General features: G+C 60.6%; 52 protein-coding genes and 1 pseudogene (1 of these 53 cut by a window edge). 25 read left to right on the forward strand and 28 right to left on the reverse strand.

Going from position 1 to position 57004, the window contains the following annotated elements:
* Positions 1–243: 243 nt before the first annotated feature.
* Both KGA98_RS21365 and KGA98_RS21370 read right to left on the reverse strand, forming a co-directional pair.
* Positions 244–843: an FMN-dependent NADH-azoreductase gene (locus KGA98_RS21365; protein ID WP_046043697.1), complete on the reverse strand. Its 600-nt coding sequence runs from the start codon at positions 841–843 to the stop codon at positions 244–246.
* Positions 844–1073: 230 nt separating this feature from the next.
* A complete protein-coding gene (locus KGA98_RS21370) occupies positions 1074–1388 on the reverse strand; it encodes a hypothetical protein (protein WP_057715974.1) in 315 nt (104 codons plus the stop codon).
* 49 nt (positions 1389–1437) lie between these two features.
* On the opposite strand from KGA98_RS21370, the gene KGA98_RS21375 reads away from it, so the two are divergent.
* The 6 genes from KGA98_RS21375 to aqpZ all read left to right on the forward strand — a co-directional run bounded on the left by KGA98_RS21375 (position 1438) and on the right by aqpZ (position 6683).
* Positions 1438–2361 carry a LysR family transcriptional regulator gene (locus KGA98_RS21375; RefSeq protein ID WP_007972479.1) on the forward strand — a complete coding sequence of 308 codons (924 nt, stop codon included), beginning with the start codon at positions 1438–1440 and terminating at the stop codon, positions 2359–2361.
* A 14-nt stretch (positions 2362–2375) separates the two neighbouring features.
* Entirely contained in the window at positions 2376–3179 is an 804-nt protein-coding gene (locus tag KGA98_RS21380; protein WP_223503672.1) for an alpha/beta fold hydrolase, read from the forward strand.
* Between the two features lie 3 nt (positions 3180–3182).
* Entirely contained in the window at positions 3183–3746 is a 564-nt protein-coding gene (locus KGA98_RS21385) for a peptidylprolyl isomerase (protein ID WP_218496949.1), read from the forward strand.
* Positions 3747–3840: 94 nt separating this feature from the next.
* Positions 3841–5673, forward strand: coding sequence for an ABC transporter ATP-binding protein (locus tag KGA98_RS21390; RefSeq protein WP_223503674.1), 1833 nt, complete (start codon positions 3841–3843; stop codon positions 5671–5673).
* A 36-nt stretch (positions 5674–5709) separates the two neighbouring features.
* Entirely contained in the window at positions 5710–5964 is a 255-nt protein-coding gene (locus KGA98_RS21395) for a hypothetical protein (RefSeq protein WP_223503676.1), read from the forward strand.
* 20 nt (positions 5965–5984) lie between these two features.
* Positions 5985–6683 carry an aquaporin Z gene (aqpZ, locus tag KGA98_RS21400; protein ID WP_057715979.1) on the forward strand — a complete coding sequence of 233 codons (699 nt, stop codon included), beginning with the start codon at positions 5985–5987 and terminating at the stop codon, positions 6681–6683.
* A gap of 11 nt (positions 6684–6694) precedes the next feature.
* Here the strand turns inward: aqpZ and KGA98_RS21405 are convergent, their stop codons facing one another.
* The gene (locus tag KGA98_RS21405; RefSeq protein ID WP_223503678.1) at positions 6695–7819 is read right to left on the reverse strand and encodes a GNAT family N-acetyltransferase; all 1125 of its coding nucleotides are present in this window, start codon (positions 7817–7819) and stop codon (positions 6695–6697) included.
* 281 nt (positions 7820–8100) lie between these two features.
* Between KGA98_RS21405 and KGA98_RS21410 the strand changes: the two genes are divergently transcribed.
* Entirely contained in the window at positions 8101–9432 is a 1332-nt protein-coding gene (locus KGA98_RS21410) for a putative porin (RefSeq protein WP_057715980.1), read from the forward strand.
* Between the two features lie 309 nt (positions 9433–9741).
* On the opposite strand, the gene KGA98_RS21415 is transcribed toward KGA98_RS21410, so the two are convergent.
* The 3 genes from KGA98_RS21415 to aceK all read right to left on the reverse strand — a co-directional run bounded on the left by KGA98_RS21415 (position 9742) and on the right by aceK (position 16993).
* Positions 9742–10863, reverse strand: a complete 1122-nt coding sequence (locus KGA98_RS21415) for a beta-ketoacyl-ACP synthase III (RefSeq protein ID WP_057715981.1) — start codon at positions 10861–10863, stop codon at positions 9742–9744.
* 321 nt (positions 10864–11184) lie between these two features.
* Positions 11185–15096, reverse strand: a complete 3912-nt coding sequence (gene hrpA / locus KGA98_RS21420) for an ATP-dependent RNA helicase HrpA (protein ID WP_223503680.1) — start codon at positions 15094–15096, stop codon at positions 11185–11187.
* 178 nt (positions 15097–15274) lie between these two features.
* Positions 15275–16993 (reverse strand): bifunctional isocitrate dehydrogenase kinase/phosphatase, encoded by a 1719-nt coding sequence (gene aceK / locus KGA98_RS21425; protein WP_150814860.1) that lies wholly within the window; start codon positions 16991–16993, stop codon positions 15275–15277.
* Positions 16994–17152: 159 nt separating this feature from the next.
* Between aceK and KGA98_RS21430 the strand changes: the two genes are divergently transcribed.
* Complete coding sequence (locus KGA98_RS21430) at positions 17153–18061, forward strand: DMT family transporter (protein ID WP_057715984.1); 909 nt, start codon at positions 17153–17155, stop codon at positions 18059–18061.
* A gap of 139 nt (positions 18062–18200) precedes the next feature.
* Here the strand turns inward: KGA98_RS21430 and KGA98_RS21435 are convergent, their stop codons facing one another.
* The 6 genes from KGA98_RS21435 to KGA98_RS21460 form a co-directional block, all read right to left on the reverse strand.
* Positions 18201–19781 (reverse strand): aldehyde dehydrogenase (NADP(+)), encoded by a 1581-nt coding sequence (locus tag KGA98_RS21435; RefSeq protein WP_223503682.1) that lies wholly within the window; start codon positions 19779–19781, stop codon positions 18201–18203.
* Between the two features lie 74 nt (positions 19782–19855).
* On the reverse strand, positions 19856–20851 hold the full coding sequence (gene araD1, locus KGA98_RS21440; RefSeq protein ID WP_223503684.1) for an AraD1 family protein: 996 nt from the start codon (positions 20849–20851) through the stop codon (positions 19856–19858).
* Positions 20852–20903: 52 nt separating this feature from the next.
* Positions 20904–22079, reverse strand: coding sequence for an L-rhamnonate dehydratase (locus tag KGA98_RS21445; RefSeq protein ID WP_007972458.1), 1176 nt, complete (start codon positions 22077–22079; stop codon positions 20904–20906).
* A gap of 329 nt (positions 22080–22408) precedes the next feature.
* Positions 22409–23413, reverse strand: a complete 1005-nt coding sequence (locus KGA98_RS21450) for a 4-hydroxythreonine-4-phosphate dehydrogenase PdxA (RefSeq protein ID WP_154860792.1) — start codon at positions 23411–23413, stop codon at positions 22409–22411.
* Positions 23410–24369, reverse strand: a complete 960-nt coding sequence (locus KGA98_RS21455) for an amidohydrolase family protein (RefSeq protein WP_223503686.1) — start codon at positions 24367–24369, stop codon at positions 23410–23412. Before KGA98_RS21455 ends, KGA98_RS21450 begins: the two co-directional genes overlap by 4 nt.
* Positions 24362–25702: an MFS transporter gene (locus tag KGA98_RS21460; protein WP_223503688.1), complete on the reverse strand. Its 1341-nt coding sequence runs from the start codon at positions 25700–25702 to the stop codon at positions 24362–24364. Before KGA98_RS21460 ends, KGA98_RS21455 begins: the two co-directional genes overlap by 8 nt.
* A 445-nt stretch (positions 25703–26147) precedes the next feature.
* On the opposite strand from KGA98_RS21460, the gene KGA98_RS21465 reads away from it, so the two are divergent.
* From KGA98_RS21465 to KGA98_RS21480, 4 genes are all read left to right on the forward strand, one after another.
* Complete coding sequence (locus KGA98_RS21465) at positions 26148–27161, forward strand: Bug family tripartite tricarboxylate transporter substrate binding protein (protein WP_223503690.1); 1014 nt, start codon at positions 26148–26150, stop codon at positions 27159–27161.
* Between the two features lie 52 nt (positions 27162–27213).
* Positions 27214–27747, forward strand: coding sequence for a tripartite tricarboxylate transporter TctB family protein (locus KGA98_RS21470; protein WP_154910890.1), 534 nt, complete (start codon positions 27214–27216; stop codon positions 27745–27747).
* Positions 27744–29273, forward strand: a complete 1530-nt coding sequence (locus KGA98_RS21475) for a tripartite tricarboxylate transporter permease (protein ID WP_223503692.1) — start codon at positions 27744–27746, stop codon at positions 29271–29273. The genes KGA98_RS21470 and KGA98_RS21475 overlap by 4 nt, the downstream gene beginning before the upstream one ends.
* Before the next feature lie 69 nt (positions 29274–29342).
* Positions 29343–30284 carry a LysR family transcriptional regulator gene (locus KGA98_RS21480; protein ID WP_150814869.1) on the forward strand — a complete coding sequence of 314 codons (942 nt, stop codon included), beginning with the start codon at positions 29343–29345 and terminating at the stop codon, positions 30282–30284.
* Positions 30285–30330: 46 nt separating this feature from the next.
* Here the strand turns inward: KGA98_RS21480 and KGA98_RS21485 are convergent, their stop codons facing one another.
* The 3 genes from KGA98_RS21485 to cysK all read right to left on the reverse strand — a co-directional run bounded on the left by KGA98_RS21485 (position 30331) and on the right by cysK (position 33866).
* Positions 30331–31194 (reverse strand): DMT family transporter, encoded by an 864-nt coding sequence (locus KGA98_RS21485; RefSeq protein WP_223503694.1) that lies wholly within the window; start codon positions 31192–31194, stop codon positions 30331–30333.
* Positions 31195–31691: 497 nt separating this feature from the next.
* On the reverse strand, positions 31692–32630 hold the full coding sequence (locus tag KGA98_RS21490; protein WP_223503696.1) for an aspartyl/asparaginyl beta-hydroxylase domain-containing protein: 939 nt from the start codon (positions 32628–32630) through the stop codon (positions 31692–31694).
* Positions 32631–32891: 261 nt separating this feature from the next.
* Complete coding sequence (gene cysK, locus KGA98_RS21495; RefSeq protein WP_223503698.1) at positions 32892–33866, reverse strand: cysteine synthase A; 975 nt, start codon at positions 33864–33866, stop codon at positions 32892–32894.
* Between the two features lie 129 nt (positions 33867–33995).
* Between cysK and KGA98_RS21500 the strand changes: the two genes are divergently transcribed.
* The 3 genes from KGA98_RS21500 (at position 33996) to KGA98_RS21510 (ending at position 37250) form a co-directional block, all read left to right on the forward strand.
* Positions 33996–35069, forward strand: coding sequence for a DUF748 domain-containing protein (locus KGA98_RS21500; RefSeq protein WP_223503700.1), 1074 nt, complete (start codon positions 33996–33998; stop codon positions 35067–35069).
* 145 nt (positions 35070–35214) lie between these two features.
* Positions 35215–36060 carry an AAA family ATPase gene (locus tag KGA98_RS21505; protein WP_057715989.1) on the forward strand — a complete coding sequence of 282 codons (846 nt, stop codon included), beginning with the start codon at positions 35215–35217 and terminating at the stop codon, positions 36058–36060.
* Positions 36061–36071: 11 nt separating this feature from the next.
* Positions 36072–37250: a vWA domain-containing protein gene (locus tag KGA98_RS21510; RefSeq protein WP_008055445.1), complete on the forward strand. Its 1179-nt coding sequence runs from the start codon at positions 36072–36074 to the stop codon at positions 37248–37250.
* 103 nt (positions 37251–37353) lie between these two features.
* Here KGA98_RS21510 and KGA98_RS21515 read toward each other — a convergent pair whose 3' ends face one another.
* From KGA98_RS21515 to KGA98_RS21530, 4 genes are all read right to left on the reverse strand, one after another.
* Positions 37354–38280: a biotin-dependent carboxyltransferase family protein gene (locus tag KGA98_RS21515; RefSeq protein WP_223503702.1), complete on the reverse strand. Its 927-nt coding sequence runs from the start codon at positions 38278–38280 to the stop codon at positions 37354–37356.
* Complete coding sequence (locus tag KGA98_RS21520; protein ID WP_102671280.1) at positions 38277–38981, reverse strand: 5-oxoprolinase subunit B family protein; 705 nt, start codon at positions 38979–38981, stop codon at positions 38277–38279. The genes KGA98_RS21515 and KGA98_RS21520 overlap by 4 nt, the downstream gene beginning before the upstream one ends.
* Positions 38978–39730: a 5-oxoprolinase subunit PxpA gene (locus KGA98_RS21525; protein ID WP_057715992.1), complete on the reverse strand. Its 753-nt coding sequence runs from the start codon at positions 39728–39730 to the stop codon at positions 38978–38980. The genes KGA98_RS21520 and KGA98_RS21525 overlap by 4 nt, the downstream gene beginning before the upstream one ends.
* Positions 39731–39803: 73 nt before the next feature.
* Positions 39804–41090 carry an MFS transporter gene (locus KGA98_RS21530; protein ID WP_057715993.1) on the reverse strand — a complete coding sequence of 429 codons (1287 nt, stop codon included), beginning with the start codon at positions 41088–41090 and terminating at the stop codon, positions 39804–39806.
* 146 nt (positions 41091–41236) lie between these two features.
* Between KGA98_RS21530 and KGA98_RS21535 the strand changes: the two genes are divergently transcribed.
* From KGA98_RS21535 to KGA98_RS21545, 3 genes and pseudogenes are all read left to right on the forward strand, one after another.
* Complete coding sequence (locus tag KGA98_RS21535) at positions 41237–42166, forward strand: LysR family transcriptional regulator (RefSeq protein ID WP_218496908.1); 930 nt, start codon at positions 41237–41239, stop codon at positions 42164–42166.
* 261 nt (positions 42167–42427) lie between these two features.
* Positions 42428–42690, forward strand: a pseudogene (locus KGA98_RS21540) (MFS transporter); the annotation flags it as partial.
* A gap of 14 nt (positions 42691–42704) precedes the next feature.
* Complete coding sequence (locus tag KGA98_RS21545; protein ID WP_223503705.1) at positions 42705–44816, forward strand: TonB-dependent receptor; 2112 nt, start codon at positions 42705–42707, stop codon at positions 44814–44816.
* Positions 44817–44860: 44 nt separating this feature from the next.
* Here the strand turns inward: KGA98_RS21545 and KGA98_RS21550 are convergent, their stop codons facing one another.
* Genes KGA98_RS21550 through KGA98_RS21560 form a run of 3 tightly spaced genes read right to left on the reverse strand, consistent with a single transcriptional unit; the run spans position 44861 to position 46721 of the window.
* Positions 44861–45403 carry a DUF2937 family protein gene (locus KGA98_RS21550; protein ID WP_095945362.1) on the reverse strand — a complete coding sequence of 181 codons (543 nt, stop codon included), beginning with the start codon at positions 45401–45403 and terminating at the stop codon, positions 44861–44863.
* A gap of 11 nt (positions 45404–45414) precedes the next feature.
* Entirely contained in the window at positions 45415–46191 is a 777-nt protein-coding gene (locus KGA98_RS21555; protein ID WP_090453698.1) for a class II glutamine amidotransferase, read from the reverse strand.
* Positions 46192–46223: 32 nt separating this feature from the next.
* Complete coding sequence (locus KGA98_RS21560) at positions 46224–46721, reverse strand: MFS transporter (RefSeq protein ID WP_223503707.1); 498 nt, start codon at positions 46719–46721, stop codon at positions 46224–46226.
* Positions 46722–46936: 215 nt separating this feature from the next.
* Between KGA98_RS21560 and KGA98_RS21565 the strand changes: the two genes are divergently transcribed.
* Together KGA98_RS21565 and KGA98_RS21570 are read left to right on the forward strand one after the other, a co-directional pair.
* The gene (locus KGA98_RS21565; protein WP_223503709.1) at positions 46937–48991 is read left to right on the forward strand and encodes a S9 family peptidase; all 2055 of its coding nucleotides are present in this window, start codon (positions 46937–46939) and stop codon (positions 48989–48991) included.
* Positions 48992–49199: 208 nt separating this feature from the next.
* Positions 49200–49673 (forward strand): Crp/Fnr family transcriptional regulator, encoded by a 474-nt coding sequence (locus tag KGA98_RS21570; RefSeq protein WP_057715999.1) that lies wholly within the window; start codon positions 49200–49202, stop codon positions 49671–49673.
* On the opposite strand, the gene KGA98_RS21575 is transcribed toward KGA98_RS21570, so the two are convergent.
* Positions 49670–49960 (reverse strand): hypothetical protein, encoded by a 291-nt coding sequence (locus tag KGA98_RS21575; RefSeq protein WP_057716000.1) that lies wholly within the window; start codon positions 49958–49960, stop codon positions 49670–49672. The genes KGA98_RS21570 and KGA98_RS21575 overlap by 4 nt on opposite strands.
* 95 nt (positions 49961–50055) lie before the next feature.
* On the opposite strand from KGA98_RS21575, the gene KGA98_RS21580 reads away from it, so the two are divergent.
* The 4 genes from KGA98_RS21580 to KGA98_RS21595 all read left to right on the forward strand — a co-directional run bounded on the left by KGA98_RS21580 (position 50056) and on the right by KGA98_RS21595 (position 52286).
* Positions 50056–50742 (forward strand): spermidine synthase, encoded by a 687-nt coding sequence (locus tag KGA98_RS21580; RefSeq protein ID WP_223503711.1) that lies wholly within the window; start codon positions 50056–50058, stop codon positions 50740–50742.
* Positions 50743–50792: 50 nt separating this feature from the next.
* Positions 50793–51164 (forward strand): YajD family HNH nuclease, encoded by a 372-nt coding sequence (locus tag KGA98_RS21585; RefSeq protein WP_007898702.1) that lies wholly within the window; start codon positions 50793–50795, stop codon positions 51162–51164.
* A gap of 193 nt (positions 51165–51357) precedes the next feature.
* Positions 51358–51828: an RNA methyltransferase gene (locus tag KGA98_RS21590; RefSeq protein ID WP_007993783.1), complete on the forward strand. Its 471-nt coding sequence runs from the start codon at positions 51358–51360 to the stop codon at positions 51826–51828.
* A gap of 80 nt (positions 51829–51908) precedes the next feature.
* Positions 51909–52286, forward strand: coding sequence for a DUF2892 domain-containing protein (locus KGA98_RS21595; RefSeq protein WP_057716002.1), 378 nt, complete (start codon positions 51909–51911; stop codon positions 52284–52286).
* Between the two features lie 113 nt (positions 52287–52399).
* Here KGA98_RS21595 and KGA98_RS21600 read toward each other — a convergent pair whose 3' ends face one another.
* Positions 52400–53629 (reverse strand): hypothetical protein, encoded by a 1230-nt coding sequence (locus KGA98_RS21600; RefSeq protein ID WP_223503713.1) that lies wholly within the window; start codon positions 53627–53629, stop codon positions 52400–52402.
* A 35-nt stretch (positions 53630–53664) separates the two neighbouring features.
* Positions 53665–54114, reverse strand: a complete 450-nt coding sequence (locus tag KGA98_RS21605; RefSeq protein ID WP_008015986.1) for a YcgN family cysteine cluster protein — start codon at positions 54112–54114, stop codon at positions 53665–53667.
* Between the two features lie 164 nt (positions 54115–54278).
* On the opposite strand from KGA98_RS21605, the gene KGA98_RS21610 reads away from it, so the two are divergent.
* Entirely contained in the window at positions 54279–54872 is a 594-nt protein-coding gene (locus tag KGA98_RS21610; RefSeq protein ID WP_057716004.1) for a nitroreductase family protein, read from the forward strand.
* Between the two features lie 124 nt (positions 54873–54996).
* Here KGA98_RS21610 and KGA98_RS21615 read toward each other — a convergent pair whose 3' ends face one another.
* From KGA98_RS21615 to rnd, 3 genes are all read right to left on the reverse strand, one after another.
* The gene (locus tag KGA98_RS21615) at positions 54997–55929 is read right to left on the reverse strand and encodes a D-2-hydroxyacid dehydrogenase (protein ID WP_223503715.1); all 933 of its coding nucleotides are present in this window, start codon (positions 55927–55929) and stop codon (positions 54997–54999) included.
* Between the two features lie 119 nt (positions 55930–56048).
* A complete protein-coding gene (locus KGA98_RS21620; protein WP_057716006.1) occupies positions 56049–56342 on the reverse strand; it encodes a YcgL domain-containing protein in 294 nt (97 codons plus the stop codon).
* Positions 56339–57004: the 3' portion of a ribonuclease D gene (gene rnd, locus KGA98_RS21625; protein WP_150815305.1), read on the reverse strand. Its footprint extends 468 nt past the window's final position; 666 of the gene's 1134 nt are visible here — the last part of the coding sequence; the start codon falls outside the window, past its right edge — the gene reads right to left on this strand; the stop codon is at positions 56339–56341. Before rnd ends, KGA98_RS21620 begins: the two co-directional genes overlap by 4 nt.

The following is a 57004-nucleotide window of genomic DNA, read 5'->3' on the forward strand; positions in this document are numbered from 1 at the left end:
GGGACAGGTCAGGCAACAATGGTATCGACTGACACGACGCTTTCGCGAGCAAGCCCGCTCCCACAGGAGGTTGTCGGTGTTGGTTAAATCGCAGGCAAAAAAAAAGCCCGATCTCGCTAAAGCGTTCAATCGGGCCAGGGCACTCAGGAGCAACAAGTGCGAAGGGAGGTTCGATGCGCGTACAGGCTTGAAGGGTTGCGCCAGGTCACTAGACCATCCAGCGATTATCTGGCGATTAACCGGTCAGGCCACTTGCGAAAGCTTGGCGTTCGCCTGGTTCAGGCCTTTCTCCTGGAAGTCACCGCCCAGGTTCATGCCTTCGGCGTGGATGAACGTCACGTCGTGGATGCCGATGAAACCCATGACCTGGCGCAGGTACGGTTCCTGGTGATCGGCGGTGCTGCCGGCATAGATGCCGCCGCGAGCCGTCAACACATACGCACGCTTGCCGCTGAGCAGGCCTTGGGGACCGGTTTCGGTGTACTTGAAGGTCACGCCGGCACGCAGTACATGGTCGAGCCAGGCTTTCAGGGTGCTGGGGATCGCAAAGTTGTACATGGGCGCGGCCATGACCAGCACATCGGCGGCGAGCAATTCATCGGTCAACTGGTTGGAGCGTTCCAGGGACGCCTGTTCGATGTCGCTGCGCTGCTCGGCGGGTTTCATCCAGCCACCCAGCAGGTTGATGTCCAGATGCGGCACCGGCTTGACGGCCAGGTCCCGGACGGTGATCTGGTCATTCGGGTGAGCGGCTTTCCACTGGCTGATGAACGTCTGGGTCAGTTGGCGGGAAACCGAGTCTTGCTGACGGGCACTGCTTTCGATGATCAGAACGCGGGACATGGGATGTAGCCTCCATCTGAGAATGCTGTAGGTCGATGGAGTGAAGGTTAAACAGAGTCATATCGATGAAAAAGCGCAAATAACTGCTATAACCCATCAATAAATTCGTTTATAAGCAAACCATGCTCCTGTGGGAGCGGGCTTGCTCGCGAATAGGCCCTGTCAGTCGACATCAACGTTGAATGACACACCGCCTTCGCGAGCAAGCCCGCTCCCACAGGGGGTTGAGTTCATTTCGGGGTGCAGGTCAGCTCGATGCGCAGCTTGATGATGCTGCGGGTGAATTTGGCGGTTGCATTTTTGTGCTTGCCGGCCGGTACGTCGATCTTGCGGGTACGCGGGGCTTCCGGGCCATTGATGAAAACAACCTTGCAGCTGGCATCGACGTCGCCGTAGTTGGCCACCTGGATGGAGCCGATGTCGTTATCCGTGTCGTAGGTCTGGTAATCGATCTTCATGCCGTTGAGGTCTTTTTTCACATCGATCGGGTAAGCCATCGCTGTCAGCGGCAGCAGCGCCAGCAGCACACAACAGAATTTTTTCATTCAGCAGCCTCCAATTAGGGCTGCCAGCTTAGGACAAGAGGAGTTCAACATGAAAGCGCCCCGCGTGACCCTCGATCAATGGCGAACGCTGCAGGCCGTGGTCGATCACGGTGGTTTCGCCCAGGCCGCCGAGGCGCTGCATCGCTCGCAATCGTCAGTCAGCTACACCGTGGCCCGCATGCAGGATCAACTCGGCGTGCCGTTGCTGCGTATCGACGGACGCAAAGCCGTGCTGACCGAAGCCGGCGGGGTGCTGTTGCGCCGTTCCCGGCAACTGGTGAAACAGGCCAGTCAACTCGAAGACCTGGCCCATCACATGGAGCAGGGCTGGGAAGCCGAAGTGCGCCTGGTGGTCGATGCCGCTTACCCAAGCGCCCGCCTCGTCCGCGCCTTGACCGCGTTCATGCCGCAAAGCCGTGGCTGCCGGGTGCGCCTGCGCGAGGAAGTGCTGTCTGGCGTGGAGGAAGTCCTGCTCGAAGGCGTGGCCGACCTGGCCATCACGGGTTTCAGTATTCCCGGTTACCTGGGCGCGGAGTTGAGCGACGTCGAGTTCGTCGCGGTTGCCCATCCGGAGCATCCCCTGCACCGCCTCAACCGCGAACTGAGCTTCCAGGACCTGGAAAGCCAGATGCAGGTAGTGATCCGCGACTCGGGCCGCCAGCAACCACGGGACGTCGGCTGGCTCGGTGCCGAACAGCGCTGGACCGTCGGCAGCCTGGCCACCGCCGCGACGTTCGTCAGCAGCGGTCTGGGGTTTGCCTGGCTGCCCCGGCACTTGATCGAACGGGAACTCAAGGAAGGTACGCTCAAGCTGCTACCGTTGGATCAGGGCGGCAGCCGTAACCCGAGCTTTTACCTGTATTCGAACAAGGACAAACCGCTGGGACCGGCCACGCAGATTCTCATCGAACTGCTGCGTACGTTTGACACCGCACCACTGGACGCACCGTTCGCCGCCCCCGAACAAGCCTGACACGGAGTGTATGCATGGCCTATTTCGAACACGAAGGTTGTAACCTGCACTATGAGGAATATGGCCACGGCACGCCGCTGCTGCTGGTCCACGGTCTTGGTTCCAGCACGCTGGACTGGGAAAAACAGATCCCGACACTTGCCACCCGCTACCGGGTGATCGTCCCGGATGTGCGTGGTCACGGCCGTTCGGACAAGCCCCAGGAGCGCTACAGCATCGCCGGATTCAGCGCTGACCTGATTGCACTGATCGAACACCTCAATCTCGGTCCGGCACACTATGTCGGCCTGTCCATGGGCGGCATGATCGGCTTCCAGCTGGGCGTGGATCAGCCGCAACTGCTCAAGAGTCTGTGCATCGTCAACAGCGCGCCCGAGGTCAAGCTGCGCAGCCGCGATGACTACTGGCAGTGGTTCAAGCGCTGGAGCCTGATGCACGCACTCAGCCTGCGCACCATTGGCAAGGCACTGGGTAGCAAGCTGTTCCCCAAACCCGAGCAGGCCGATTTGCGACAAAAAATGGCCGAACGCTGGGCAAAAAACGACAAACATGCTTATCTCGCCAGCTTCAATGCCATTGTCGGCTGGGGAGTCCAGGAACGACTTTCGAAGGTCACCTGTCCAACCCTCATTGTCAGCGCCGACCGTGACTACACACCGGTGGCGCTGAAGGAAAACTACGTAAAACTGTTGCCCGACGCGCGGCTGGTGGTGATCGCCGATTCACGCCACGCCACGCCGCTGGACCAGCCGGAACACTTCAACCAGACGCTGCTGGAGTTTCTGACCGCAGTCGACACCACCACTCAGGATCACTGACCCATGCTGAAAACAATCGCCCTCGCCGCAGGCACCGTCCTGTTTGCCGCCAACCTGATGGCCGCGACGCCGGAAAAGGCCCCGCATGTGCTGCTGGACACCACCAACGGCCAGATCGAAATCGAACTGGACCCGGTCAAGGCCCCGATCAGTACCAAGAACTTCCTTGCGTACGTCGACAGTGGTTTCTACAACAACACGATTTTCCACCGGGTGATCCCGGGGTTCATGGCCCAGGGCGGTGGTTTCACCTCCTCGATGCAGCAGAAACCGACCAAGGACCCGATCAAGAACGAAGCCAGCAACGGCCTGCATAACGTGCGTGGCACGCTGTCGATGGCACGCACCTCCGATCCTGACTCGGCCACCAGCCAGTTCTTCATCAACGTCAAGGACAACGATTTCCTTGATCCGGGCCGCGACGCCGGCTACGCCGTGTTCGCCAAAGTGGTCAAGGGCATGGACGTGGTCGATATCATCGTCAACACGCCTACCACCAGCAAAAACGGTATGCGCGACGTGCCGGCCGATCCGGTGTTCATCAAGTCAGCCAAGCGCATCGACTGAGACTAAGCTGGACAAGGATGTCCGAGCCGTTGCCGGTGTTTGCCGGCAACGCTCAAAACGTTAAAAGGAGAGCCCGCTCGCGGGCGAGCAACCAATGCTTTATCGCCGCTTTGAAAAACTGATCGATGTTTTCCGCGAAGCACCGACGGCGTCTCCGCCGGACCGGGTTTTCCCTTTCTACACTTATTACCTCAAGCAGGTCTGGCCGAGCTTCGCCGCCCTGCTGATCGTCGGCCTGATTGGTGCGTTGATCGAGGTGGCGTTGTTCAGCTACCTGAGCCGTATCATCGACCTGGCCCAAGGCACGCCGAACATCAATCTGTTCCAGGATCACGCCCTCGAACTGACCTGGATGGTGGTGGTCGCGCTGGTGCTGCGCCCCATATTCGTGGGCCTGCATGACCTGCTGGTGCACCAGACCCTGAGTCCCAGCATGACCAGCATGATCCGCTGGCAGAACCACAGCTACGTGCTCAAGCAGAGCCTGAATTTCTTCCAGAACGACTTCGCCGGGCGCATCGCCCAACGCATCATGCAAACCGGCAACTCACTGCGCGATTCCGCTGTGCAGGCCGTGGATGCGTTGTGGCATGTGCTGATCTACGCCATCAGTTCCCTGGTGCTGTTCGCCGAAGCCGACTGGCGCCTGATGATCCCGCTGCTGACCTGGATCTTCGCCTTTATCGGCGCCCTCTGTTACTTCGTGCCACGGGTCAAGGATCGCTCGGTGGTGGCGTCCGATGCGCGCTCCAAACTCATGGGGCGGATTGTCGACGGCTACACCAACATCACCACCCTGAAATTGTTCGCCCACACCAACTTCGAGCAGCAATACGCCCGCGAAGCGATCAAGGAACAGACCGAAAAGGCGCAACTGGCTGGCCGTGTGGTCACCAGCATGGACGTGGTCATCACCAGCACGAACGGCTTGCTGATCGTCTGCACCACCGGCCTGGCCCTGTGGTTGTGGACGCAGTCGTTGATCAGCGTCGGGGCGATTGCCCTGGCCACCGGCCTGGTGATCCGCATCGTCAACATGTCCGGCTGGATCATGTGGGTGGTGACCGGCATTTTCGAAAACATCGGCATGGTGCAGGACGGTCTGCAGACCATCTCGCAACCCGTCAGCGTCACCGACCGCGACCAGGCCAAACCCCTGGCGGTGGCCCGTGGCGAAGTACGCTTCGAACAGGTGGATTTCCACTACGGCAAGCAGAGCGGGATCATCGGCGACCTCAACCTGAGCATCAAGGCTGGCGAGAAAATCGGCCTGATCGGCCCTTCCGGCGCCGGCAAGTCAACCCTGGTGAACCTGCTGCTGCGCCTGTACGACGTCGAAGGCGGACGCATCCTGATCGACGGCCAGAACATCGCCGACGTCAGCCAGGAAAGCCTGCGCGAACGCATCGGCATGATCACCCAGGACACCTCGCTGCTGCACCGCTCGATCCGTGACAACCTGCTGTATGGCAAACCCGACGCCACCGACGCCCAACTCTGGGAAGCGGTGCACAAGGCCCGGGCTGACGGTTTCATTCCTTCGTTGTCGGACGCTGAAGGCCGTACCGGTTTCGATGCCCACGTCGGTGAGCGCGGGGTGAAACTCTCCGGCGGCCAGCGCCAGCGCATCGCCATCGCCCGGGTACTGCTCAAGGACGCGCCGATCCTGATCATGGATGAGGCCACGTCGGCACTGGACTCGGAAGTCGAAGCGGCGATCCAGGAAAGTCTCGAGACCCTGATGCAGGGCAAAACCGTGATCGCCATCGCTCACCGGCTCTCGACCATCGCCCGGATGGACCGGCTGGTGGTGCTGGAAAACGGCAAGATCGCCGAAACCGGAACCCACGCCGAGCTGCTCGCCCATGGCGGTTTGTATGCGCGGTTGTGGCAACACCAGACCGGTGGGTTTGTCGGGATCGATTGATCCGCAGGATGGCCACATTACCCTGTAGGAGCGAGCTTGCTCGCGATGGTCGTCAACGATAATGCTGGGAGCCTGACAGCCCGCGGCGTTCTCTGGTTCATCGCGAGCAAGCTCGCTCCTACAGGGGGGCAAGTGAAGCCGAAAGATTGTAAAAAACCGCCAGGGCCCGCCAACAACGGGCCCTGGCGGTTTTTTATGCCTGCTGGAATTCTGAAAAAACCGTGCTGTACTGACTTCAACGTTCTGGAGATGGTTCTGCAGTCCATCGGCTGGATGCTAAAGGAAGCATAATCTCGAAAGGGCACTCTCTTATGTCTCTGTTAAAACGTTCGGCGACTGAGTTGGTTGGTACGTTCTGGCTGGTGTTGGGTGGTTGCGGCAGCGCAGTGTTGGCGGCGGCTTTTCCGGAGGTGGGGATCGGCCTGCTCGGGGTGTCCTTCGCGTTTGGCCTGACAGTGCTGACCATGGCTTTTGCCATTGGCCATATTTCCGGCTGTCATCTCAATCCCGCGGTATCCCTCGGCCTGGTGGTGGGTGGGCGGTTTCCGGCCAAGGAATTGCCGGCCTACATCATTGCCCAGGTCATTGGCGGTGTGATTGCCGCCGCGCTGCTGTACTTCATTGCCAGCGGCAAACCCGGTTTCGAACTGGCGGGAGGCCTGGCGTCCAACGGCTACGGCGAACACTCGCCTGGCGGCTATTCGATGGCGGCAGGGTTTGTCTGTGAACTGGTGATGACCGCGATGTTCATCCTGATCATCCTCGGCGCCACCGACAAACGTGCACCGGCAGGACTGGCACCCATTGCCATCGGCCTGGGGCTGACGCTGATCCACCTGATCTCGATCCCGGTCACCAACACTTCAGTCAACCCGGCGCGCAGCACCGGCCCGGCGCTGATCGTCGGCGGCTGGGCGATTCAACAACTGTGGATGTTCTGGGTCGCGCCGCTACTGGGTGCAGTGGTCGGTGGCGTGCTGTATCGCGGGCTGGGCAAGGAAGAAAGCTGACACGCTGAAGTTCAGCCTTGTCGATAAGGCAAGGCTGACTTCGCATCCTCTGCATAAGCCAGCACCCCCAGCCGCTCCTGCTCCAGGAAGTCTTTCACCGCAGCTTTCAATCCCGAATGCCGCAAGTAGTGCCAGGAATGCGTAATGACTGGCTCGAATCCGCGAATCAGTTTGTGCTCGCCCTGGGCTCCGGCATCGAAACGCTGGAAACCGTTGGCAATGGCATAGTCCATGCCCTGGTAGAAACAGGTCTCGAAATGCAGGCGATCGAACTCTGCCAGGCATCCCCAGTAACGGCCATAAAAGCTGTCGCCCCCCACCAGACTGAACGCCATCGCCACCGGCCTTGAACCCTGTTTGGCCAGTACCACGCGAATCGACTCAGGCATGCGCTCGGCCAGCAGGCTGAAAAACTCCCGCGTCAGGTACGGCGCTTGCCGGCGCACCGCGTACGTATTGGCGTAGCAGGCATAGACGAAATCCCATTGCGCCTGGCTCAGGTCCCGCCCCTCCAGCCATTCGAACTCGAAACCCTGGCCGGCCACCTGCTCGCGCTCCTTGCGCATCTGTTTGCGCTTGCGCGAACTGAGCACGTCGAGGAAGTCCTGGAAATCCCGGTAGCCGCGATTCTGCCAGTGGTATTGACAGCCAACGCGCTGCAGCCAGCCCGGTTGCTCGCTCAGTGCCGCGTCGGTGAACGGATCGGTGAAATTGATGTGAGCACTGGAGAGCCCTTCAAGCTCCAGGTAGCCCGGCAGGCTTTTCAACAACTCGAAGCCGTCTTCGACCGTGGCCGCCAACAGCCGCGGCCCGGTGACCGGACTGAACGGCACCGCGCCCAACAGCTTGGGGTAGTAGTCGATGCCGGCACGTTCACAGGCATCGGCCCAGGCGTGATCGAACACGTACTCGCCATAGGAATGCCACTTGCGATAACCGGGCAGCGCGGCGATCAGTCGATCCCCTTCGACGTGCAATAAATGCTCGGGCTGCCAGCCGGTATGGGGTCCGACGCTGCCGCTGTCTTCCAGTGCGCTCAAAAAGGCGTGACGCAGAAAAGGCTGAGTCTCGGGCACCAGTGCATCCCACGTCTGCGGGGCGATTTCTGACAGTTTTTGCAGGCGTTGCAACGGCATCACCATCCTCACTCTTCATGGCGTGTAAGCCCCGCGAGTATCGCCTATCGCTCTGCAATGCACACGGGCAAAACGACGACAGCGCTCTAACTCAATAGTTCACGGCAGCTTTGTATCGTCATCGACATGACATCACATTGCCACCGCCCTGTAATAAACCATCGCGATACTGGCGCCTGTTTTTAGAGCGCCGGGTTATACCCGGCCACTGTTTTCCGCCCCCTTATGGTCGGTTGTGTCCCGGATGGCTCTGTCATCCCCTCTCATCTTCGGAGATTGATATGCGTCTTGCTTCCACGAAAACTGCGGCGGCCTTGTGCGGTGGCCTGTTGCTGGCCATGAGTGTTCCGGCCAGTGCCGCAGTCGACGCCAAACTGCTCGACATGCTCAAGGCTAACGGCTCGATCACCAGCGCGCAGTACAGCGAACTGCAAGCCGAGCTGGCCAGGGATCAGAAAGAACAGCAGATCGCCCGTCAGGCTCAGCAAGAGACCAACGAGCAAATCGCGGCCACCGCGAAGAAAACCGACACACTGAGCGCTTTCGACCAGAAACTGGCCTGGGCTGCCAAGACCCAGTTCAAGGGCGACGTGCGCTTCCGTCAGGAAACCGTGCACAACGATGGCGTATCCAACAACAAAGACCAGGACCGTCAGCGCATTCGTGCCCGCCTGGGTGCCTACACCGAAATCAACCCGCAAGTCGACACCGGTATCCGTATCGCCACCGGCAACAACGACGACGCTCGATCCACCAACCAGAGCCTGGACAACTACTTCGACAAGAAGCAGATCTGGCTGGACCAGGGTTACGTCGACTACCACCCGGACGCGATCAAGAACCTGCACCTGGTTGGCGGCAAGATGCCGCAACAATGGGTGAGCATGGGCGACATCATCTGGGATAGCGACATCAGCCCGGAAGGTCTGGCCGTTACCTACAAGTACCCGCTGAGCGGCAGCACCGAGCTGTTCGGCAGCGCCGGTCACTACACCCTCAAGGACAACGTCGACGGTGAAGGCGTGCAGTTCAAGCACGACCTGCGCCTGTATGCCGGCCAGTTGGGTGGTCGCTTCGCCATCACCGACAGCATGAAAATGACCTTGGGCGGCAGTCTCTACGCCTACGACAACGATGACAGCAGCGCCTGCCCTACCAGCGGCACCGTCACCACGCCGTGCGCACTGGCCGTCAACGGCAACAGCCCGGGCGAACAGTTCAAACTGTACGAAGGCTTTGGCCAGCTGGACTTCTCCAACCTGCCAGTACCGCTGTCGCTGTACGGTCAGTACGTCAACAACGCCGATGCCAGCAACGACCAGGACACTGGCTGGTTGGCCGGTGTCAAGACCAAGCTTTACGGCTTCGGCGTGGACTACAACTACCGCGACGTACAGCGTAACGCTGTGGTGGGCGCCTTCACCGACTCCGACTTCGCCAACGGCTTCACCGGTTCGCGCGGCAGCAAGCTGAAAGTGAGCTACGAACTGGACAAGAACTTCACCCTGGGCGCGACCTACTACATGGCGACCTCGGACCAGACCAACGCCAACATCAAGAAAACCGATTCGGACATCAACACCCTGCAACTGGATGCCGAAGCCAAGTTCTGATTCACCCCGCTACACGACTCGGGCAAGGAAGCCCGGGACGCTTTTACAGCCTGGCTTTGATGTATCGGTCCCCATCATCCTCCGACACATCAACGCCGGGCTGTTTTCATATCCCCGCCTGCACATATTCATTGTGGCGAGGGGGCTTGCCCCCGTTGGATCGCGAAGCGATCCCAAACCCGGCCACTGCAATTTGACAGACATACCGTATCAGCCTGTTCTACGTCGACTTCGTCGCCGAACGGGGGCAAGCCCCCTCGCCACAAAAGCCCTGCCAAAAAAATCGCAGCTGCGACAGTTAAAACAATTTCAGCGCTTGCGCAGCAACACGCTACCAATCGAATAACCGGCACCGAACGAACTGAGCACGGCCAGCGAACCTGCAGCCAGATCGTCCTGGTTCTTGTGGAACGCAATCACGGAACCGGCGGAACTGGTGTTGGCGTAGGTGTCGAGAATCACCGGCGCTTCCTGTTCGGTGGCGTCGCGGCCCAGCAGTTTCTTGACGATCAGGTGGTTCATGCTGAGGTTGGCCTGATGCAGCCAGAAGCGCTTCACGTCGCTGACGTTGAGCTGGTTCTCCTGCAGATGCTCACCGATCAGCTCGGCAACCAACGGGCAGACTTCCTTGAACACCTTGCGGCCTTCCTGCACGAACAGTTTGTCCTTGGCACCGATGCCCTCTTCCGCCGCGCGGTTGAGGAAGCCGAAGTTGTTGCGGATGTTGTTGGAGAACTTGGTCAGCAGCTTGGTGCTGACGATGTCGAACTGGTACTTGGACGTCGCCAGGTCAGCACGCTCGATGATCACCGCGGTGGCAGCGTCACCGAAGATGAAGTGGCTGTCGCGGTCACGGAAGTTCAGGTGGCCGGTGCAGACTTCCGGGTTGACCATCAGGACCGCCCGGGCCTGGCCCAGTTGCACGCTGTTGGCGGCGGTCTGGATACCGAAGGTCGCCGAGGAGCACGCCACGTTCATGTCGAAACCGAAACCCTGGATGCCCAGCGCTTCCTGGACTTCGATGGCAATGGCTGGATAGGCGCGCTGCAGGTTGGAACAGGCGACGATCACGCCGTCGATGTCCGCGGCGGTCTTGCCGGCGCGCTGCAAGGCTTGTTCGGCCGCGCCGATGGCCATCTGGCACAGTACCGACCACTCGTCGTTGGAGCGCTCCGGCAGGCGTGGGGCCATGCGCTGCGGGTCGAGGATGCCATCCTTGTCCATGACAAAGCGGCTCTTGATGCCCGAGGCTTTTTCGATGAACGCGGCGCTGGATTCGGTCAATGCCTCCACTTCACCGCGCGCAATGGCATCGGCGTTGTCGGCGTTGAATTGCGCGACGTAAGTATTGAAAGACTGCACCAGCTCTTCGTTGGAAATGCTATTGGCCGGGGTGTACAGGCCGGTGCCGCTGATGACGACATTATGCATGGTCGTGTCTCTAATCTGTTCAGGCAGAAAGCATTGGCACCGTCGTACCAATACACAAAGGGTCTATTCCCATCCGGGGGACGCAAACCTGGCATCGCTTTATTCCTGCTCGCAACCGGTCGAAGGCTCTAGGTCGCGAAACTGGCGTTTATGGTCGCGAAGTTTGCCATAAACCTTGGGTTTTGGCGCCTTTTGCGAGAGCAACGCAATACTTGTAGGAGCGAGCTCGCTCGCGATGAACCAGAGAACGCCGCGGGGTGTCAGGTTCCCAGCGTTATCGTTGACGACCATCGCGAGCGAGCTCGCTCCTACAAGGGTGTGTCAGGCCTCTACCTGACTCCACTGCTTGTTCAGGCGCTTGTCGGAGATCGGCACCTTGGTTCCCAACTGTTGCGCAAACAACGAAACCCGGTATTCCTCCAGCCACCAGCGATACAACTCCAGCTGCGGATCGCGCTTGCCTTCCTGGGCGTGTTTGCTGGCGCGGGTCTGGTATTGCGTCCACAGGCCGCTCAACTCGCCGCTCCAGACCCGGTCGCGCTGCACCTGGGCACCGATTTTTTCAAAGCGCTGTTCGATCGCCTTGAGGTAACGCGGCAACTCCTTGAGCCACTGCATCGGCGTTTCCCGGACAAATCCCGGATAGACCAGGTAGCTGAGCTGCTGCTTGATGTCGTTCAGGGCCACGGCTTGGGCGAGATCGATCTTGCCCTTGAAGCGCTTTTGCAGGCCATGCCAGAGCTTGAGGATTTCCAGGGTCAGCTTCGCCACACGTTCGGCGTGCTCGGTCCAGGCGCCACGCTTGCGCTCAGCCAGGGACGCCAGACCGGCGCCGTCACGGGGCAGCGGGTCTTCACCTTCGAGAATGCAGCTGTCGAGGCTGGCCAGCAGAATGTCTTCCACCAGCGCATCGACCCGTCCCATGTCGCGGTACAGCAGGCCCAGCTCGGTCAGGCCCGGCAACTTGCCGCGCAGGAACTTCGCAGGCTCAGCCAGTTGCTGCATCAGCAAGCGTTGCAGGGCACGGCGATGCTGGAACTCGGCTTCGGCCGGGGTGGAGAAACGCCCTTCCTTGACCGTCCCGGCTTCCTCCACCAGCGCCGGGTAGACCGTCATCGACAGCCCGGCGATCTTCTGTTGGGTTTTCTCGGCCACGGCGGCAAACACTTTCGGCTCCACCGGTTGTTGGCTCTTCGCGGTTTGCGGCACCGCCAATGCTGCCTGGCTGGCTTCGGCGAAACGCGCGGTGAGCTCGGCCAGATCGCGACCTTCGCCGAGGAACTTGCCCTGGGCGTCGACGATTTCCAGGTTCATCCGCAGATGACTTTCGACCTGCTGCGCGGCCTCGCTCCAAGCTTCATCGCTGACGCGGGCACCGGTCATGCGCAGCAGTTCGCGACCCAAGGCCTGAGGCAGCGAGCCCTCGGCAAAGGTCATGCGCTGCAAGGCCGCCTTGACGAAGTCCGGCACCGGTACGAAATTCTTGCGCAAGGCCTTGGGCAGGTTGCGCACCAGGGCAATGCATTTGGCTTCGATGACGCCCGGCACCAGCCATTCCAGGCGTTCCGGTGGCAGCATCGGCAACAGCGGTGCCGGCACGCGCAGGGTCACGCCGTCGCGCGGGTGATTCGGTTCGAAGTGGTAGCTGAGGGCTAATTCCAGATCGCCGATATGCAGCGTATCCGGGTAATGCTGGGCGGTGACTTCACTGGCTTCGCGGGCCAGCACGTCTTCTTCGCGCATGATCAGCAGCTGCGGGTCTTTCTGGCTGTTGATGCGGTACCAGCTGTCGAAGGTCGCGGTCTGATGGATCTCCGCCGGTAGCCGTGCGTCGTAGAAGGCGTAGAGGGTTTCTTCGTCGGCGAGGATATCGCGACGGCGGGCCTTGGCTTCCAGTTCGTCGAGTTGTTCCAGCAGCTGTTTGTTGGCGGTCAGGCACTTGGCTTTCGACTGGATCTCGCCGCGCACCAGTGCTTCGCGGATAAACAACTCGCGTGAAACCACCGGATCCACCGGGCCGTAATGCACCGGCCGGCGCCCGACCACGATCAACCCGAACAGGGTGATCTGCTCGAACGCCACGACCTGGCCACGCTTCTTCTCCCAGTGGGGCTCGAAGTGGTTCTTCTTGATCAAGTGCCCGGCCAGCGGCTCGATCCAGTCGGCATCGATCTTGGCGACCATACGCGCGTAGAGCTTGGTGGTTTCCACCAGTTCGGCGGTCATCAACCATTGCGGGCGTTTTTTGCCGATTCCCGACGACGGGTGAATCCAGAAGCGCCGCTGACGGGCGCCGAGGTAATCGCCCTCTTCGGTTTTCTGGCCGATCTGGCTGAGCAACCCCACCAGCACCGCTTTGTGCAGTTTCGGATAGTCCGCCGGCTCTTTATTGAGGCTCAGCTGCATGTCGCGGCAGATCAGGCTCAATTGGCGATGGGAGTCGCGCCACTCGCGCAGGCGCAGGTAATTGAGGAAATTCTTGCGGCACCAGTTTCGCAGCGGACTGGCCGTCAGCGCCTGGCGCTGCTCTTCGAAACCACGCCACAGATTGACCAGCCCGGCGAAGTCCGAGTCGGCGTCTTTCCACTGGGCATGGGCCTGATCCGCCGCTTGCTGACGCTCCGGCGGACGCTCGCGCGGGTCCTGGATCGACATGGCGCTGGCGACGATCAGCACTTCCTGCAGGCTGCCGAGCTTCGCCGCTTCCAGCAGCATGCGGCCCATGCGCGGGTCCACCGGCAGCCGCGCCAGTTGCCGACCGAGCGGAGTCAGCTGGCTGTTGCGGTCCACCGCCGAAAGTTCTTGCAGCAGGTTGTAACCGTCGCTGATGGCCTTGCCATCGGGCGGCTCGATAAACGGGAACGCGGTGACTTCGCCGAGGCGCAGATGCAGCATCTGCAAGATGACCGCCGCGAGGTTGGTGCGCAGGATTTCCGGATCGGTAAACTCCGGGCGACCGAGGAAATCCTCTTCGCTGTACAGGCGCACGCAGATGCCCGGCTCGACCCGTCCGCACCGGCCTTTACGCTGGTTGGCGCTGGCCTGGGAAATGGCTTCGATGGGCAGGCGCTGGACCTTGGCCCGGTAGCTGTAGCGGCTGATGCGCGCCGTTCCGCTGTCGATCACGTAGCGAATGCCCGGCACGGTCAGCGAGGTTTCCGCGACGTTGGTCGCCAGTACCACGCGACGGCCTGGGTGAGACTGGAAAATCCGCTGTTGCTCGGCCGGCGACAACCGCGCGTACAACGGCAGGATTTCGGTGTGCTTGAGCTGAGCCTTGCGCAGCATGTCGGCGGCGTCGCGAATCTCGCGTTCACCGGGCAGGAACACCAGCACGTCACCGGGGCTGCGGCGTTCGCTGCGCTCGTAGGCGGCGATTTCGTCGAGGGTGGCAAGGATCGCCTGATCCACCGTCAGGTCGTCCTCGACGCGGTTGCCCTCTTCGTCCTGCTCAAGCGTCAGCGGGCGATACCAGGTCTCCACCGGGTAGGTGCGGCCGGATACCTCGACAATCGGCGCGTCATCGAAGTGCTTGGAGAAACGCTCCAGGTCGATGGTTGCCGAAGTGATGATGACTTTCAGGTCGGGACGGCGCGGCAGCAGGGTTTTCAGGTAGCCGAGCAGGAAGTCGATGTTGAGGCTGCGTTCGTGGGCCTCGTCGACGATGATCGTGTCGTAGCGTTCCAGATAACGATCATTCTGGGTTTCCGCCAGCAGGATGCCGTCGGTCATCAGTTTGATCAGGGTGCTGGAATCGCTCTGATCCTCGAATCGCACCTGATAGCCGACCAACGCGCCCAGCGGTGTACCGAGTTCTTCGGCGACCCGGCTGGCGACGCTGCGCGCAGCGATCCGGCGGGGCTGGGTGTGGCCGATCAGGCCGTGCTGGCCGCGACCGATTTCCAGGCAGATCTTCGGCAACTGGGTGGTTTTACCCGAGCCGGTCTCACCGGCGATGATCAGCACCTGATGCTTTTCCAGCGCCTTTTTGATTTCGTCGCGCTTGGCGGCGATCGGCAGGCTGTCGTCGTAACGGATCACCGGCAGGCTAGCCTTGCGCGCCAGTACCTGCTCACAGGACGCCTGCATCCGCGTCACCCACTGGCCCAGCCTGGCCTCGTCGGGTTTCTTGCGCAGCTCAAGCAACTGCCGCCGCAGCCGGTGGCGGTCGGCGAGCATGGCGTGATCGAGGTTTTTCAGCAGTTTGTCGATGGAGGGCGATTCGTCGGTCATCGGGTACGCAATTCAGTCGTCTAGTGGCGCAGGGTGGCGATTGTCGCAGATTTTACGACCGCTGCGCGGCCGATCGCGAGCAAGCTCGCTCCCACACTGGATGTATAGCGACCACAAAATCAGGGCACACTGCAGTCAAATGTGGGAGCGAGCTTGCTCGCGATGGCGTCAGTGAGAACTACTCGTTGTCCAAGCCTTTACGCCGATACGGAAACACATCAATCACCTTCCCCGCCCGAATCGCTTCCTGAAGGCTCTTCCAGTAATCGGCGTTGTACAACTCGCCATGCAACTGATCGAACAACTTGCGTTGCCCCGAATCGGCAAACAGGAACGGTGGAAACTCTTCCGGGAACACGTCCAGTGGCCCGATCGAGTACCACGGTTCGGACGCCATTTCATCTTCGGGTGTACGTGGCAGCGGGATGTGGCGGAAATTGGCCTCGGTGAGGAAGCAGATCTCGTCGTAGTCGTAGAACACCACCCGACCGTGACGGGTCACCCCGAAGTTCTTCAGCAGCATGTCGCCGGGAAAGATGTTGGCCGCCGCCAGTTGCTTGATCGCCAGCCCATAGTCTTCCAGGGCCTCGCGCACCTGCGCCTCGTTGGCATTCTCCAGGTAGAGGTTCAGCGGGGTCATGCGGCGCTCGGTCCAGCAGTGGCGGATCAGCACCGTATCGTCGTCCACCGACACTGTGGACGGTGCGACTTCCAGCAGTTCCTCCAGGCACGCCGGATCGAACTTGCTCAGGGGGAAACGGAAGTCGGCGAACTCCTGGGTATCGGCCATGCGCCCGACCCGGTCGACGCTTTTCACCAGGCGGTACTTTTCGATCACCGTGGCGCGGTCGACGTTTTTCGACGGCGAGAAACGGTCCTTGATGATTTTGAACACGGTGTTGAAACCCGGCAGGGTGAACACGCTCATGACCATGCCGCGCACGCCGGGGGCCATGATGAACTGGTCGTCGGTATTGGCCAGGTGATTGATCAGTGCCCGGTAGAACTCCGACTTGCCGTGCTTGTAGAAGCCGATCGAGGTGTACAGCTCGGCAATGTGCTTGCCCGGCAGGATCCGCCGCAGAAAGCCGATGAACTCCGCCGGCACCGGCACATCCACCATGAAATACGAGCGGGTGAACGAGAAGATGATCGACACGTCTGCTTCATCGGTGATCAGCGCATCGATCTGGATGCCGCGCCCCTCCAGGTGCAGCAATGGAATTGCCAGCGGCCATTGCTCGTCGGCGGTATAGATGCGCCCCACCAGGTACGCGCCTTTATTGCGGTACAGCACCGAGGAAAACAGCTCGACGCTCAGCTCCGGATCCTTGCACACCCAATCCGGCAGGTTCTCGCGCAACTGCGCTTCGAGGCGCTTCAGGTCACCGGCCAGGTCGGCGTAATCCTCGCTGAAGCGGTAGTCGGCGAAGATGCTGGCGAGCATCGCCGACAATTGGCCTTGCGGCTTGTAGGTGCGGGTTTGCGCGGCCCGGGCACGGCGCAGGCTTGGCCGGGTGGTGTGGATGAACATGCAGCCGTCACTGATCAGGTCATGGCTGAACAGCCCGCAGAAGATCGAGTTGTACCAGGTCTCGGACAGTTCATCGTCGAAGCGCAGGTCGATCAGGCTGATGTAGGCGTTTTTGACCAGCGGCCAGCAGCTGACGTCCAGGGTGTCGGCGTCAAACGCGGTGCGCAGTCGCTCCACCGTTTCACCGACCTTGTCTTCATACAGATTGATCCGTGCCGCCGACGCCGTCTGCGTTTCCTGCCACTTGGCCTGTTCGAAGCGGGCCCGGGCACCGTCGGTGATCTGGCGAAAATGCTCGCGGTAATCGTCAAAGCCATCGAGGATCAAGCGGGCGATGTCGGCGGCTGGCCATTGCTGCGGCATGGTGAGACCTCTGCGGGAATTCGGGAGGCTTGAGCTTAGCCAGTGAACCGGGTGCAGGAGAAGCGTAATTTTCCGGGTGAATTAAATGCCCGGTTTTCGGTTGCCATCGATCACACACTCAGCAACACTTTCGCCCCTCCCCCAAGGAAGGACCGCTCTGTGAACCCCGTCGATATTTTCCGTTTACTGTCCCTGGCGGCCATTTGGGGGGCCAGTTTTCTGTTCATGCGCATCATCGCCCCGGTGATCGGCAGCATTCCTACCGCTTTTTTCCGTGTATCGATCGCCGCTGCCGGACTGCTGGTGATTCTCGGCCTGATGCGCATCAGTTGGGACTTCAAGGGCAAACTCAAGACCGTGATGCTGCTCGGGGTGATCAACTCCGGGATTCCGGCGACGCTCTATTCGGTGGCTGCGCAGGTGCTACCAGCCGGTTACTCGTCGATTTTCAATGCCACGACACCCTTGATGGGCGTGCTGATCGGCGGCCTGTTTTTCCATGAAAGGCTCACTGGCGCCAAACTCGGCGGCGTGTTCCTGGGGCTGTTCGGCGTGGGCGTGCTGACCCGTGCCGGTCCGGTGGCGTTCGATTTGGAACTGCTGATGGGTGCCGTCGCCTGCCTGCTCGCGACCACCTGCTATGGATTTGCGGGGTTTCTGGCCCGCCGCTGGCTCGATCAGGCCGGTGGTCTCGACAGCCGTTTGTCGGCAGTGGGCAGCATGCTTGGCGCGACGTTGTTCCTGCTCCCGCTGTTCGGCTACAGCGTGATCAGCCAACCACCCGCGACCTGGGGCGGCTGGAGTGTATGGCTCTCGTTGCTGGGGTTGGGTCTTGGATGCACGGCGTTTGCGTACATTATTTACTTCCGCCTCCTGAGCTCGATTGGTCCGGTGAAATCGATGACTACGACCTTTTTGATCCCGCTGTTCGGCGTGCTGTGGGGGGCGCTGTTTCTTGATGAGCCATTGTCGATGGCGCATGTCTATGGCGGGATGTTGATTGCGCTGGCGTTGTGGTTAGTGTTGAAGCCGGCGGCGGTGAAACCGGGTTTGGTGGCTGGCCGGTAGTGTTGTGGCGTTGCGGATGACGCCTTCGCGGGCAAGCCCGCTCCCACATTTGATCAGAGTGTTCACAAATTATGCGTTCACAACAGATCCAGTGTAGGAGCGAGCTTGCTCGCGATGGCGTCAGCCCAGGCACCGACAATTACAAGGCTGAATCACTGACCTCCCCATCCACCAACCGCCGAATCCCCAGCGGATTGCCGTTCTGCAACGCCTCGGGCAGCAATGCATCCGGATAATTCTGGAAGCACACCGGCCGCAGGAAGCGGTCGATAGCCAGGGTGCCCACCGAGGTGCCCCGCGAGTCGGATGTCGCCGGATACGGCCCGCCATGCACCATGGCCTCGCAGACTTCAACCCCGGTCGGATAGCCGTTGAGCAAGATCCGTCCGACCTTTTCTTGCAGCAATTCAGCCAGCCAGCGGTACTCCAGTAATTCGTTCGCCTCACCAATCAGCGTCGCCGTCAATTGCCCGCGCAGGCCCTGCAACGCTGCCGCCAACTGTGCCCGGTCCTCGACCTCAATGACGATGGTGGTCGGCCCGAACACTTCCTCCTGCAGCAACTCATCGCCCTTGAGCAACAGGCTGACATCGGCTTTGAACACCTGCGGCTGCGCCTGATTGCCCTGTTGCGGTCGGCCCGCCAGGTGGGTCAGGCCCGGATGCTCGTGCAGTTCACCAAGGCCCCGGCCGTAGCTGGCCAGCGCACCGGCGTTGAGCATGGTTTGCGCCGGTTGCTGGTTCATGTGGGCGCAGAATGTCTCAAGAAAAGCACTGAACTGTGGCGAGCGCACAGCAATGACCAAGCCCGGATTGGTGCAGAACTGCCCGCAGCCCAGGGTCACCGAACCGGCCAATTGCGCCGCGATCTGCTCGCCGCGCACCTTGAGGGCTTCGGGCAGCAGGAACACCGGGTTGATGCTCGACATCTCGGCGAACACCGGGATCGGTTGTGGCCGGGTCGCCGCCATGTGGCTCAGGGCATTGCCGCCCTTGAGCGAACCGGTGAAGCCCACCGCCTGAATCGCCGGATGCTTGACCAGCCATTCGCCGACACCGCCACCATAAATCATGTTGAACACACCGGCCGGCATAGCGGTTTTTTCCGCCGCGCGGATGATCGCGTCAGCCACCCACTCGGCGGTTGCCATGTGCCCGCTGTGGGCCTTGAACACCACCGGGCAACCGGCAGCCAGTGCCGAGGCGGTATCGCCACCGGCAGTGGAAAATGCAAGCGGGAAGTTGCTGGCACCGAACACCGCTACCGGTCCGATGGCGATGCGGTACTGGCGCAGATCCGGACGCGGTAACGGCTGACGATCCGGCAATGCCCGGTCAATGCGCGCACCATAGAAATCGCCGCGACGCAGCACCTTGGCGAACAGGCGTAACTGGCCGCTGGTGCGTGCGCGCTCACCTTGAATACGCCCGGCCGGCAACGCGGTTTCGCGGCACACGGTGGCGACGAACTCATCACCAAGCCCGTCGAATTCATCGGCAATGGCATCGAGGAACCGCGCACGTTTTTCCGCACTCAGGTTGCGATAGACCGGGTACGCCGCAGCCGCCGCTTTCGCGGCAGCATCCACCTCGGCTTCGCTGGCCTGGAAGAAGGTTTGGGGCAACGGCTCGCCAGTGGTGGCGTCGAGGCTTTGCAGCTGCAGCGTACCGTTGGCACTGCGGCGACCGCCGATGTAGTTGTGTCCAGATAATGTGGTCATGAGTGATTCCTTGATCGTCTGGCTAGCCGAAGATTTGTGCGGCGCTCTTGAGTCCATCGCGAGCAAGCTCGCTCCTACAGCGTACGCACCTGACCGATGCCAAGCGGCTGGGCGCTTTCTCCGATGCCGTTGACCAACGGCTCACCGAACTCATCGAGACTGATCTGGAAGCGATCCCCCGGTTGGGTTTTCACCCCGTCGGCAAACGACAGCGTGGCGGTGCCGAAGTAGTGCACGTGGACATCGCCGGGTCGCAGAAACTGCGCGTATTTGAAGTGGTGGAATTCCAGGTTGGCCAGGCTGTGGCACATGTTGTCTTCGCCGCTGAGAAACTCCTTTTCCCAGATCGTTTGCCCGTTACGCTTGATGCAGCTGGTGCCCACCAGATGCCTGGGCAATTCACCGACACGCAGCTCCGGACCGTAGGAGCAACTGCGCAGTTTCGAATGGGCGAGGTACAGATAATTGCGCCGCTCCATGACGTGGTCGGAGAACTCGTTGCCCAGCGCAAAACCGACACGGTATGGCTGGCCGTCGTCGCCGATTACATACAGGCCGGTCAGCTCAGGTTCTTCACCGGCATCCTCGGCAAACGGCGGCACCGGGAAATCCGCACCGGGACGCACGACGATGCTGCCGTCGCCCTTGTAGAACCACTCCGGCTGCGCACCGACCTGCCCTGCCGCCGGTTTACCGCCTTCCAACCCCCACTTGAACATGCGCATGGTGTCGGTCATGCCGGCTTCGACTTCGCCATCATGCTGGTGCATCTTGTCCCGCGCCGACGCACTGCCCAGATGGGTCAGACCGGTGCCGCTGATCAGGCAGTGAGCGGGGTCTTCGTGGTCCAGCGGTGGCAGTACTTTGCCCTGCTGCAACAGCGTCGCGTAATCCGGTCCCGGTTCGGTGCCGCGCAAGGCGACTTCTTCTTGCAGATTGCGTTGCGCACGAATCGCCGCCAGCGCCAGTTCACGGGTGCTGCGGGTATCGCGCACCACCAGAATCTGCGCCCCGGCGACCAGGCCGACCTGGCGCTCGCGGTCAGTGTTTTCAAATTGAATCAGGTGCATGTTGTGTCTCCGATCAGTCATCCGAACGCCGCTCGAATGCGGCGTTTGAAGGTCATTCGATGATGTTGAAATCGCTCAGGTACTCATCGGAGATTTCCAGGCCCAGGCCCGGCTTGTTGTCATCCAGCTGGATGTAGCCGTTGACCGGTTGCGGCTCACCCTTGAATACGTAGTAGAAGAGTTCGTTGCCGACCTCGACGTCGAACACCGGGAAGAACTCGGCCATCGGCGAGGCGGTGGTGGACATGGTCAGGTGATAGTTGTGCATCTGCCCGGCATGGGGGATGACCGGCACCGACCAGGCTTCGGCCATGGCGTTGATCTTGCGCGCGGCGGTGATGCCGCCGACGCGGTTGGTGTCGTACTGGATGACGTCGACGGCGCGGCGTTCCAGCAGGTCCTTGAAACCGTAGGAGGTGAACTCGTGCTCGCCGCCGGAGATCGGCATGATCCCCATCTTCTTCAGCTCGATGTAGCCTTCGATGTCGTCGGCGATTACCGGTTCTTCGAGCCAGCGCGGTTCGAATTCGGCCAGTTTCGGCAACATGCGCCGGGCATATTCCAGGGTCCAGCCCATGTAGCATTCGAGCATGATGTCGACGTCGGGACCGGCCAGCTCACGCAGGGCGCGCACTTGTTCGATGTTGCGGCGCATACCTGCCGGACCGTCTTTCGGGCCGTAGCCGAAACGCATTTTCAGCGCGGTGAAACCCTGGTTCAGATAGCCCTGGGCTTCTTCGAGGAACAGGTCGAGGTTGTCGTTGGCGTAGAGCTTGGACGCGTAGGTCCAGATCTTTTCCTTGGTGCGCCCGCCGAGCAGTTTGAACACCGGCTTGTTCACCGCTTTGCCCATGATGTCCCAGATGGCGATGTCGATCGCCGAGATCGCCGCCATGCCGATGCCCTTGCGGCCCCAGGCGTGGCTCTGGCGGTACATTTTCTGCCAGATGTATTCGTTGTCGAAGGGGTCTTCGCCGATGGCGATCGGTGCCAGGTAGGTGTCGATGATTTCCTTGGCCACACGCGGCGCCAGGGCGCAGTTACCGATGCCGACGAGGCCGGTGTCGGTCTCGACTTCCACCACCAGCCAGCCGTGGAAACGGAACGAGCCCATGGCGTCGCCACGTTCGAACAGGATGTCGCTGGCGTTGGTGCAGAAGTGCGCTTGTGGCGGGACGACTTTGCCTTTCCACTCGAAAACGCGGGTACGGATCGCTTTGATTTTCATGAATACAGTTCCTTGGGCTGCCGGCTTCTTGTCATTGTTGGTCGTGTGCGCAGAGCCTTTTGATGGAGGGGCTCGGACATTCGATGGGCCGACTTTAGCCAGCGCCCGGGGACTGCGGATAATCACTTATGCGTATCCGGCGATAACCTGGGGTGATAGCCATACCCAGTAAGTTGGCTGATCGGGTTATCAGCCATACACAAAACAAATGTGGGAGCGGGCTTGCTCGCGAATGCGCTGGGTCAGTCGACACAGTTGTCGTCTGACCCAGCGCATTCGCGAGCAAGCCCGCTCCCACAGGGGATTTTTGTCGTTTTGGAAATCCGGGTTCAGTGGCGGTTGTGCCCCATCCGGCACGCAATCTCGAACGCCTGGCGGATCGCGCCGACGTTGGCCTTGCCCTGCCCCGCGATGTCGAACGCAGTGCCATGGGCCGGGGTGGTGATCGGGATCGGCAACCCGCCCTGCACCGTCACCCCACGAGAGAAGCCCATCAGCTTGATCGCGATCTGGCCCTGATCGTGGTACATCGTCACCACTGCGTCGAAGGCACTGGCATCGCCCTGGACCTTGAGGAAAATCGTATCGGCCGGATAAGGTCCGTCCGCCGCGATTCCCAGCGCCTGGGCCGAGCGGACCGCCGGGCCGATGATGTCCAGCTCCTCGCGACCGAACGAGCCGTTGTCGCCGTTGTGCGGATTCAAGCCACACACACCGATTCGTGGTTTCTCCAGACCATTGCGCTTGAGCGCCGTGTCGATCAATTGAATCGCTTCCACCACCCGTTGCTGGCTGAGCAGGCCTGGCACATCGGCCAGGGCCACATGGGAGGTCACCCGTGAAGTCCAGAGATTGTCGAGCACGTTGAATTCGCAGAACGGCCCGTGGAAATCCAGCAGCTCGGCGAACCAGTGCAACTCGTCACTGTGGGCCATGCCGGCCATGTGCAACGAGGTTTTGTTCAACGGGCCGAACAGTACCGCATCAGTGGTGCCGGCCTCGGTCAGGCGCAGGGCTTTTTCCAGGGTGTCGAGGCTGTAGCGACCGCCGATCACACTGGCTTCGCTGCGAGGAAACTCACCGATGGTGTCGCCACGAAAGTCATAGAACAACGGCGTGTCATCGACGAATGCCAGATGCTCCAGGGACTCGACGCGACGATAGGGAAACTCCATCCCGGCGATGCGCATGCCTCGACGCATTTCCGCTTCGTCGGCAATCAGGATCACATTGGCCTGGCTGCGCACTTCGGGCTCGCCGAGCAGGCGGGCGATCAGCTCAGGGCCGATGCCCGCCGGGTCCCCAAGGACCATCGCGATGGTGGATTTGCTCATGCTTCACTCCTCAAGGGTTCAGGCTGCGCCCGGTCGATGGCGCAAGGTTCGCAGCGATAGACCCGCTGCGCGTTGCTGTAGAAAAGTCGCTCCTGATCGGCCGTCGGCAGATCGGCGACGATGGATTTGAAACCGCTGTAGATGTCATCGAACGAGCCGCAGAGGCTGTCCACGGGGAAGTTGCTGGCGAACATCGCCCGGTGGCTGCCGAACATCGCGATCACTTCGCGCACGATCCAGGCGTTGTCCTTGGCGCGCCAGCGCTGGCCGCCCTGCCCCAGACCGGAAATCTTCACCTGCACATTTGGCCACTGGGCCAGTCGCGCCATCGCCAGACGCCATCCCGCCAGGCCTTCGGCACTGCGGTCGTTGGGCAATCCGGTATGGTTGAGAATCAGCGTGATACCGGGAAAATCCCGGGCCAGGCGCTCGGCCTCGTGCAGGTTCCACCAGGGTGTCTGCAAGTCGAAATGCAAGCTCAGCCCTTCGAGCGTGGCGTAACTGCGGCGCCAGCGTTCGTCGCTCATCAGGCTGCGCATATGCCCGACTTGTTGCGGCGTGGCCGGCCCGCCGGGTTTGTGCCGCACGCTGCGCACATGCTTGAAGCGCGCCTGTTCGGCCAGGACATCGATGGCGTCCGGGTGGTCGAGCCAGGCTTGCGCCACGATCGCATTGGGCACGCCGTAGCGAGCGGCCAGTTGTTCGATGAATCGGGTTTCGCCAATCGGGTCCTTGGGGTTCCATTCGGTCTCGACGTACACCGTTTGCACCACGCGATGCTCGCCGGCATCGGCGAAGTAATCCTCGGGAAAATAGCGACGTTTGATGGCGCTGTAGTCACCGTATCGAAACGGGATATTGGCCTGGGGCGCGAGCCAGGGGTGATCGTTGACGGTCGGGTCCCAGAAGTGATGATGGGCGTCGATGATCGGGCCGTTCCATAACGCATTAGTCATGACGCACCTCATCCAGGCTGATGAACAAGGTCGCCAGCACGAAGACTGCCGAGCACGCAGCGAAGAACCCGAGCACCGGAGCAAAGCCACCGGTCGCTTGCAGGATCACCCCCACCAGAATCGGTACCGCGATGCCGCCCGTGCTGCCGGCCATGTTCATCACGCCGCCGATCAGGCCGACCCGCGCCGGTGCCGCCAATAGCGCCGGGAAGCTCCAGTAGAGACTGCCCCACATCAGGAAAAACGCGGTCATGGCCAACAGCGCCACCGCCGCAAAAGAATTACTCAAGGTCGGCAGCAACAGGAACGCGCCCAGAGCCACCAGGCCGGAAAACGCCAGCAGGCTCTTGACCGCCACACCGCGGCTGACGCCTTTGCGGATCAAGCCATCGCAGAGGAAACCACCGGTCAACGAGCCGAGCGCACCGCAAACGAAGATCACGAAGGTCGCCGCACCAATGCCCTTGATATCAAAACCACGGGCCTGGGCCAGGTAACTCGGGCCCCAGGTCAGCAGGCCGAAATACACCATGGCCCAACTGGCCCGGCCGATCAGCAAACCGCTCAGGGAACGGGCCGCGATGCCCAGGCCTTTGACCGCTACCCGCGCGGCTTCGGCAGCGGGAGTGGCGCGACCGGCGTTGATCTTCTCCAACTCATCTTCATTGACCTGCGGATGACTGGCCGGGTCATCGCGCAGGTAACGCCGCGCCAGCCAAGCCAACACCAGGGTCGCAATACCGGCGATCACAAACGCCAGGCGCCAGGAGTCCAGGGAGGCAATCAGCCAGGCAATGATCAACCCACCAAGGGCCACGCCCAACGGGCTGCCACTGTCCATCAGCACCGCCCCGCGACTGCGCTCGCTCGGCGCCAGCCACAGGGAAATCAGTTTACCGCCCGACGGGAACAGCGGTGCTTCGGCGGCCCCCAGCCCAACCCGGGCAAACAACAACGACAAGCCGCCGGTGGCGAACGCCGCCAGCACCTGAAACGTGCCCCACAACCCGGTGGACCAGCTGATGACCCGGTGCGGACCAAATCGATCAATCAACCAGCCGCCCGGAATCTGCAACAACGCATAGGCCCAGAAGAAGCTGCTGAGGATCAGCCCTTGCAGGCTCGGTGACAGGGAGAATTCATGGGCGATGGTCGGCATCGCGATGGACAGCGACACCCGGTCGATCAGGTTGACCATGGTCAGCGCGAAAATGATCGCGAAGATCCGCCAACGCACGTTGCTGGCCTTGGCGGTGGAGCTCTGCGCGGGTACTGCGGCCTGGGGCTGGATATCTGCACCGGCCAGATTCAGGGATGCACTGGAACGAGCCATGGTGCGTACCTCTTTTATTATTTTTGTGGAGACAGCAGCGCCGCTTCCTGGCGACGTTTGTGAGCACTATCGAAGGCTCGGTGATAACCGTCTAATCAAAACTTGAAATCAGGCGATAGCCTCGAGTTATGTCATGCCCTGCTTTCAATGCCCTTTCAACCATGCACGCCCTTCACTGTAGGAGCGAGCCAGCTCGCGATGGACTTCAACAAAAACGCTTGTTTCCTGAGTTAACGCAGCGCCCTTGAGTACATCGCGAGTAGGCTCGTTCCTAGAGAAGTGCCTCTTCGTTTGCCGAGCTATAACCCCAGGCTATCGGTGTATGTATTGTTTTGACTAGACGCCGTGCCCGCACCTTCACACACTCAGCCCAGGCTTGCGGCTTCACGGCACAGTCAAGTCGCTCATAACAATTACAAGAACATAAAAACGAGGCTCTTCCATCATGCGAAATGCATTCGTCCGTCGCACCTCCCGTCTGTTTCTCGGCTGCACCCTGATCACCGCCAGCGCCCTTCCCGCTTTCGCTAACGCCTGGCAACCGGACAAGAACGTCGAAATCGTCGTCGCCGGTGGCCCCGGTGGTGGCACTGACCAGCTCGGTCGCCTGATCCAGTCGATCATCACCACCCACAAGCTGCTCGAGGTGAACACCATCGTCCTGAACAAGGGCGGCGGCAACGGTGCCGAAGCCTTCCTCGACATGAAAATGAACAAGGGCGATGCCGAGAAACTGGTGATCGGCACCAACAACATCTACCTGTTGCCTCTGGTGTCCAAGCTCGGTTACCAGTGGCAGGAGCTGACCCCGATTGCCGCCGTGGCCGAGGATGACTTCATTCTCTGGAGCTATAAGGGCGCGCCGTGGAAGGATGCGAAAAGCTTCTACGAAGCGGTCAAGGCTGACCCGTCGAATCTGCGCATGGGAGGCAGCCAGTCCAAGGACGTCGACCAGACCCTGACCCTCCTGCTGAACCAGACCAACAACAGCAAACTGGTGTACATCCCGTTCAAGAGCGGCAGCGAGGCCGCGACCCAATTGGCCGGAAAACACATCGCCGCCAACGTCAACAACCCCAGTGAAAGCATCAGCCAATGGCGTGGCGATCAGGTCGAGCCGCTCTGCGTGTTCAGTAAGGAACGCATGGCCTACACCGAAAAAGTCGCCGGCGACAAATCCTGGGCCGATGTCCCGACCTGCCACGAACAGGGCCTGGGCATCGATCAGTATCGCTTCCCGCGTACCGTGTTCATGCCCGGCGATATCAGCGCCGAACAACGGGCGTTCTATGTCGAGCTGATGCGCAAAGTCACCGAGACGCCGGAGTTCAAGGCCTACGTCAAACAGAACGCACTGGTGCCAACCTTCCTCGAAGGCGAGCCGCTGACCGCCTACATCGAAAAAGACACCGCCCGCGTCACCCCGGTGTTCAAAGAAGCCGGTTGGTTGAAAAACTAAAGTTGTCACGACCGCTCGCCTGCGGGCGGTCGTCATCTGCTGGAGGTGTTTCATGTCCCATTCTTCGGATTCACCGGCACGGGTCGGCACCCGTTGGGTCGAACTCGGCCTGGCGTTGTTCACCACCCTGATCGGGGTTGTGGTGATGTTCGGCAGCGTCGAGCAAGGCATCGGCTGGGGGGATACCGGCCCCGAGCCGGGTTACTTCCCCTTCTACATCGGCCTGATGTTGAGCGCCGCGAGCATCGCCAACGGCGTGTTGACCGTGGTGCGCTGGCAAGCATTGAGCGTTGCGTTCGTCAGTTACAGTGCATTCAAACAAGTGATGTCGGTGTTCATCCCGATTGCACTGTTCGTCGGCGCCATGCCCTTCACCGGCATCTATGTGTCCTCGGCGTGTTTCATTGCCTGGTTCATGTGGCGTGACAAAGTGCGCGCCAAACCGTACAGCAAATGGATGATTGGCAGCGTGTCTCTGGGCGCGGTGCTCGCCAGTTACCTGATTTTCGCGTTGTGGTTCAAGGTGCCGCTGGATGCCGGCCCACTGGGCGACTGGATTGCCCTGGCCGGGAGAAATTTCAAATGAGCGAGTTCGATTCCCTGCTGCAAGGCATGAACCTGATCCTTACGCCGGGCCATATCGGCCTGATGGTGATCGGCGTGCTGCTGGGCATCCTGGTCGGCGTGTTGCCCGGTCTCGGTGCCCCCAATGGCGTGGCGCTGTTGCTGCCGCTGACCTTCACCATGTCACCGGTGTCGGCGATCATCCTGTTGTCGTGCATGTATTGGGGCGCGCTGTTCGGCGGCTCGATCACCTCGATACTGTTCAACATCCCCGGAGAGCCCTCATCGGTGGCGACCACCTTCGACGGATATCCGATGGCTCGCGAAGGCCGCGCCGCCGAAGCGCTGACCGCCGCGTTCAGCTCGGCCCTGATCGGCGCGCTGTGCGGTGTGTTGCTGCTGACTTTTGTGTCGACCCGGATTGCCGAATTCGCCATGTCCTTCAGTTCGCCGGAGTTCTTCGCGGTGTACCTGTTGGCGTTCTGCACCTTCATCGGCATGAGCAAGAACCCGCCGCTGAAAACCGTGGTGGCGATGATGATCGGTTTCGCCATGGCGGCGGTCGGCATGGACACCGTGTCCGGCAACCTGCGCCTGACATTCGACCAGCCGATCCTGATGACCGGCATCAGCTTCGAAGTCGCGGTGATCGGTCTGTTCGGCATCGGTGAAATCCTCTGCACCGTCGAGGAAGGCCTGGTATTCCGTGGTGAGCATGCGCGGATCACGCCGATGGTGATTTTGCGCACCTGGGCGAAATTGCCGCGCTACTGGTGGACGATTGTGCGCAGCACTCTGGTCGGTTGCTGGATGGGCATCACCCCGGGCGGACCGACCGCCGCGTCATTCATGAGCTACAGCCTGGCCCGGCGTTTCTCGAAGAACCGCGAAAACTTCGGCAAGGGCGAAATCGAAGGGGTGATCGCCCCGGAAACCGCCGACCACGCCGCCGGCACCAGTGCCCTGCTGCCGATGCTGACACTGGGCATTCCCGGTTCCGCTACGGCCGCGGTGATGCTCGGTGGCTTGATGATCTGGGGCTTGCATCCGGGGCCGACGCTGTTCGTCGAGCAACACGATTTTGTCTGGGGCCTGATCGCCAGCATGTACCTGGGCAACGTAGTGAGCCTGATCGTGGTGCTGACCACCGTGCCGTTGTTCGCTTCGATCCTGCGCATTCCGTTCTCGATCATCGCGCCGATCATCATCATGGTCTGCGCCATCGGTGCCTACTCGGTGCACAACTCGTTCTTCGACGTGGTGCTGATGCTCGGCTTCGGTGCGCTGGGTTATCTGTTCAAGAAACTCGGCTACCCGATTGCGCCGCTGGTGCTGGCGGCGGTGCTGGGGGACAAGGCAGAAGATGCGTTCCGCCAGTCGATGCTGTTCTCCGACGGGCACCTGGGGATCTTTTGGTCCAACCCGTTGGTCGGCAGCCTGACCACGGCAGCGCTGCTGATGCTGTTCTGGCCGTTGATTTCCAAAGCGCTACAAAGCCTGATGGGCCTGCGCAAATCCCACGTTGCCAAGGCAAAATCGGTGCTGTGACACAGCAATGCTGGCAACGCCTGGCATTTGTTGTCAGGCTTGCCGCAGTCCTTCTTTCGAGCACGGCCAATGACCCGAATTCCTGATGCCAATGTGATCCACAGTCGACTGCGCCTGCGCCAACTGCGGCTGATGTTGGCATTGCAGGAGTTCGGCTCGCTGCGCCGCGCCGCCGATCACATCGGCATGACCCAGCCTGCCGCGACCAAAATGCTCCATGAGGCCGAAGACCTGTTGGGCGTCGAACTGTTCGAACGTCTGCCCCGGGGCATGCGCTCTACGCCGTTCGGGGAAACGGTCATTTACTACGCACGCATGGTGTTCGCCGAACTCAGCGGCATGCGTGAAGAACTGGTCGCCCTCGAATCCGGCAACCTTGGCCGGGTCGCGGTCGGGGCCATTCCGGCGCTGGCCTCGGGGCTACTGACCCGCACCATCGCCACCTTGAAACAAAGTCACCCGCGCTTGTCGATGAGCATTCAGGTCGACACCAGCGACGTACTGGTGCAGGCACTTTTACAGGATCAACTGGATATCGTGCTGGGGCGGATTCCGGCCGGTGCCCGGGCCGAAGAGCTGCTGTTCGACAGCCTTGGCGAGGAAGCTCTGTGCGTGATTTGCGGCGCACAGAACCCATTGGCGAAGGCCACGCAACTGAGTTGGGCCGAATTGCAGAACATGACCTGGGTGCTGCAACAGCAGCCCAGTCCGATGCGCGCGATCATCAATCAGGTGTTCCACAACGCGCGGGTCGATATCCCGAGCAGCATCGTCGAAACCACCTCGATCATGACCTTGCTATCGTTGATTCAACAGACCGACATGCTCGGCGTCACGCCGCTGTCGGTGGTCGAGGATTACCCTGGCCGCGATTTGCTCGCGGTGCTGCCAATCAAGTTCGAGGCACGACTGCCGCCTTTCGGACTGATCACCCGGCGTCATCGCATTCAGTCTTCGGCAATGCAGGCGTTCATGAATTCGGTGCGGGCCGAGCACGCACTGGCCAAATGAAAAAGGCCCGAAGCATTGCTCCAGGCCTTCTCGGGATTGCACGCAATTACGCGGCTTTACGGAACACAAACACCAGACCGACGATGATCAGCAGCATGCCGAACAGGCTCAACATCGCCAGGCGATTGCCGAAGATCAGATAGTCCATCACCGCCGTGACCGCCGGTACCAGGTAAAACAGGCTGGTGACATTCACCAGATTGCCCCTGGCGATCAAGCGATAGAGCAATAGCGTCGCCAGCACCGACACCACCAGCCCCATCCACAACACCGGCAGGATGAAACCGCTGCTGTGCTCGAAGTGAAACGGCTGGAAGGGTACGAAAATCCCGCACAACAGCAGTCCGGCCAGATACTGCACCGGCAGTGTGCCGAGGGGATTGTCGGTGATGCGTTTCTGCATGATCGAACCGAAGGTCATGCTCGCCAACGCCAGCAGACCGAAAAGCATCCCGGCCAGCGACACCCCGGCCAGCCCGATGCCCTGATAGACCACCATGATCAATCCGCTCAGGCCCAGGGCCAGACCGAACATGCGGCTCCAGGAACGCTGGCGTTCCATCAGCACCACGGTGAGGATCGGCTGCACGCCCATGATGGTCGCCATCACCCCGGGCGTGACTTTAAGGTCCAGGGCCAGCAGATAGAAAATCTGGTAGGCCCCCAACAACACCACACCGGTGACCATCGCATACAGCATCGGCTTGCCGCCCTTGGGCAACTTCAGCTTGAGCAACGGCACCAGCAACACCAGGCCGCCCAGGGCGATGACGAAACGGAACATCAGGAAGGCAAAGGGCGACGCGTGGGCCAGCCCCCATTTGGAGAAGATCGCCCCGCTGCTCCACAGCAGAACGAACAGGCTCGTGGACGCCGCCGCGAGCGCGGAGTTTTTCGAAAGGACAAACATGAATACCACCTGTAGTCAGGCAAAAAGCCAACTCAGCCGAAGCTGAAATTCAGTCGTTTTTTTCAGGCGGGCGCTTTTTCAGACGTGCTTGGGAACAGCAGAGAGCAGCTGATCAGCCCGAAATGCCAACGCCTGGCGGTGAGACCACCGCGCACACTGGCGTGCGACTGACAGGAGGGGGGTAATGACTGATCTGCCCCGGCTGCTGATTCCCGCACGGCACGACGCCAGCGTTGACCGCTGAATCGACTACCGCGTTGATGAGGGATGCAGGCATTGGGCTGATCTTTACTCGAGGGATAAAAAAGTGAGTCCGAAACTCACCGTGCGCCGACTATAACCAGCGTTCGACATGGATTGCAACGACTCGACCAAAAGGTCAGCTACGACAGTCGGTACAGAGTCTGCATTGTGCGGTTGGAGGGGTATTCAGGGATTGCGCGAAAACCTGTAAAAAACCGCTCACAACGAACGGTTCTTTTATTCTGTATCCGGCGTTAGCCAAACAACCAATACCCCAGCAACATCAGCACCAGCACCGCCAGTACCGGACGCAGTACACGGTAGGCCTTGGGATTGCGCCGCTTCCATTGCTTGACCACACCACTGAATTTATCGCTGGAGTTCTTGCTCCAGGCATAGACCCGGTTGATGCCCCCTACTCGCTCGTCATCAAGGTTCTGCGGTGCCGTCGCACGACCTAGCCAGGCGCTGATACTGCGATTGATGCGGGTCATGAAGCGATTGCTCAGCGGACGTTCGATATCGCAGAACAGTATGACACGGGTCTTTTGCGTTTCATTCTTGACCCAGTGCACGTAGGTCTCGTCGAACATCACGTCTTCACCATCGCGCCAGGCGTAAACCTGACCGTCGACAAAGATGCGGCAACCATCGGAATTGGGAGTGGACAGGCCCAAGTGATAACGCAGGGAACCGGCAAACGGATCGCGATGCGGATTGAGGTGGCTGCCGCCCGGCAGTAGCGCGAACATGGCGCCTTTGACGCTGGGGATGCTGTTGACCAGTTGCACGGTTTTCGGGCACAAGGCTTCGGCGGAAGTCAGCGGTTTGTCGTACCACTTGAGATAGAAACGCTTCCAGCCCTTCTTGAAGAACGAGCCAAAGCCGGCGTCGTTGTTCTTTGCCGCCGCGCGAATATACCCCTCGTCGAACAAGTGCATCGCTTCGTCGCGAATCACCTCCCAGTTGTCCTTGAGCACATCAAGTTCCGGGAACTTGCTGCGATCCAGATACGGTTTCGAAGGTATGCCGGAAAACAGGTACATCAGGGCGTTATAGGGGGCGAACAGTGCCGAATGGTTAACGAACTGGCGCAAAACCGGCAGGCGCGCCTTGCCGCGCAAATGCACATAGAGGGTGCTACCGAGAAACAGCAACAACAACGAGGCTTTCGCGGCAAACGACGGGATCATCGACAACTCCTTTGAAGATAAACGGCACCGCACCACGTCCATTGCCCGACGTAGCTATCAGTATGATAAACACTACCAACCCGATGAAAACCTGCACTTTTCAACATTCAATATTAATGAATGTGCAACAAACTTTATTAACATAAGGTGCCTGAACGCTGGCTGATGCAATCCATCATCAACCGGAACAGATCAATGGATCGCAACCAGCGATAACGCCTCAACCGTCAGCGCCAGCCACGATCCGCCAATGCCTGGCACTTACTGCCGATTTTCCTGTTCGGTAAACAGATCACTGAACAGCATGCTCGACAGGTAACGCTCACCGGAATCCGGCAAGATCACGACAATGGTCTTGCCCTGCATTTCCGGGGTCTCCGCCAGTCTTACGGCCACCGCCATGGCGGCGCCGCTGGAAATCCCGCACAAGATTCCCTCTTCCTGCATCAAGCGCAAGGCCATGGCCTTGGACTCTTCGTCACTGACCAGTTCCACCCGATCGACGATCGACAAATCGAGGTTCTTCGGCACAAAACCGGCACCGATGCCCTGGATCTTGTGCGGGCTCGGCTTGATTTCTTCACCGGCCAGGGCCTGGGTGATCACCGGCGACACCACTGGTTCCACTGCCACCGAGAGTATCGGTTTGCCCTGGGTATTCTTGATATACCGTGAAACCCCGGTGATGGTTCCACCGGTTCCGACGCCTGCCACCAGCACGTCGACCGCGCCGTCCGTATCGTTCCAGATCTCCGGGCCGGTGGTTTTTTCGTGGATGGCCGGGTTGGCCGGGTTATCGAATTGCGCCGGCATGAAGTACTTCGACGGGTCGCCGGCAACGATTTCACCGGCTTTCTCGATGGCGCCTTTCATGCCTTTGGCCGGCTCGGTCAACACCAGTTCGGCGCCCAGTGCCTTGAGTACCTTGCGGCGTTCGATACTCATGGACGCCGGCATGGTCAGCATCAGCTTGTAGCCACGGGCGGCGGCCACGAAGGCCAGGCCGATGCCGGTATTGCCGGAGGTGGGTTCTACGATGATCATGCCCGGCTTGAGTTTGCCGCTGCCCTCGGCATCCCAGATCATGTTCGCACCGATCCGGCACTTGACCGAGTAACCGGGGTTGCGCCCTTCGATCTTGGCCAGGATGGTCACACCACGCGGCGCAATGCGATTGATCTGCACCAGCGGCGTATTACCGATGGAGTGGGCGTTGTCAGCGAAAATGCGGCTCATGGCTGGGTCCTTAACGACAGCATTGAAATAGGGCATCAAGGTAAGCCTCTTGCCCGCAGGCGTCCAGTCGGGTCGAACGTCCGCCTATCAGTGCAGTCAATGGCTTTAGACAGCCAGAGATTTGCCACCATGAAACGTCGATACAGCTGGCCCCTGTGGACCCTCGCCGGCCTCGTTCTGCTGCTGGTTGCCTTGCACATTGCCCTGCCCTACATCGTGCGCGATTACCTCAACGAGAGATTGGCGAACATGGGTGACTACCGCGGCCAGATTACCGACGTGGACCTGGCCCTGTGGCGCGGCGCCTACAAAATCAACGGACTGAAAATCGTCAAGGTCAATGGCAAGGTCCCCGTGCCGTTCGTCAATGCGCCATTGATTGACCTCTCCGTCAGCTGGCACTCGCTCTGGTATGACCACGCAGTGGTGGCCGAGGCGCAGTTCGACAAACCCGAGGTCAACTTCGTCGATGGCGCCAACAAGCAAAACTCCCAGACCGGCGAGGGTACCGACTGGCGAGCACAATTAGGCAAGCTGCTGCCCATTACCCTGAACGAAGTGCGGATCAACGACGGCAAGATCAGTTTTCGCAACTTCAACTCCAAGCCACCCGTGAACATGAATGCCACAAAAGTGGATGCCAACATCTACAACCTGACCAACGTGGTCGACACCAAAGGCAAGCGTGATGCGCGCTTCGAAGGCAAAGCCCTGCTGCTGGGGCACGCACCACTGGAAACCACAGCCACATTCGATCCCTTGAGCGACTTCGAAGACTTCGAGTTTCGCTTGCGCACCACGGATATCGAGCTCAAGCGCTTGAACGACTTCGCCGCGGCCTACGGCAAGTTCGACTTCAATGCCGGCCATGGCGACGTGGTGATCGAAGCCACAGCCAACAAGGGGCGACTGACCGGCTACATCAAGCCGCTGCTGCGCGATGTCGATGTGTTCAACTGGCAGCAGGATGTGCAAAGCGAGGACAAGGGGCTATTCCGCTCGATTTGGGAAGCCCTCGTCGGCGGTACCGAGACCGTCTTGAAAAACCAGGGCAAAAACCAGTTTGCGACACGGGTCGAGCTCAAGGGTAATGTGCATCAGCAAGATGTCAGCGCATTCCAGGCTTTTTTACAGATTTTACGCAATGGTTTCATCCAGGCATTCAATGCGCGGTATGAACGGCCAAAGCCGGATGCAGGCTGAGTCACCAAGTGACGCCCCATTCAGAGACTGAATAAGCCGTCTGCGTTCACAGTCGACCGGACACCGCGTTATAGTCGGGGCTGACTCTTTTATTGCCCCCCGCCCTGCCTCGTACAGGTCGGCGTTACCGTTCGAGGATTAGCAGATGAAGTTCGAAGGCACCCAGGCCTACGTCGCCACCGATGACCTGAAGCTGGCGGTCAACGCCGCCATCACCCTGGAGCGGCCGTTGCTGGTCAAGGGCGAACCGGGCACCGGCAAGACCATGCTCGCCGAGCAACTGGCCGAATCCTTTGGCGCCAAGCTGATCACCTGGCACATCAAATCCACCACCAAGGCCCACCAGGGCCTGTACGAGTACGACGCGGTCAGCCGCCTGCGCGATTCGCAGCTCGGCACGGAAAAGGTCCACGACGTTCGCAACTACCTGAAAAAGGGCAAGCTCTGGGAAGCCTTCGAATCCGAAGAACGGGTCATCCTGCTGATCGACGAAATCGACAAGGCCGACATCGAATTCCCGAACGACTTGCTGCAAGAACTCGACAAGATGGAGTTCTACGTTTACGAGATCGACGAGACCATCAAGGCGAAGAAACGCCCGATTATCATCATTACCTCCAACAACGAAAAAGAGCTGCCGGATGCGTTCCTGCGCCGCTGCTTCTTCCACTACATCGCTTTCCCGGATCGCGTGACGATGCAGCGGATCGTCGACGTGCACTACCCGGACATCAAGAAAGACCTGGTCAGCGAAGCGCTGGACGTGTTCTTCGACGTACGCAAGGTGCCGGGCCTGAAGAAGAAGCCTTCGACCTCCGAGCTGGTGGACTGGCTGAAGCTGTTGATGGCCGACAACATCGGCGAAGCGGTACTGCGCGAGCGTGATCCGACCAAGGCCATCCCGCCGCTGGCCGGTGCGCTGGTCAAGAACGAACAGGACGTGCAACTGCTGGAGCGTCTGGCGTTCATGAGCCGTCGCGGCAGCCGATAAGGGTCAATGCCATGTTGCTCAACCTGTTCAATGAAATGCGTGCAGCCAAGGTGCCGGTCTCGGTGCGTGAGCTGCTGGACCTGATCAACGCGCTGAAACAGCGCGTGACCTTCGCCGACATGGACGAGTTCTATTACCTGTCCCGGGCGATCCTGGTGAAGGACGAAAAGCATTTCGACAAGTTCGACCGGGCCTTCGGCGCCTACTTCAATGGCCTTGAAAAACTCGACGACCATTTGCAGGCCTTGATTCCCGAAGACTGGCTGCGCAAGGAATTCGAGCGTTCGCTGACCGACGAAGAGCGGGCGGCGATCCAGTCCCTGGGTGGCCTGGACAAGCTGATCGAAGAGTTCAAGAAACGTCTGGAAGAACAGAAGGAACGCCACGCCGGTGGCAACAAGTGGATCGGCACCGGTGGCACCAGCCCGTTCGGTTCCGGCGGTTTCAACCCGGAAGGCATTCGGGTCGGCGATGCCGGCAAGCGCCAGGGCAAGGCGGTCAAGGTCTGGGACCAGCGCGAATACAAGAACCTTGACGATTCGGTCGAACTGGGCACCCGCAACATCAAGGTCGCCCTGCGGCGCTTGCGCAAGTTTGCCCGACAGGGCGCGGCCGAAGAACTGGACATCGACGGCACCATCGACCATACCGCCAAGGATGCCGGCCTGCTGAACATCCAGATGCGGCCGGAGCGGCGTAACACCGTCAAGCTGTTGTTGCTGTTCGACATCGGCGGCTCGATGGACGCCCATGTGAAGATTTGCGAGGAGCTGTTCTCGGCCTGCAAGACCGAGTTCAAGCATCTGGAATACTTCTACTTCCACAACTTCATTTATGAATCCGTGTGGAAGAACAACATGCGCCGCACCTCCGAGCGTACTTCGACCATGGATCTGCTGCACAAGTACGGCGCCGACTACAAAGTGATCTTCATCGGTGACGCCGCCATGGCGCCCTATGAAATCACCCAGGCGGGCGGCAGCGTCGAGCACTGGAACGAAGAAGCCGGTTACGTGTGGATGCAGCGGTTCAAGGAGAAGTACAAGAAACTCATCTGGATCAACCCGTATCCGAAGGACACGTGGGGCTATACCTCTTCGACCAACATCGTGCGGGACTTGATTGAGGACCAGATGTATCCGCTGACCCTTCGCGGGTTGGAGGAAGGGATGCGGTTTCTGTCCAAGTAGAAATTCGTCGCCTGTGAAGGCCTCTTCGCGAGCAAGCCCGCTCCCACATTGGTTTTGTGTACGACAAAGATCCAATGTGGGAGCGGGCTTGCTCGCGAAGCTTTTAGCCTTTCAAAAAGCGCCGCAAATACTCGACCTGTTCTCGATGCGCCACATCCTGCACCACCGGCCGCAACCGCACCCGCGCCCCCGGCAGGCACTGCGCAAGCCGCGCCAGTGCCAACGGTGTCAACGCCCCCAATCGCGGATAACCACCGATGGTCTGTCGATCATTGAGCAACACAATCGGCTGCCCGTCAGGCGGCACTTGCACCGCCCCCAACGGAATACCTTCGGAAATCATCGGTTTGCCCTGGTACTGCAGCGCCGTGCCCAACAGGCGAATGCCCATCCGGTCGGCTCGGCTGTCAAGACTCCACACGCTGTTGAACGCATCGAACAGACTCTGCCCGCTGAACTCGCCAATCTGCGCACCAAGCACCAGATCCAGCAATGGCTCGCCGGTGAAATCCGGCACGCATTGGCTTGGCAACTCCCGCAGCAATACCAGCGAGTTCCCCGAGTAGCTCAAGGACGCGCCTTTACCCAGCGCATGGCCCATTCCGTCCAGGCCACCCAGTTCTTCACGGACCACCGTCGCGCTGCTGCCCAGCACTTTCGGTGCATCAAACCCACCCGGCGCCGCCAGATAGGCCCGGGCGCCGAGTAGCGGCCGGGTGAATTGCAAACGCTGACCTTTGTGCAACCTGAAACTGCGCCATGGCGCCAGCGCTTCGCCGTCCACCTGCGCGCCAAGATCCGCTCCGGCCAAGGCCAGCACGCAATCTTCCTCGGCCACGATGGTGAATCCGCCAAGGGTGATTTCGATTACCGGCGCATCCAGTCCGTTGCCCAACAGCCAGTTGGCCCAGGACATCGAACGCCAATCGGCGGCTCCGCCCTGGGTCACGCCCAGATGCCGCACGCCAAATCGACCGGCATCCTGCAACAGGCACAGCGCCGTACTCGCTTCAATGGTCAGACGGCTCATGCCTGGGCCTCCAGTGGCGTATCGTCACCGCCCAGGTTAATGAATTCGGCATGGCCGATTGCTTCAAACCGTACGGTGTCACCGGGTTGCATCAGGCTGTAGCCGTCACGGTTGCGATCGAACAATTTAGCCGGCGTGCGGCCGATCAGGTTCCAGCCCCCCGGCGACACCACCGGGTAGGCCGCCGTTTGCCGTTCGGCGATGCCGACACTGCCGGCGGCGACTTTCTTGCGGGGCGTGTTCAGACGCGGCGCGGCGAGCACCTCTTCCACCAGCCCCATGAAAGCGAAGCCCGGCGCAAAGCCCAGGGCAAACACCTGATATTCACGCTCGCAGTGACGACGGATCACCTCCTCCACCGCCAACCCGCTGCGTTGCGACAACAGGCTCAATTCCGGACCGACGCTCAAGTCGTACCACACCGGCAACACATGGCAGGTACCGCGCGTACGCGCATTGGGCGACAGATCGATCAGTGCCTGGGCAATCAACTCCCTGGCCTGGGCGGGACTCAGCGCGGTCAAGTCGTAATGCACCATCAAGGTGGTGTAGGACGGCACCAGATCAATCAGATGCCCGGCGAATGCCGTGCGCAGACTTTCACTGGCCGCCAGCATCCACGGCATGTTGGTTTCGGCAATTTCATCGAACAGGCGCACCATCAGGCAATCCAGCGCCACCACTTCCACCCGCAGCTTCATGACGCGCTCTGCCGGTTCAAGGCTTCACGGATGCGTTGCACGGCAGCGACCGAACTGGCGTTGTCGCCGTGCACGCAAAGAGTGTTGGCCTGCAAATGCAGGGCGCTGCCATCGCTGGCGGTGAGCGGATCGCCACGGGCAATGGTCAGCGCCTGCTCGATGATTTTTTCCGGATCGTGATGCACCGCTCCCGGCAGTTGTCGCGACACCAGCCTGCCGGCGCTGTCATAAGCGCGGTCGGCAAAAGCCTCGAACCACAGGGTCACGCCGTATTCATCGCCCAGTTGTTGGGCGGCGCTGTTGTCGCGGGTGGCCATCAACATCAACGGCAGGTTGCGATCATAGGACGCTACCGCTTGCAGCACCGCGCGCAGTTGTGCCGGGTTGGCCATCATGTCGTTGTACATCGCGCCATGGGGTTTGACGTAACTGACACGACCGCCCTGGGCCCGGCAGATGCCGTCGAGGGCGCCGATCTGGTAATGCAGAATGTCTTGAAGTTCCTGGGGGGCATAGGCCATGGAGCGGCGACCGAACCCCACCAGGTCCTGATAGGCCGGATGCGCGCCAACTTGCACACCGTGGCTGAGGGCCAGGCTGACGGTCTTGCGCATGATGCTCGGGTCGCCGGCGTGAAAACCGCAGGCGATGTTGGCGCAATCGATGAAGGGCATGATTTCCGCGTCCAGACCCATGGTCCAGCTGCCGAAACTCTCGCCGATGTCGCAGTTCAATAGCAGGCGGCTCACACTGAACACTCCTGTAGGCTTTATTCTTTTCAGCTGCGGGACATATCCGTAAGACAGCCCCGCAGGTTATCAGTTACTGGGCGTCGAGTTGCTTGCCACGGGTTTCCGGCAAACTCAAGGCCGCGAGGATCACCACGCCGTAGGAAACCGCCGCAAAGGCACCGATGCCTACACTCAGCGGCACGGTCTGGCTGAGCAGGCCAATCAACAGTGGAAACAACGCCGCCAGCGCCCGTCCGATGTTGTAGCAAAAACCCTGGCCCGAACCGCGAATGCGCGTGGGGAACAACTCGGTCAGGAATGCACCCATGCCACTGAAGATCCCGGAGGCAAAGAAGCCCAGCGGAAAGCCCAGCCACAGCATCACGCCGTTGCTGACCGGCAGTTGCGTGTACAGCAACACAATGGTGAACGAGCCGACGGCGAACAGGATGAAGTTCTTTTTACGTCCGAGGATGTCGGTCAAATAGGCGCTGATGACATAACCCACGTAGGACCCGACGATCACCATCGCCAGATAACCGCTGGTATTGAGTACGCTCAAACCACGCTCGTTCTTCAGGAAAGTCGGCAACCAGGACGTGATCGCGTAGTAGCCGCCCAGGGCGCCGGTGGTCAGCAACGAAGCGCGAATCGTGGTGAAGAGCATGCCGGGGGCGAAAATCTCGTAGAACTTCGACGGGTTGCTCGGCTCCTGCCTGGCTTTGGCTTCACGATAGATTTCCGGGTCCTTGACCAGGCGGCGGACGAAAATCACGAATATTGCCGGCACGATGCCGAGGATGAACAGCGCACGCCAGGCGTCTTCCGGTGGCAATACCGAGAACAGCAGCGCATACAGAATCGCGGTCAGCCCCCAACCCAGCGCCCAGCCGGACTGCACCATGCCCACGGCCTTGCCACGGTCCTTGGCTCGAATGACTTCACCGATCAGCACCGCGCCGGCCGTCCACTCGCCGCCGAAACCGAAGCCCATCAGGGTCCGTGCAATCAGCAGTTGCTCGTAGCTCTGGGCAAAGCCGCAGAGGAAGGTGAAGAAGGCAAACCACAACACAGTCAATTGCAAGGTGCGCACACGACCGATGCGGTCGGAGAGAATCCCCGCTACCCAGCCGCCGATGGCCGAAGCGATCAGCGTGCTGGTGTGAATCAGCCCGGCCTGGCCGGTGGTGATGCCCCACATGGCAATCAGGGTTGGCACCACAAAGCTGAGCATCTGGGTGTCCATGCCGTCCAGGCCATAGCCGATCTTGCAGCTCCAGAAGGTGCGGCGTTCCTGCTGATTGATGTTGCGATACCAGTCGAAAGGTCCCGGACGGGCCGAGGCTTTCGGAATGGCGGTGGTGTCGGGCGCACTCATGGCAAATCTCCGCGCTGATTTTATTGGTATTGTTCTGAGCCCCGACGACGCCTATCGTGGGAACCGGATGCGCCGATTTTTGGACGGGCGCCCCTGCTGCGTCCAACTAATAAAAACCCGCCTTAGACATAAGAAATCTTTATCCCATGAACCTGAAGTTTCTCGAGACCTTTGTCTGGGTCGCCCGACTCAAGAGTTTCCGCCTGACCGCCGACAAACTCTTCACCACTCAGGCCTCGATTTCCAGCCGCATCGCAGTGCTTGAAAGCGAGCTGGGGGTAAAGCTGTTTCTGCGGGATTCGCGCGGCGTGAGCCTGACGCCCGAAGGCCTCAAGGTGCTCGATTACGCCGAGCAGATGATGGACACCATGCAGGCGCTCAAACAGTCGATCGAGACCCGCTCGAGCAAGGCCGGACGGGTGCGCATCGGCGTGATGGACACGGTGATCCATACCTGGCTCAGCCCGTTGGTGGCGCAGATGACCGATCACTACCCGCTGGTGGAAATCGAACTGGTGGCCGATACCTCGCTCAACCTCTGCGATCAGCTGCAAAAAGGCTTTCTCGATGTGATCCTGCAAACCGACCTGCTGCGCCAGGAAAGCGTGCGCAGCCTGGAACTGGCCAGCCACCCCATGGGCTGGATCGTCGCCAGCAACTCGATCTACAACCGAAATTACACGAACGTCGCCGAACTGGCGCGTGAGCGGATTATCACTTACTCGAAAAACTCCCATCCGCATCAGGAAGTGCTGGCGCTGATGCAGGCCAATGGCGTCATGACACCGCGACTGAACTGCGTGAACTCGGTGTCGGCCATCACCCGTTTGTTGCGCGACGGCTTCGGCATCGGCGCATTGCCACCGGTGCTGGTGGCCGAGGAACTGGAGCGGGGGGAATTGACCTTGCTGGCCATCGATCAACGCCCGCCCAACCTGCAGGTGGTGGTGTCATGGCGGGTCGGCGCGGAGTGGGTCGAGGAGATTGTGACGTTGTGCCAGCACGTGGTGGAGCGGTATGCGCAGAAGGTAGGCGAGCACTACATGGTCTTGAGCAAACCCCTGGCCAGCCTCTGAAAAGGAGCGCCCCACAGCACAACAAGCAATTACTATCATTTGCATTAATATTTTGAAAATGTATTCTCTGCGCGCATTCAGCTAAACCACTGTCCAGAAGGAATCGGACTTGATGCGCGCTTTCACGCAAAGACAGCAGCAACTGCTCTCACACTGGAACGAAGCCTTCGGCACTCAGGCCTTCCAGTCTCGCCGCATCACCCCCGACCATTTGAGCTATGCACCGGCGCCCGCCGCGCTGCGCCGCTTCCAGCGTCTGATCCCGCTTACATCTTGCGTCTCATCGAGAGCGTTGCCTGGCTCTGCGCCTTGACACTGGCGGCCACGGCACTGGCTTACGAATGGCTGGGGGTTCTCGTCTCCGGGGCATCTGGCAAGGCGCACTGTCCCCCATCACCTAGGCACTGATCGCCAACACCGTGTTTTCAAGCCAGCAGGGTTTTGCCCTCGGGATCCGCCGGGTGCGCTCATTCACCTCCACATCCGCCCCCGCAAATTTGCCTAGCCACACTTATCACGACTAAAAAAAGACCACCTCATGACCCGAACCAAACTTTCCTTGCTGATTCCGCTGCTCGGCTCCGTCAGCGTCCAGACCTGGGCCGAGGACAGCGATCAGCAACCCGGCACATTGAACATGCAAGCCACCGTCGTTTCCGCGACTCGCAGCGAAGCGAGCATTGCCTCGATTCCTGGCTCGGTCCAGGTGATCGACGAGCAACAGATCCGCGAGCAGAGTGGCGCAGGGCGTCGGGTCTCCGACATTCTGGGGCAACTGGTTCCCGGCCTGGCGCCGTCCAGCGGCGGGATGAGCAACTTCGGCCAGACCCTGCGCGGGCGCAACATGCTGGTGTTGATCGACGGCGTGTCGCAGAACGCCACGCGTGACAACTTCCGCCAGCTCAACAGCATCGCGCCGGCCAGTATCGAACGCATCGAGGTGGTTTCCGGCGCCAGCAGCATTTACGGTGCCGGTGCCTCAGGCGGCATCATCAACATCATCACCAAGCGCAATCAGGGTCAGGACCTTGCCTACAGCAGCAAACTGGGCCTGACCAGCGGCAACAACCTCAACAGCAAGGGTTTCGCCTACGAGGCCTTTCAGAGTGCGACCGGGCGCAAGGATGCCCTGGACTGGTACGTGTCCGCCGACCTGACCCAGCGCAACGATCAGTACGACGGCAACGGCAACCGCATCCCTCAGGACACATCCCAGGGCAGCAACATGGACACCGAAACCTATGACCTGCAAGGTCGTTTCGGTTACGAACTGGATGCAGACAAAAAACTCAGCCTGTCGCTGCAGGACTACAAGGACCAGCAGGACACCGGCTACACCAAAGACCCGAAAAACTCGCAGCAAGCCGTGGCGGTCCAAGGGCTGAAACTTGATGACCAACCCTATACCCATAACCAGGCGGCCAACCTCAACTACACCGACAACGACTTCTACGGCCAGGGCCTGCAACTGGAAAGTTACTGGCGCCGGGTCGACGCGTTGTTCTTCCCGGACCTGTCGCGAGGCAAGGCCGGGATCGCCGACAATAACAGCGTGCAGGATGTCTACGGCCTGCGTGCGGCCATCGACACGCCGTTGCCGGCCATCGGCAGCGCCACAGGCAACCTGGTCTGGGGCGCCGACTATGATCACGAACGCTCCCGCCAACGCGGTGACCAATACACCCTCAAAGGGCTGACCTACACCAAGACCGGCACCACCTACGAGATGGGCCCGGATATCGAAACCACCACCAAGGCGCTGTTCGGGCAGATGTCCTGGGATATCGGAGACTGGACCCTGCGTGGCGGTGTGCGCCGCGAATGGATCGAAAGCGAGGTCTCCGACAGCATCGCCTACGGTCAGATCGTGCAGACCGGCGTACGCGCCATCCTGCCCGGTGACACCCTCAAATACGACGCCACGCTCTATAACCTGGGCGCGGTCTATCACCTGAGTGAACATCAGGACGTCTTCGCCAATTACAGCCAGGGCTTTTCGCTGCCGGACATCCAGCGCTTCCTGCGTGACGTGAGCAGCACCTTCGACATCCAGAGCCTCAACGCCCAGGCCATCAAGGTCGACAGCTATGAGCTGGGCTGGCGCGGTGACTGGGACCGGTGGCAAGCCGACGTTACCGTCTATGAAAACACCTCGGACGTGACCCAGTTCTACGATGCCAATAGCCGTGTCTTGCGTCTGATCAATCAGAAGGAGCGGGTTCGCGGCATCGAAAACAGCCTGACCTACCGCGCAACCGATCACTGGTCGGTGGGTGGTACCTATGCCTGGGCCAAGGGCGAGACCCAGCAGAACGGGAAATGGATCGATCTGCCGGCAACACGCATTTCACCGGCCAAAACCACGCTGTTCGTCGGCTACACCGAAGACGACTACAGCCTGCGTCTGCAAGGCATGCACCTGTCCAGTTACGACGCTGCGGCCAAGGACAACAACGGGCGCGACATCGAAGGCTATACGCTGGTGGACCTGCTCGGCTCCGTGTACTTGCCGGTCGGTCGCCTGGAAGGCGGGGTGTACAACCTGACCAACCGCACGTACGTCAACCTGTTCGCCCAGGCCAACGCCAAAGCGCCATACCCCAACGCCGAAGGCCGTACCTTGAGCATGAGCTATTCGATAGATTGGTAATCAACCGAGGAGCCGGCTTGCCGGCTCCTTGACGTTCGACGGGGTTACAAACCGCGCAAATCCCGCTCTTCGATCGGCCGGCTCTGGCGCAGACGCTTGCCGCCCAGTACCACCCAGTCGATCAGTCGGAACAGGCACTCGATCCCGAACGACAGCAGCAAGGCGCCGCTCATGCCCCAGACCATCGCTTCGGGCGTCAACAGGATCTGGTAGCTGTAGCCATTCCAGGTTTCCTTGCGGATATCCGGATCGGCGGCCAGCACCACTTGCAGGAAGCGGATGTACCACGGGCCCTGCATCGCCTGGAATTGCTTGTCCAGCGCCACCTGACGGGTCAGCAGGTTGCCCAGGCTGTCGGCGTCGCTGCGAAAGATCGGGTCTTCGCTGGCGCGGTAATGCGCGACCAGAGCCTGCATGTCACCCTTGAAGAACTGATTGGCGGTGTTCTGGAAGCCGCTCAGACTGGCCTGCGCCTCGATCAGGTGCGCCTCGACCCGTTTGGCGTAATCGCTGATGAAGCCCGGTACCTGGACACCGATCAACAGGCCCGCCGCAAACAACACCAGCCGTAGATAACTGAGCAACATGCAAGGAGTCCTTATTCGGTCTGGCCCTGGCTGACGCATTCGCCGCGTCGCCACAGGCTCCATTGACCCGGTTCGTAACGGGTCCAGGTTTCGTTTTCGGTCAGGGGTTCGGTGGCAATGACGGTCACCACATCGTTAGGCGTGGTTTCGGCCTGAAAGTCGACGATCACGTCGACATCTTTCAAGCGCGCCGGGCCAAACGGTGCACGACGGGTGATTTGCGCCAGCTTGGTCGAGCAATAGCAGAACAGCCAGTCACCGTCGCTGAGCAGGCAGTTGAACACGCCTTTGCTGCGGTATTCGGCGCACGCTGCCACCAGGTCAGGCAGCAGCTCTTCGACCTCGACCGGCTCGGGGAACGCCGCACGCACACGGTTGAGCAAATCGCAGAAAGCCGCTTCGCTGTCGGTATCGCCGACCGGGCGATAGAAACTGGCCACTGGCTGGAAGTCCGCCAACTGGCCGTTATGGGCGAAACACCAGTTGCGCCCCCACAGCTCACGGACGAACGGATGCGTGTTGGACAGGGAGACCTTGCCGACGTTGGCCTGGCGGATGTGCCCGATCACCACTTCGCTCTTGATCGGATAGCGCTGCACCAGGTTCGCGACCTCCGACTCGCAGCTCGCCGCCGGGTCCTGGAACAGCCGCAGTCCACGGCCTTCATAGAAGGCAATGCCCCAGCCATCGCGGTGCGGGCCGGTGCGTCCGCCGCGCTGCATCAGCCCGGTGAAGCTGAACACGATATCGGTCGGGACATTGGCGCTCATGCCCAATAACTCACACATGCTCGGACTCTCGCTCAATCGCAGGGGCAAGGTTACAGACGGGGTTCGACTCGCATCCGCTGAGGGCTGCTCGGCACGGGCGGACGACCGTAACGATCATCGCCGGCACCGCCGAACGGTTGATCGTCCTCGGGCTCGTCGGCACGGACGGCGGCTTTGGCGGCGGCAGCCTGTTCCCTGCGGGCATTGGAGGCGCGCTCGATGGGGAAACGGATCGCCACCAGCACCAGATAGAAGCCGAACGCGATCATGCCGTACATGAACAGATCGGAAATCGCCCGCCAGGCGTTGTTGCCGACCTTGAACAGCAGGTCGAGCGCGGTAATGGCGAGAGCCGGTGCGACTTTGTCCTTGACCGGGTCGATGATGGTCGGGCTGAACAGCAGCACGAACATCGCCAGCCGTAGCGGCTCACGCAGCCAACGCCACATCCAGCGGGTCAAGCGCATCCACACCAACAGGCAGCCCAAAGCGGCGAAGGCGTAGAGGCCCCAAGCGATCAGATAGTCGTTCTCGGTCATGGTGTCCATGGCAAGGCAGGCAAAGAGGCGCTTATGATAACGGCTTTTCGCCCATCAGGCTGCATCAATGCCTGACTGTTGGGCGCTATCCATGTGGGAGCGGGCTTGCTCGCGAATGCGGCTTATCATTCAACAATGATATTGACTGACCCAACGCCTTCGCGAGCAAGCCCGCTCCCACAGGTTGCCAAGCCCCTATTCCGTACACTGCTCGAGAGCCCTTCATGCCCCTATCCGCCAACATTCACGACGCTCCGATTGCCCACAAGGCTGAAGGCTCCGACCCGTATGCCTGGCTGCAAGAGCGCGACACCGAGGCAGTGCTCGACTACCTGAAAGCCGAAAACAGCTATCAGCAAGCGCAAACCGCCGACCAGGCCGCATTGCGCGAAACCCTGTTCCAAGAGATCAAGGGGCGGATTCTCGAGACCGATCTGTCCCTGCCCTCGCCGTGGGGCCCCTATCTGTATTACACCCGCACCACGGCAGGCGATGAGTACGCCAGGCACTACCGCTGCCCGCGTCCGGCCGATGACAGCCTGACCCTCGACGAAAGCCGCGAACAACTGCTGCTGGACCCCAACGAACTGGCCAAGGGTGGTTTCTTTTCGCTCGGGGCGTTCAGTATCAGCCCGGACCACCAGCGTCTGGCCTACAGCATCGACTCCAGCGGCGAGGAGATTTACACGCTGTTCGTGAAGGAATTGTCCGACGGCCGTGTCAGCGAGCTGGAATTCCAGGACTGCGACGGCAGCATGACCTGGGCCAACGATAGCCTGACGCTATTCTTTGGCGAACTGGATGACACCCATCGTCCGCACAAGCTGTATCGCTATCGACTGGACGGCACGGCGGCCGAAGAAGTGTTCCATGAGCCGGACGGGCGCTTCTTCATGCATTGCTACCGTTCAAGCTCCGAGCAGCAATTGCTGCTGTCCGTGGGCAGCAAGACCACCAGCGAAGCCTGGGTGCTTGACGCCAACCAACCGCAGCACGCCTTTGCCTGCATCGCGCCACGGGTCGAGGAGCATGAGTACGACGTCGACCACGGCGTACTCGACGGTCAATGGACCTGGTTCATTCGCAGCAACCGTGACGGCATCAATTTCGCCTTGTACACGGCCGTCGATACCGGCGCCGCGCCCACCGAAGCCGACTGGCAGAACCTGATCCCCCACAGCGACACGGTGATGATCGACGGCATCAGCCTTAACACCGGGGCCATGACCCTGAGCCTGCGGGTTGGCGGCTTGCCGGTCATTGAAGTTCACCCACAAAGCCTGGCGCCTTATCGTGTGCAACTGCCGGATGCGGCCTACAGCCTGCACGTGCAAAACAGCCTGGAGTTCGAAAGCAACCGGATTCGCCTGCGCTACGAAGCGTTGAACCGTCCGGCGCAAATCCGTCAGCTTGAACTGGCGACCGGCGAGCAGAAAGTCCTCAAGCAAACCCCGGTGCTCGGCCCGTTCGATGCCGACGCCTACGTCAGCCAACGCCTGTGGGCCACTGCGCCGGACGGCACGCAAGTGCCCATCAGCCTGGTGATCAAGCGCGCAGACCTGGGCAAACCCGTGCCGCTGTACCTCTACGGCTATGGTGCCTACGGCGAAAGCCTCGACCCGTGGTTTTCCCACGCGCGCCTGAGTCTGCTGGATCGCGGCATGGCGTTTGCCATTGCCCACGTGCGTGGCGGCGGCGAACTGGGGGAAGCCTGGTATCGCGCCGGCAAGCAGGAGCACAAGCACAACACCTTCAGCGACTTTATCGCCTGCGCTGAACACCTGATCGCCCAAGGCTTCACCACTGCACCGCAGTTGGCTATCAGTGGCGGCAGCGCCGGTGGCTTGCTGATCGGCGCGGTGCTCAACCAACGGCCGGAGCTGTTTGGCGCCGCCATCGCCGAAGTGCCGTTCGTCGACGTACTCAACACCATGCTCGACCCTGATCTGCCATTGACCGTGACGGAGTACGACGAGTGGGGCAACCCTGAAGAGCCGGACGTCCATGATCGGATCAAGGCCTACGCCCCGTATGAAAATGTCACCGCGCAAGCTTATCCGGCAACCCTGGTGATCGCCGGTTACAACGACAGCCGCGTGCAGTATTGGGAAGCAGCCAAGTGGGTGGCGAAATTGCGCGCGACCAAGACCGACAGCAATCCCCTGCTGCTCAAGACTGAATTGGGTGCCGGGCATGGCGGGATGAGCGGGCGATACCAGGGATTGCGTGACGTAGCACTCGAATATGCATTTTTGTTCAAGGTTTTGGGCATGGCCTGAGGAACCTGGCGCGGTGTGCCGGTCTTAATTGCGTACACCGGCAGCCGATACAACACAAAACCCCTGTGGGAGCGGGCTTGCTCGCGAAGGCGGTGTGTCAGTCAACATCTCTGCTGAATGTTACGGCCCCTTCGCGAGCAAGCCCGCTCCCACAAGGGATTTGCGGTGAATTCAAGTCAGCAACAATCACAAAAAAGACCGTGACGACATGTCTGAACCAACCTTTCTGAACAACGAAATTCGCGACTGGCTGATGGATTGCGGCCTGTTCAATCAACTGCAGCCAGCCGACTTCGCCGCGGCTTCGGGCTACTTCAGTATCAGCACCATTGCCCAGGGCGAGGAAATTTTCCAGGAGGGCGATGCCGGCAGTTTCATGTGCATCATCCATACCGGTCAGGTGGCGGTGCAGAAAACCAACGCTGACGGGCAGCGAGTCACCATCGCCACGTTGCGCAGCGGCCGCTCGTTCGGTGAAATGGCCGTGCTCGACGGCGAACGGCGCTCGGCCAGTTGCGTGGCCGCAAGCAACTGCCAGTTGCTCAACCTGGGCAAGGACTCGCTGGAAAAGATGCTCAACGACGCACCGAAAATCGCCGCCAAGATCATCCGCGCCCTCGCCGTGTCCCTCTCCAAACGCTTGCGCATGGCCGACGGTCAACTGCTTTCGCAGCAGGTCTAGCCGCCCGGCGATTTGGTTTTCGGCGGATTGGGCTCCAGGCCCGGTATCGGCTGGTCCTTGATCGGCGGGCTGGGCATTTCAATCGGCACCAACGGCGGACCGCTACTGCCGGGGCCGACTTTAGGCAAAGGCGCCGGGCTGATTTGCGGGTACGGCGTGGGCGTCGCGGTGCCGGGCGAACCGGGTATCGGCGCGGGGCTTACGGGAATCGATTGCAGCTGTTGCGCCTGCACTGCAGTTATCGAGAGCGCGGCCAGGGCAATGACCGTTAGAATGGTGCGCTTCATCAATGGCTCCGTTGGCCTTGTCGTCATAAACAGGCTACTCCCAACTGCGTCTGTTTGCCCTCCCGAGTTCTGCCAATTTTCTTCAAGTGAGCCCCATGAAACGTTTCGTTCTGCTGGACACCACCCCCATCCCTGAAAACGGCGGCGCCCTGTGCCTGTTCGAATACGGCGAGGATTTTGTCATCAAAATCCAGGGCGGCGACGGCGGACAATTGATGAACACGCGCATGCACGGCTCCGAAGATGCCCTGGCCGAGATCCCGTGTCGCAAGGTCGCCGGCCGACCGGGTTCACGGGTGCTCATCGGCGGCCTGGGCATGGGTTTCACCCTCGCTTCGGCGCTCAGGCACCTGGGCAAGACTGCCGAAGTGGTGGTCGCTGAATTAGTGCCTGGCGTCGTGGAGTGGAATCGCGGGCCACTCGGCGAGAAAGCCGGAAACCCGCTTCAAGACCCGCGGACCGTGATTCGCATGGAAGACGTGGCCAAAGTCCTGCAGGCCGAGCCCCAGGGTTTCGATGCCATCATGCTCGACGTCGACAACGGTCCCGAAGGCCTGACTCAGAAAGCCAACAGCTGGCTTTACTCCGCCGCAGGCCTCAGTGCCTGCGCCAAGGCCCTGAGACCAAAAGGCGTGTTGGCCGTCTGGTCGGCCAGCGCTGACCGGCAGTTTTCCAACAAACTGAAAAAGGCGGGTTTCAAGGCCGAGGAAGTGCAGGTCTTCGCCCACGGCAACAAGGGCACCCGCCACACCATCTGGATTGCCGAGAAGCTCAAGGGCTAGGCTAAACTTCACCCTATAACCGTCATTAGTCTTTCTACAAAGGTGAACCCATGAGTTCGTCCACCCCGACCAACACCTCGAAGCTGGATCGCATCCTCGCCGACAACCAGCGCGACAAGGAAATGGGCTACCGCGACAAGGCCCTGAAGATGTACCCGCACGTCTGTGGCCGCTGCGCCCGTGAGTTCTCCGGCAAGCGCCTGAGCGAACTGACCGTGCACCACCGCGACCACAACCACGACAACAACCCGCAGGACGGCTCGAACTGGGAGTTGTTGTGTCTGTACTGCCACGATAACGAACACTCGCGGTATACCGACCAGCAGTATTTCGACGAAGGCTCGCTGAGCACGCCGAAAATCGCCAAGGCCACGCACAATCCGTTTGCGGCGTTGGCGGGGTTGATGAAGAAAGAAGACTGAAGATTTTCAGCGCCTGATCCGGCCTCATCGCGAGCAAGCTCGCTCCTACAGTTGATTTTGTGAACGACACAGATCAAATGTGGGAGCGAGCTTGCTCGCGATGGCAATAGCCCTGCCACCGCCAATCTCCAAACTGACCGCTGCCGCCCAATCCCCGTATAATCCCGCTTTTTTCCCGAAAGGCACCCCGCTCGTGGCAGACAAACGGTACAGCTGCATTGGTTTGTATAACCCCAAATCACCGGAGAACGTCGGTTCGGTGATGCGCGCCGCTGGCTGTTATGGCGTGGCGTCGGTGTTCTACACCGGCAAGCGCTATGAGCGCGCCGCCGACTTCGTCACCGATACCAAGCGCGTGCACTACGACATCCCGCTGATCGGCATCGACGACCTGAAGAAAATTCTGCCCCTCAATTGTGTGCCCGTCGCCGTGGAACTGGTCGAGGGCGCCCGCCCGTTGCCGGAATACACCCACCCGGATCGCGCGCTCTACATCTTCGGCCCGGAAGACGGATCGCTGGATAAAGAGATTCGCGACTGGTGCGAAGACGTGGTCTACATTCCGACCACCGGTTGCATGAACCTGGCCGCCACGGTCAACGTCGTGCTCTACGACCGCATGTCCAAGGGGCTCAATACCCGCTCCGGACCAAAATTCCGCTGAATCGCCACACATCCGATTGAACGAGCTGCCCGCCCAGGCTGTCAGTTTGACTATCGATCACTGAAGCCTGGAGACAGACCATGAGCGAACTCAAACCCGTCGAGCGTATCGAATCCACCCCGTTCCAGAGCCCTTCCGAGCAAAACGTGCAGGGCTGGGAACGCATTGGCTCCCTGGCTGGCGGCGTGGTGATGGTGGGCAAGGGACTGCGGCGTGGCGGGATCTTTGGCCTGATCCAGGTGGCCATCGGCGGCGTGGCCCTGGCGCGTGGAATTACCGGCCACAGCTCGGCGAAAAGCCTGCTGGAGAAAAGCCGTCAGGACATGAACAACGTGCGGGCGAAAATTCAGCGGGCGGGTGAAGAGTTGAAGACGCTGAAGGCCAATGCCGAGGCGGCGACCAAAACCGCAACCGTTACCGGCAATGATTCCTTGAAGTCGCCGAAAGCCGGGGTTTGATCCTGGATTTGCGCTGAAGCAACTGGCCTCTTCGCGAGCAAGCCCGCTCCCACATTGGTTTTGTGCCTGGCACAGATCAAATGTGGGAGCGGGCTTGCTCGCGAATGGCGGTGTTACTGAATCAACTCGGTACTGAGCACTTTTGAAGAACCACCGATCACGCTCTCGCTGAGCTGAACAAACCCCTGGGTATCGATCTCCCCCAGCCGCATCGCCTCGCGCAACACATCATCCAGCGAACGCTTGTTGTGGGTTTTCAGGCGAATCTCGCGGTCCAGTTCCTGCAGCAACACCACCGCCCTGGCCACCTGCGTCGAGCTGATCCGCTCACCGCGCAGCGTGGTGACTTTCTGGCTGATCTTGACCAATTTGCGATGCAGGCTCTCGTAGCGCTCATCGCTCATGCCGCCAGCCCGACGCACCAGTTCGATGGCGTAATACTCAGCAAAGCCCTCACTGATCCAGTCACTGCGCCTGGTGCCTTTGACGCGCCCGAACACCTGGGCCAACTCACGGACCAAGGCACTGGTGCCGCTTTCGCTGACCACCGGCAGACGACTGTTGAGGTAGATCGACTCGTGCGCCGACTGGCTGCCGCGCCACATTGGATCATTGGCCCCGACGATCAGCAGTTTGCCCGGGTGTCGCGGATACAGCGCCTGCACTTGCGGCCAGACGAAGGTCAGCAGCGTCAGCACATCCATACGGCGCATGCCCTGCCCCAGCGGCGAGGCGACTGTGACTTCGGTCTCGCCCAGACGAGTGCGGCGACTGCCGAGCTCACCTGCGAGCATCCAGCCGGTAGGCCGGTCGAACAGTCGGGAAGGGTTATCGATACGGAATTTATTCGGGCCGATTCGCGGCCAAGCGGTTTCAACGCTTTTCCAGCCACCGGGCAGCTCGAACTCAAGACGTGAAACCAGTTCGATGCCGTCCTGTTGATCGAGTCTGGCAGCCGGCACCAGATTGTCGCCGCGCATCAACGCCCAGCTTGGCGTCATGCGCGTGTCAAAGCTGCCGCTCTTGCGCCCGTGGCTGATACTCACGCGGTAGGTCAGGCTGGCCTTGTCCGCAGCCGGACGCCAGACACCGCGCGCCGCTTTGCCGGGGGTCAATTGCCATTGGCCGTCAGCCTTGAAATCGCTGTAATGGCTGCCGTCGCCAAGATCGAAATCCAGGCTGCGTACCGCCGAGCCCTGGGCGAGCGTCAGGCGCACTTCGGCCTGATCGCTCTGCGGCAACAGGCGCACGTGGTAATCCAGATTGACCTTGTTCGCAGCCCATGTCGGCGAATTCACGGCCAGTAATCCAAGGATCCACGCCTGCCGCCATCCCACAGCCATACACACTCCTTCGTGAAACGTTGAACCTCAGGCAATCAGCCTGCGCGGAAAATCAGATGATCTTCCCAATCATCTTCCGGCACGCTGCCTTCGGCGAGCATGCGCCCGGACTGGGAAATCCGCTCGTGATGAACGGCATCGCGATCACCGCACACCAGGTGATGCCACAACGGCAGGTCCTTGCCTTCGCTGACCAGGCGATAACCGCAGGTCGGTGGCAGCCATTTGAATTCGTCGGCCTTGCCCGGCGTGAGCTGGATACAGTCCGGCACCGAGTCACGGCGGTTGGGATAGTCCGTGCACTGGCAGGTTTTCAGGTCCAGCAACTTGCAGGCGATGCGCGTGTAATAGACGCTGTTGTCGTCTTCGTCTTCAAGCTTTTGCAGGCAGCACAATCCACAACCGTCGCACAGCGACTCCCATTCCTCTTGATCGAGTTGATCAAGGGTCTTGCGTATCCAGAACGGTTCTACTTTGGCGGCCATGGTTCGAGTATCGACATCAGGTGGTGAAAAGGCCGCCAGTCTAGTGCCCGCAGCTCCGCGGGCCAAGCATTGGCGACTGTCGGTACACCGGGCTTGTCAGTTTTCGCGCTGCCAAGTAGGGTTTTGTGTTGCTCCCACTTTCAAACGTAGCCAGGAATCTCTTGATGAGTGCCAACCCACGCGTTGCCGATTACGCCATTCACCCTCAGTTCACCGATCGCTGGTCGCCCCGCGCCTTCACTGGCGAAACGATTCCGGAGGAAACCCTGCTGAGCTTCTTCGAAGCCGCCCGCTGGGCACCCTCGGCCTACAACTCGCAACCCTGGCGCTTTCTCTACGCTCGTCGCGACACGCCGAACTGGGAGCGTTACCTGGGCCTGCTGAACGAATTCAACCGCAGCTGGGCGCAACATGCTTCGGCCCTGGTGATCGTGATTTCGAAAACCACCTTCGCCGTGCCTGGCGCCGCCGAAGAAACCCCGGCCCTGTGGCACACCTTCGACACCGGTTCCGCCTGGGGCCACCTGGCCTTGCAAGCGAGCCTGAGCGGCTGGCACACCCACGGCATGGCCGGCTTCGACCAGGAGCTGACCCGCAAGGCGCTGAACATTCCTGAAGGCTACGCCCTGCACGCCGCCGTCGCGGTGGGCAAGCTGGGGGACAAGGCGAGCCTGGCGGATTATCTGCAAGCCCGTGAAGAACCCAGCCCGCGTCGTCCGTTGAGCGAGTTGGCGGCTGAAGGTGACTTCACCCTCTAAGCCACACTGCAAAACCAATGTGGGAGCGGGCTTGCTCGCGAAGAGGCCGTGTCAGACAAAGATATGTTGAATGACACAACGCTTTCGCGAGCAAGCCCGCTCCCACATTTTTGATTGCGGCGAATCAATACCCGCGATCGAAATCCACTTCCCCGCGCAACGCCTCTCCCGCCTCATAAGCCCGCAGGTTCTCGACAAACAGCTTCACCATCATCGAAGGCGAAGTCGGGGCCGAGCTGTGGCCGGTCAGCAGCAGGCCCCAGGCCGTCCAGAACGGATGACGCTGGGGCAAGGGTTCCTGACGGCACACATCGATCACTGCACCCGCCAGATGCCCTTCCTTCAAGGCATCCACCAGATCCGCATCAACCACCGCCACTCCGCGCCCGGCGTTGATGAACAACCCGGTCGGCTTGAATTGCTTGAACAGCGCCGCGTCGTAGACATCGTGGGTGTCCGGCGTGTTCGGCAGCAGATTGACCACGTAATCGACTTCACCGACCAGCCGCGGCAAATCCGCCATCGAACCGACTTCGATAAACGGTGCCTGCTCCCGTGCGCTGCTGGCAACGCCATACAGTTCGACGCCAAACGGCACGAGGAACTGCGCGACACTTTGACCGATATCACCGGTGCCGACGATCAACACCCTGCGCCCCGCCAGGCTCTGGATTTGGCGACTGTCCCACTTGCGCTCGACCTGGCTGACCAGTCGCGCCAGCACTTCACGCTCGTGACCGAGCATGTACGTGAGCACGTACTCGGCCATGACCTGGCCAAAGATTCCGACTGCACGGGTCAGCCGATAGTGCCGCGGCAAGCCATCGGCCAGCAGCGGCGTGATGCCGGCCCAGGTCGATTGCAGCCATTGCGGTTGATGACCCTGGCGTAACAGGGTCGCCAGCAAATCAGGCTGGCCGAGCCACACCGGGCAATCGGCGGCCTGGCTGGCCAGTTCGGCGGAATCACCGCTGGTCAGCACCTCCAGGTCCGGTGCCGCCTCGCGCAACAGTTGGGCGTACACGGGGTGGTCGTGTTCAGCAATCAGGACGCGCATGCTTCAAACCTTTCAAAAACAGTGCAGACGGCCGCCGACAGAGCAGTGCTCCGTCGATGCTGCCATCGCTAAAATCAATCAGTGTTTCATAACCACTCTGAACAGAGTCTGTCTGCCGCTCACATCGGATCGTTGCGACGCAACAATTCTTCCGGCAAGTGCTCGATGTACTCGTCTTCGGCAGGCGGCATTTGCAGGTGATAACCCTGTTTCTCGAGGTTCTCCAGCACGACCGTGATGTCCTCGCGCGACAGCTTGCGCTCGGGGCTCAGCACCAGGTCGAACGCGTGGATGGCCTTGCCGAAGGCTGCCATCAGGGTATCCGGCACGCGCTCCAGAGCATCGCTCTTGAGCACATACAGGTACATTTCGTTTCTTTTCGAGCTGCGGTAGATGGAGCAAATACGTTTCAAGGCTGTTCTCCGGCGGTGGCCAGGCTGTCGAGCAGCGCCTGGCCCATCAATTCGCGGCGCCAGCCACGCAGCGAATCAGGCAATTGGTAGGGACCATTGGGGAAGCCGCTCTTGAGCAGCGCTTCCAGGGTTTTCTTGCGCAGCATCAGTTCCGGCGCGATGTTCAGGCGCTCGGCTTCGGCCTGGCCTATGGCCTTCATTTGTTTGAGCAGCGCAGCAGCATCCACCGGCAACGGCTCCGGCACGGCTGACGGCCACTGATCAGGCGACACACTGCCAGAGCGCTTGATCAGATCAAGCAGAAACTCGCCGTCCTGACGCACGGTACGTGGGTGCATGTCTTCGATTTTCGCCAGGGCGCCGAGGTTATCGGGCTGCGTTCGCGCCAGCGGCCACAACGAATGCTCGCGGATGATCCGGTTGCGCGGCAGGTCGCGCGCCCGGGCTTCCTTTTCACGCCAGGCGCAGAGCTCACGCAAAACGGCGAGTTGGGCGCGAGACAGCTTCCAGGCCAGCTTGGCATCGCGATAGACCTCGTACGGGTCGATCTCGCGGCGCAGGTTGGCCACCAGTTCGGCGCCATCTTCCAGGACCCAGGCGTATTTCTCGTCGGAAAGCTTTGGACGCAGTTTTACGAAAACTTCAGCCAAATGCACGGCATC

The organism is Pseudomonas sp. BF-R-24, assembly GCF_019947335.1.
GTDB lineage: Bacteria > Pseudomonadota > Gammaproteobacteria > Pseudomonadales > Pseudomonadaceae > Aquipseudomonas > Aquipseudomonas jessenii.

Bases quoted from the DNA above. Each gene is read 5' to 3' on its own strand.
- KGA98_RS21365 (WP_046043697.1), bottom strand. From the start codon at position 843: ATGTCCCGCGTTCTGATCATCGAAAGCAGTGCCCGTCAGCAAGACTCG.
- KGA98_RS21370 (WP_057715974.1), bottom strand. From the start codon at position 1,388: ATGAAAAAATTCTGTTGTGTGCTGCTGGCGCTGCTGCCGCTGACAGCG.
- KGA98_RS21375 (WP_007972479.1), top strand. From the start codon at position 1,438: ATGAAAGCGCCCCGCGTGACCCTCGATCAATGGCGAACGCTGCAGGCC.
- KGA98_RS21380 (WP_223503672.1), top strand. From the start codon at position 2,376: ATGGCCTATTTCGAACACGAAGGTTGTAACCTGCACTATGAGGAATAT.
- KGA98_RS21385 (WP_218496949.1), top strand. From the start codon at position 3,183: ATGCTGAAAACAATCGCCCTCGCCGCAGGCACCGTCCTGTTTGCCGCC.
- KGA98_RS21390 (WP_223503674.1), top strand. From the start codon at position 3,841: ATGCTTTATCGCCGCTTTGAAAAACTGATCGATGTTTTCCGCGAAGCA.
- aqpZ (WP_057715979.1), top strand. From the start codon at position 5,985: ATGTCTCTGTTAAAACGTTCGGCGACTGAGTTGGTTGGTACGTTCTGG.
- KGA98_RS21405 (WP_223503678.1), bottom strand. From the start codon at position 7,819: ATGCCGTTGCAACGCCTGCAAAAACTGTCAGAAATCGCCCCGCAGACG.
- KGA98_RS21410 (WP_057715980.1), top strand. From the start codon at position 8,101: ATGCGTCTTGCTTCCACGAAAACTGCGGCGGCCTTGTGCGGTGGCCTG.
- KGA98_RS21415 (WP_057715981.1), bottom strand. From the start codon at position 10,863: ATGCATAATGTCGTCATCAGCGGCACCGGCCTGTACACCCCGGCCAAT.
- hrpA (WP_223503680.1), bottom strand. From the start codon at position 15,096: ATGACCGACGAATCGCCCTCCATCGACAAACTGCTGAAAAACCTCGAT.
- aceK (WP_150814860.1), bottom strand. From the start codon at position 16,993: ATGCCGCAGCAATGGCCAGCCGCCGACATCGCCCGCTTGATCCTCGAT.
- KGA98_RS21435 (WP_223503682.1), bottom strand. From the start codon at position 19,781: ATGACCACATTATCTGGACACAACTACATCGGCGGTCGCCGCAGTGCC.
- araD1 (WP_223503684.1), bottom strand. From the start codon at position 20,851: ATGCACCTGATTCAATTTGAAAACACTGACCGCGAGCGCCAGGTCGGC.
- KGA98_RS21445 (WP_007972458.1), bottom strand. From the start codon at position 22,079: ATGAAAATCAAAGCGATCCGTACCCGCGTTTTCGAGTGGAAAGGCAAA.
- KGA98_RS21450 (WP_154860792.1), bottom strand. From the start codon at position 23,413: ATGAGCAAATCCACCATCGCGATGGTCCTTGGGGACCCGGCGGGCATC.
- KGA98_RS21455 (WP_223503686.1), bottom strand. From the start codon at position 24,369: ATGACTAATGCGTTATGGAACGGCCCGATCATCGACGCCCATCATCAC.
- KGA98_RS21460 (WP_223503688.1), bottom strand. From the start codon at position 25,702: ATGGCTCGTTCCAGTGCATCCCTGAATCTGGCCGGTGCAGATATCCAG.
- KGA98_RS21465 (WP_223503690.1), top strand. From the start codon at position 26,148: ATGCGAAATGCATTCGTCCGTCGCACCTCCCGTCTGTTTCTCGGCTGC.
- KGA98_RS21470 (WP_154910890.1), top strand. From the start codon at position 27,214: ATGTCCCATTCTTCGGATTCACCGGCACGGGTCGGCACCCGTTGGGTC.
- KGA98_RS21475 (WP_223503692.1), top strand. From the start codon at position 27,744: ATGAGCGAGTTCGATTCCCTGCTGCAAGGCATGAACCTGATCCTTACG.
- KGA98_RS21480 (WP_150814869.1), top strand. From the start codon at position 29,343: ATGACCCGAATTCCTGATGCCAATGTGATCCACAGTCGACTGCGCCTG.
- KGA98_RS21485 (WP_223503694.1), bottom strand. From the start codon at position 31,194: ATGTTTGTCCTTTCGAAAAACTCCGCGCTCGCGGCGGCGTCCACGAGC.
- KGA98_RS21490 (WP_223503696.1), bottom strand. From the start codon at position 32,630: ATGATCCCGTCGTTTGCCGCGAAAGCCTCGTTGTTGTTGCTGTTTCTC.
- cysK (WP_223503698.1), bottom strand. From the start codon at position 33,866: ATGAGCCGCATTTTCGCTGACAACGCCCACTCCATCGGTAATACGCCG.
- KGA98_RS21500 (WP_223503700.1), top strand. From the start codon at position 33,996: ATGAAACGTCGATACAGCTGGCCCCTGTGGACCCTCGCCGGCCTCGTT.
- KGA98_RS21505 (WP_057715989.1), top strand. From the start codon at position 35,215: ATGAAGTTCGAAGGCACCCAGGCCTACGTCGCCACCGATGACCTGAAG.
- KGA98_RS21510 (WP_008055445.1), top strand. From the start codon at position 36,072: ATGTTGCTCAACCTGTTCAATGAAATGCGTGCAGCCAAGGTGCCGGTC.
- KGA98_RS21515 (WP_223503702.1), bottom strand. From the start codon at position 38,280: ATGAGCCGTCTGACCATTGAAGCGAGTACGGCGCTGTGCCTGTTGCAG.
- KGA98_RS21520 (WP_102671280.1), bottom strand. From the start codon at position 38,981: ATGAAGCTGCGGGTGGAAGTGGTGGCGCTGGATTGCCTGATGGTGCGC.
- KGA98_RS21530 (WP_057715993.1), bottom strand. From the start codon at position 41,090: ATGAGTGCGCCCGACACCACCGCCATTCCGAAAGCCTCGGCCCGTCCG.
- KGA98_RS21535 (WP_218496908.1), top strand. From the start codon at position 41,237: ATGAACCTGAAGTTTCTCGAGACCTTTGTCTGGGTCGCCCGACTCAAG.
- KGA98_RS21545 (WP_223503705.1), top strand. From the start codon at position 42,705: ATGACCCGAACCAAACTTTCCTTGCTGATTCCGCTGCTCGGCTCCGTC.
- KGA98_RS21550 (WP_095945362.1), bottom strand. From the start codon at position 45,403: ATGTTGCTCAGTTATCTACGGCTGGTGTTGTTTGCGGCGGGCCTGTTG.
- KGA98_RS21555 (WP_090453698.1), bottom strand. From the start codon at position 46,191: ATGTGTGAGTTATTGGGCATGAGCGCCAATGTCCCGACCGATATCGTG.
- KGA98_RS21560 (WP_223503707.1), bottom strand. From the start codon at position 46,721: ATGGACACCATGACCGAGAACGACTATCTGATCGCTTGGGGCCTCTAC.
- KGA98_RS21565 (WP_223503709.1), top strand. From the start codon at position 46,937: ATGCCCCTATCCGCCAACATTCACGACGCTCCGATTGCCCACAAGGCT.
- KGA98_RS21570 (WP_057715999.1), top strand. From the start codon at position 49,200: ATGTCTGAACCAACCTTTCTGAACAACGAAATTCGCGACTGGCTGATG.
- KGA98_RS21575 (WP_057716000.1), bottom strand. From the start codon at position 49,960: ATGAAGCGCACCATTCTAACGGTCATTGCCCTGGCCGCGCTCTCGATA.
- KGA98_RS21580 (WP_223503711.1), top strand. From the start codon at position 50,056: ATGAAACGTTTCGTTCTGCTGGACACCACCCCCATCCCTGAAAACGGC.
- KGA98_RS21585 (WP_007898702.1), top strand. From the start codon at position 50,793: ATGAGTTCGTCCACCCCGACCAACACCTCGAAGCTGGATCGCATCCTC.
- KGA98_RS21595 (WP_057716002.1), top strand. From the start codon at position 51,909: ATGAGCGAACTCAAACCCGTCGAGCGTATCGAATCCACCCCGTTCCAG.
- KGA98_RS21600 (WP_223503713.1), bottom strand. From the start codon at position 53,629: ATGGCTGTGGGATGGCGGCAGGCGTGGATCCTTGGATTACTGGCCGTG.
- KGA98_RS21605 (WP_008015986.1), bottom strand. From the start codon at position 54,114: ATGGCCGCCAAAGTAGAACCGTTCTGGATACGCAAGACCCTTGATCAA.
- KGA98_RS21610 (WP_057716004.1), top strand. From the start codon at position 54,279: ATGAGTGCCAACCCACGCGTTGCCGATTACGCCATTCACCCTCAGTTC.
- KGA98_RS21615 (WP_223503715.1), bottom strand. From the start codon at position 55,929: ATGCGCGTCCTGATTGCTGAACACGACCACCCCGTGTACGCCCAACTG.